The organism is Colwellia marinimaniae (genome assembly GCF_002207865.1).
Taxonomy (GTDB): Bacteria; Pseudomonadota; Gammaproteobacteria; order Enterobacterales; family Alteromonadaceae; genus Colwellia; species Colwellia marinimaniae.
Map to the genome: position 1 here is coordinate 1 of NZ_BDQM01000031.1, position 41,949 is coordinate 41,949.

General features: G+C 40.1%; 35 protein-coding genes. 24 read left to right on the forward strand and 11 right to left on the reverse strand.

From position 1 onward, the window contains the following. Nucleotides 1-310 precede the first annotated feature (310 nt). The 8 genes from MTCD1_RS14645 (at nucleotide 311) to MTCD1_RS14685 (ending at nucleotide 5,309) form a co-directional block, all read left to right on the forward strand. The gene (locus tag MTCD1_RS14645) at nucleotides 311-508 is read left to right on the forward strand and encodes a hypothetical protein (protein ID WP_057180649.1); all 198 of its coding nucleotides are present in this window, start codon (nucleotides 311-313) and stop codon (nucleotides 506-508) included. A gap of 123 nt (nucleotides 509-631) precedes the next feature. Next, nucleotides 632-856 (forward strand): hypothetical protein, encoded by a 225-nt coding sequence (locus MTCD1_RS14650; protein ID WP_057180648.1) that lies wholly within the window; start codon nucleotides 632-634, stop codon nucleotides 854-856. 596 nt (nucleotides 857-1,452) lie between these two features. Beyond that, entirely contained in the window at nucleotides 1,453-1,788 is a 336-nt protein-coding gene (locus tag MTCD1_RS14660) for a helix-turn-helix domain-containing protein (RefSeq protein WP_231732992.1), read from the forward strand. A 301-nt stretch (nucleotides 1,789-2,089) separates the two neighbouring features. Beyond that, nucleotides 2,090-2,494, forward strand: a complete 405-nt coding sequence (locus MTCD1_RS14665; RefSeq protein WP_057180646.1) for a DoxX family protein — start codon at nucleotides 2,090-2,092, stop codon at nucleotides 2,492-2,494. 68 nt (nucleotides 2,495-2,562) lie between these two features. Beyond that, nucleotides 2,563-2,955: a hypothetical protein gene (locus MTCD1_RS14670; protein WP_057180645.1), complete on the forward strand. Its 393-nt coding sequence runs from the start codon at nucleotides 2,563-2,565 to the stop codon at nucleotides 2,953-2,955. Nucleotides 2,956-3,025: 70 nt separating this feature from the next. Beyond that, nucleotides 3,026-3,865, forward strand: a complete 840-nt coding sequence (locus MTCD1_RS14675) for a class I SAM-dependent methyltransferase (protein WP_057180644.1) — start codon at nucleotides 3,026-3,028, stop codon at nucleotides 3,863-3,865. 136 nt (nucleotides 3,866-4,001) lie between these two features. Further along, the gene (locus MTCD1_RS14680) at nucleotides 4,002-4,208 is read left to right on the forward strand and encodes a hypothetical protein (protein ID WP_057180643.1); all 207 of its coding nucleotides are present in this window, start codon (nucleotides 4,002-4,004) and stop codon (nucleotides 4,206-4,208) included. 555 nt (nucleotides 4,209-4,763) lie between these two features. Then, complete coding sequence (locus MTCD1_RS14685) at nucleotides 4,764-5,309, forward strand: manganese efflux pump MntP (protein WP_057180642.1); 546 nt, start codon at nucleotides 4,764-4,766, stop codon at nucleotides 5,307-5,309. A gap of 106 nt (nucleotides 5,310-5,415) precedes the next feature. Here the strand turns inward: MTCD1_RS14685 and MTCD1_RS14690 are convergent, their stop codons facing one another. The 3 genes from MTCD1_RS14690 to prmB all read right to left on the reverse strand — a co-directional run bounded on the left by MTCD1_RS14690 (nucleotide 5,416) and on the right by prmB (nucleotide 8,968). Further along, the gene (locus MTCD1_RS14690) at nucleotides 5,416-6,573 is read right to left on the reverse strand and encodes an MFS transporter (RefSeq protein WP_231732993.1); all 1,158 of its coding nucleotides are present in this window, start codon (nucleotides 6,571-6,573) and stop codon (nucleotides 5,416-5,418) included. Nucleotides 6,574-6,800: 227 nt separating this feature from the next. Continuing rightward, a complete protein-coding gene (gene aroC / locus MTCD1_RS14695) occupies nucleotides 6,801-7,922 on the reverse strand; it encodes a chorismate synthase (RefSeq protein ID WP_057180638.1) in 1,122 nt (373 codons plus the stop codon). Nucleotides 7,923-8,023: 101 nt separating this feature from the next. After that, on the reverse strand, nucleotides 8,024-8,968 hold the full coding sequence (gene prmB, locus MTCD1_RS14700) for a 50S ribosomal protein L3 N(5)-glutamine methyltransferase (protein ID WP_057180635.1): 945 nt from the start codon (nucleotides 8,966-8,968) through the stop codon (nucleotides 8,024-8,026). Between the two features lie 198 nt (nucleotides 8,969-9,166). On the opposite strand from prmB, the gene smrB reads away from it, so the two are divergent. After that, on the forward strand, nucleotides 9,167-9,841 hold the full coding sequence (gene smrB, locus MTCD1_RS14705; RefSeq protein ID WP_057180633.1) for an endonuclease SmrB: 675 nt from the start codon (nucleotides 9,167-9,169) through the stop codon (nucleotides 9,839-9,841). A gap of 324 nt (nucleotides 9,842-10,165) precedes the next feature. On the opposite strand, the gene sixA is transcribed toward smrB, so the two are convergent. Next, nucleotides 10,166-10,666, reverse strand: a complete 501-nt coding sequence (gene sixA, locus MTCD1_RS14710; protein WP_057180631.1) for a phosphohistidine phosphatase SixA — start codon at nucleotides 10,664-10,666, stop codon at nucleotides 10,166-10,168. A gap of 285 nt (nucleotides 10,667-10,951) precedes the next feature. Between sixA and MTCD1_RS14715 the strand changes: the two genes are divergently transcribed. After that, the gene (locus tag MTCD1_RS14715; RefSeq protein WP_057180629.1) at nucleotides 10,952-13,762 is read left to right on the forward strand and encodes an insulinase family protein; all 2,811 of its coding nucleotides are present in this window, start codon (nucleotides 10,952-10,954) and stop codon (nucleotides 13,760-13,762) included. A gap of 185 nt (nucleotides 13,763-13,947) precedes the next feature. Here MTCD1_RS14715 and fadJ read toward each other — a convergent pair whose 3' ends face one another. Further along, nucleotides 13,948-16,260 carry a fatty acid oxidation complex subunit alpha FadJ gene (fadJ, locus tag MTCD1_RS14720; RefSeq protein WP_082606465.1) on the reverse strand — a complete coding sequence of 771 codons (2,313 nt, stop codon included), beginning with the start codon at nucleotides 16,258-16,260 and terminating at the stop codon, nucleotides 13,948-13,950. Beyond that, nucleotides 16,260-17,567, reverse strand: coding sequence for an acetyl-CoA C-acyltransferase FadI (gene fadI, locus MTCD1_RS14725; protein ID WP_057180627.1), 1,308 nt, complete (start codon nucleotides 17,565-17,567; stop codon nucleotides 16,260-16,262). Before fadI ends, fadJ begins: the two co-directional genes overlap by 1 nt. Nucleotides 17,568-18,037: 470 nt before the next feature. On the opposite strand from fadI, the gene MTCD1_RS14730 reads away from it, so the two are divergent. From MTCD1_RS14730 to MTCD1_RS14765, 8 genes are all read left to right on the forward strand, one after another. Beyond that, complete coding sequence (locus MTCD1_RS14730; RefSeq protein ID WP_057180625.1) at nucleotides 18,038-19,024, forward strand: AAA family ATPase; 987 nt, start codon at nucleotides 18,038-18,040, stop codon at nucleotides 19,022-19,024. An 88-nt stretch (nucleotides 19,025-19,112) separates the two neighbouring features. Then, nucleotides 19,113-20,207 (forward strand): DUF58 domain-containing protein, encoded by a 1,095-nt coding sequence (locus MTCD1_RS14735; RefSeq protein WP_057180623.1) that lies wholly within the window; start codon nucleotides 19,113-19,115, stop codon nucleotides 20,205-20,207. Beyond that, nucleotides 20,207-20,899, forward strand: coding sequence for a DUF4381 domain-containing protein (locus MTCD1_RS14740; RefSeq protein WP_082606464.1), 693 nt, complete (start codon nucleotides 20,207-20,209; stop codon nucleotides 20,897-20,899). The genes MTCD1_RS14735 and MTCD1_RS14740 overlap by 1 nt, the downstream gene beginning before the upstream one ends. Beyond that, a complete protein-coding gene (locus MTCD1_RS14745; RefSeq protein WP_057180621.1) occupies nucleotides 20,896-21,954 on the forward strand; it encodes a vWA domain-containing protein in 1,059 nt (352 codons plus the stop codon). Before MTCD1_RS14740 ends, MTCD1_RS14745 begins: the two co-directional genes overlap by 4 nt. Nucleotide 21,955: 1 nt before the next feature. Continuing rightward, nucleotides 21,956-24,031 carry a vWA domain-containing protein gene (locus tag MTCD1_RS14750; protein ID WP_057180619.1) on the forward strand — a complete coding sequence of 692 codons (2,076 nt, stop codon included), beginning with the start codon at nucleotides 21,956-21,958 and terminating at the stop codon, nucleotides 24,029-24,031. Between the two features lie 56 nt (nucleotides 24,032-24,087). Continuing rightward, nucleotides 24,088-25,857 carry a BatD family protein gene (locus tag MTCD1_RS14755; RefSeq protein WP_057180651.1) on the forward strand — a complete coding sequence of 590 codons (1,770 nt, stop codon included), beginning with the start codon at nucleotides 24,088-24,090 and terminating at the stop codon, nucleotides 25,855-25,857. A 293-nt stretch (nucleotides 25,858-26,150) separates the two neighbouring features. Next, on the forward strand, nucleotides 26,151-26,666 hold the full coding sequence (locus tag MTCD1_RS14760) for a sigma-70 family RNA polymerase sigma factor (protein ID WP_057180617.1): 516 nt from the start codon (nucleotides 26,151-26,153) through the stop codon (nucleotides 26,664-26,666). Continuing rightward, a complete protein-coding gene (locus MTCD1_RS14765; protein WP_057180616.1) occupies nucleotides 26,659-27,372 on the forward strand; it encodes a DUF3379 family protein in 714 nt (237 codons plus the stop codon). Before MTCD1_RS14760 ends, MTCD1_RS14765 begins: the two co-directional genes overlap by 8 nt. Before the next feature lie 163 nt (nucleotides 27,373-27,535). Here MTCD1_RS14765 and MTCD1_RS14770 read toward each other — a convergent pair whose 3' ends face one another. After that, nucleotides 27,536-29,995 (reverse strand): S9 family peptidase, encoded by a 2,460-nt coding sequence (locus MTCD1_RS14770; RefSeq protein ID WP_057180614.1) that lies wholly within the window; start codon nucleotides 29,993-29,995, stop codon nucleotides 27,536-27,538. A 254-nt stretch (nucleotides 29,996-30,249) separates the two neighbouring features. Between MTCD1_RS14770 and MTCD1_RS14775 the strand changes: the two genes are divergently transcribed. Next, a complete protein-coding gene (locus MTCD1_RS14775) occupies nucleotides 30,250-30,747 on the forward strand; it encodes a YchJ family protein (protein WP_057180612.1) in 498 nt (165 codons plus the stop codon). Nucleotides 30,748-30,753: 6 nt separating this feature from the next. Here MTCD1_RS14775 and MTCD1_RS14780 read toward each other — a convergent pair whose 3' ends face one another. The 3 genes from MTCD1_RS14780 to MTCD1_RS14790 form a co-directional block, all read right to left on the reverse strand. Continuing rightward, a complete protein-coding gene (locus tag MTCD1_RS14780) occupies nucleotides 30,754-31,404 on the reverse strand; it encodes a VC2046/SO_2500 family protein (protein ID WP_231732990.1) in 651 nt (216 codons plus the stop codon). Nucleotides 31,405-31,598: 194 nt separating this feature from the next. Continuing rightward, nucleotides 31,599-32,888 (reverse strand): ATP-binding protein, encoded by a 1,290-nt coding sequence (locus MTCD1_RS14785; protein ID WP_057180611.1) that lies wholly within the window; start codon nucleotides 32,886-32,888, stop codon nucleotides 31,599-31,601. Nucleotides 32,889-33,058: 170 nt separating this feature from the next. After that, nucleotides 33,059-33,775 (reverse strand): winged helix-turn-helix domain-containing protein, encoded by a 717-nt coding sequence (locus MTCD1_RS14790; protein WP_057180609.1) that lies wholly within the window; start codon nucleotides 33,773-33,775, stop codon nucleotides 33,059-33,061. A 477-nt stretch (nucleotides 33,776-34,252) separates the two neighbouring features. Here MTCD1_RS14790 and xthA point away from each other — a divergent pair, with 477 nt between their 5' ends. Together xthA and rlmA are read left to right on the forward strand one after the other, a co-directional pair. Continuing rightward, nucleotides 34,253-35,059, forward strand: a complete 807-nt coding sequence (gene xthA, locus MTCD1_RS14795) for an exodeoxyribonuclease III (RefSeq protein WP_057180608.1) — start codon at nucleotides 34,253-34,255, stop codon at nucleotides 35,057-35,059. A 12-nt stretch (nucleotides 35,060-35,071) separates the two neighbouring features. After that, a complete protein-coding gene (gene rlmA, locus MTCD1_RS14800; protein WP_057180606.1) occupies nucleotides 35,072-35,887 on the forward strand; it encodes a 23S rRNA (guanine(745)-N(1))-methyltransferase in 816 nt (271 codons plus the stop codon). Nucleotides 35,888-35,970: 83 nt separating this feature from the next. Here the strand turns inward: rlmA and MTCD1_RS14805 are convergent, their stop codons facing one another. Continuing rightward, nucleotides 35,971-36,519, reverse strand: coding sequence for a DUF412 family protein (locus tag MTCD1_RS14805; RefSeq protein WP_057180604.1), 549 nt, complete (start codon nucleotides 36,517-36,519; stop codon nucleotides 35,971-35,973). A gap of 209 nt (nucleotides 36,520-36,728) precedes the next feature. Between MTCD1_RS14805 and MTCD1_RS14810 the strand changes: the two genes are divergently transcribed. From MTCD1_RS14810 to MTCD1_RS14820, 3 genes are all read left to right on the forward strand, one after another. Further along, the gene (locus MTCD1_RS14810; RefSeq protein WP_057180602.1) at nucleotides 36,729-37,967 is read left to right on the forward strand and encodes an acetate/propionate family kinase; all 1,239 of its coding nucleotides are present in this window, start codon (nucleotides 36,729-36,731) and stop codon (nucleotides 37,965-37,967) included. Nucleotides 37,968-38,000: 33 nt separating this feature from the next. After that, nucleotides 38,001-40,121 (forward strand): phosphate acetyltransferase, encoded by a 2,121-nt coding sequence (gene pta, locus MTCD1_RS14815; RefSeq protein WP_057180601.1) that lies wholly within the window; start codon nucleotides 38,001-38,003, stop codon nucleotides 40,119-40,121. Between the two features lie 471 nt (nucleotides 40,122-40,592). Next, nucleotides 40,593-40,973, forward strand: a complete 381-nt coding sequence (locus MTCD1_RS14820; RefSeq protein ID WP_057180600.1) for an ACT domain-containing protein — start codon at nucleotides 40,593-40,595, stop codon at nucleotides 40,971-40,973. The last annotated feature ends 976 nt before the right edge of the window (nucleotides 40,974-41,949 follow it).

Consider the following 41,949-nt stretch of genomic DNA (forward strand, 5'->3'; position numbering starts at 1 on the left):
CGTGAACTTGCAAATTACACAAAAAATTATTATAAAGCGTGTTGCTATACACGAGGAGTCCATATACGTTCCTCAAATATTTTAGCCAACTATTACTTAGCCGCTTATTGTGGCGTTGAGGCTGTAGAATAACTAATTCAGCCAAAACTACTAAAATTTTGTGCTCCTGTATCGAACTGTAGAGGATTAACTCGATATAGGTAATGCATTTACCACCTCGATTTTAGGGGGTAATTCATAATAAACGAGTTATTCTACAAGCTCGTTAGTAGTACATCAAATATTCATGACCAATTTAAGGAAAGCGTTAATGCAAAAGGATTCAACCTCTAAATCTAAATCTAAATCTTATTTTAGTGGTTCTTTTATCATGTTTTTAGGTTTAATCTACAATATTATTGAACAAGATTTTTTTGGTTCAGCAATATTTTTAATTTCATCGGTAGTATTTTTATCTCAAGGTATAATTAAAAAACGCGCAATAATAAAAGAAAGTTCGGTGAGCTAAATACTATAAGAATTTTCAAGTCGGACAATTAACAGTGGGCTACGTTTCGCCTCGCTACACAATTTTAGCTAACCATTACTTAGCCTGTTATTTGGGCGTTATATGCAAAAGGAACTTCTGCACATGGATATCAATGTAACACTGTTCGGTAAGATAGTTTTTTACTCTATGTTTATCGTTGGTGGCTTAAGCTATTACTTAGGTAAACGCAAAACTGAAAAACCTAAAGTGGCAATGCTAATTGGTGTTTTATTATGTATTACGCCGCCACTAAATATTGTCTACCTAATTGTTTTAATGTTAAAAAATGACGTTGTACCAAAATCAAATATTGAAACTTCGGTGTGATTTTCATATAAGAAAATGAATCAGGACATAATACAGTTGGCTTTTTGTTCTTGCCTCACTTATTTTAGCTAACTGCAATTTGCCGCTTAAAATGGCGTTGGCTCCAATGATTTTGGTTGTTACTTTAAATTTATATTTTAAAAATAACGGTGTTTTTCAAGGCAATTATGAAATTGAAATATTTAATCTGTATTATATTTGTCATCCCATTATTGGGCCTATTTATCGTAAATATATTTGCAACTAATTTATCTGTTTTTCAAGTTTCTTCGACCAATTTTGTTTGTTTGGCTGTGTTACTTATTGGTATTGTAGATATTTTATTTATTACCTTTAAACGCTATAAATTGAATTTTAATAAAAAATAATTTTGTTGTTTGGTCGAACTATAAGAAGATCAACAATGACACGTAACCGTTGGCTCGGTTCCGCTTCGCTTCACATTTTAGCCAACCATTACTTAGTCAGTTATTTAGGCGTGAGCTGGCCAATAAGTAACGTATATTGCACTGTCGGGGGAATGTCGGGGGAAATTCGTAACCGACATTAACAAAATCAATGAATACTTGTGATTCTTAAGTACAGAGGTAAGTTTAATGATTCTTAAAGAACTACGTATTAGCCATCACCTTTCACAAGATCAATTAGCTCAAATGTCTGGATTAAATGTTAGGACAATTCAACGGATTGAAAGTGGTTCAAATGCTAGTTTAGAGTCCCTTAAATGTCTTGCTGCTGCACTTGAGGTTGATGTATCAACTTTGAATCAGGAGAAACTTATCATTGATAAAAAATCAGATAATTGGAAAGCTTTACCTTTACTATTGAAGTGTTGGTTTGTCTTTAACTTTTTACAAACTCGACCGAGCAGAAAATCAGTATCTAGAGTTGAAACTATCGGTCACATAAGTGGTTTTATTTTTGTTGCTTAGGGCTCATAAGTGAAGCTGCACTTGTTGGTGGGCTACTCATGCTTGCTACTGCTTATTTATACCATTGGTTAAAATGGCAAGGTGATAAGTATGGTATTTGGTATGATAATGACTCAGTAAAAGGCAGCTAAGTAAATCAATGCAAGGCAATTATTGCTGTTTTTTTCGGTTTCCCCGCGGCTAACAATCGTTGATATATTTCCTTAAAAAAGGGTTACACTGTATTTAGCTATATTTAGCATAATGAATATTAGTAAAAATCTGTATCTATAATAAATTCAACAAATAACGAGATAATAACATGAACTTACTTTCAAAAAACTCAGAGACCATTTATGTCTTATTGAGAATCGTTTCAGGTGCTTTATTTGCCTCTCACGGTGCACAGAAAATATTCGGTTGGCTTGCTAGCCACGAAACTGTTTTAGGCTCTCAAATGTGGTTTGGTGGACTGATAGAATTAGTCTGTGGTTTATGTTTAATACTAGGATTTCAAACTCGCATTGCAGCTTTTTTATCTAGCGGTACAATGGCTGTAGCTTACCTACAATTCCATTGGGCTTTCCGGTTTGATGAAAACTTTTTTCCTCTGATTAATCATGGTGATGCTGCAATACTTTATTCTTTTCTGTTTTTGTTTATAGCGAGTAAAGGTGCGGGTAAATGGTGTTTGGATAAAATTGAGAGTACCAATACGACTGACTAACCGCGCATTAAGTAACGATCTCACTTTAGCCGCTTAATATAAGCGTTATATTTTCAATAGGTCTTAGTATGAATCAAGTCAAAGGTTTTGCTTTTTCGTTTGTGATAGTCATTATTTCATTTTTAGTTTCCGCCATAGCGGCGGGAATACTTGCTGATTTAGCTGGTATTTGGAAAAAACCCGTTATTGGTGCTACTGCTGCTTTTTGTGTGGTTATTGCTGGTTATGTCACCGCACCTAGCCATAAACAATTAGCATCCGTCGTTTGGTTAATTGTAGGACTTATTGCTGCTTGGGATTTAGCCGGTAATTCATACTTCCCTGAAGGTTATGAACATGCCTCTCAGCCGACATTTATTCCTTTGTTCGCCACCTATATCAGCGGCCTAGTTGCTTTATTAATATGTATGGCGTGGCACAAAAAGCATAATAAAAAATACACCAGCACACCTAAGGGCTGATTTAAGTAAGCTCCAGCAACGCTGAAGGTGTATAGTAGCGTCAGTATTTTTAACTAGATAGACCAACAATATGCCCGAGTACTACCTTCATAGCATAAATGCCCAACAGGCGTTGGAGGCCATAGCCCAAGGACTATCCTGCGTCAGGCTATCCACTGATCTGAACCTTTCAGAACGGGACTTTTCCTTAAGTGATCAGGGCCTAGTGCTCGACCAAGACAATCAACTGTCCATTGAGCAACTTAAAAAAATCGTCAAGAAGACACAGAGGATCTACCTCTGTCGCGATGGCGATATGACCCCACTTGAAGACCGCAGTTCTGGCTACTACAAGCTTGTTCCCACAGCTGGTGCACCTCTGCTAGAAATTAGTGGTGTTAAGATGCACATATCTAAGGGAACCGACCCCTTTGTCAGTGCCTCTGCGATGGCTCAACAGGCGGTACGTAAGGGTGATAAGGTATTGGACTGCTGCAGCGGACTGGGTTATGCGGCCATTGCTGCCCTTCGACTAGGTGCAAGCGAGGTACTTAGCATCGAACTGAGCCGTGAAGTAATGGGGCTGCGCGCGCAGAACCCTTGGTCAAAAGATTTGGCCCTAGAGGGAATTGTGCAACGTCAGGGCAATAGCTTTGAGCTTATAACTACAATGCCGGCAACTTCCTTCGATTCAGTCATTCACGATCCACCGCGTTTTTCCCTCGCTGGAGAACTTTATAGTGAAGAGTTCTACCGGCAGATTTTCCGAGTACTGCATCGGAACGGACGGCTTTTTCATTACACTGGCAATCCACACGTAGTAAAGAAAGGCAGCAGTTTTGTCGATGGTGTCATCCGACGGCTCAAAGCGGCAGGCTTCAAGCGTGTGGTAAAGGTAGAACATTTGATGGGCGTCACTGCACAGAAATAATAGTATAAAAGGGCGCGGTGACATTATTACTGATACTTAGTTCTACTGGTATCTGCCCCTTTGCAACGAACAATACCGGGTGAATAAAGCCACTGATACTACCGAGTACTCAACACACTTTTTATAAGGGAATATTATGGAAGTTAAAATATTTACTAAAATTTTACGAGCTAAAATAGGTTTTCTGCCTAAATCTGATGTCGCAACCGATCATGGTTTAGAGGGTGAAATTAATCTTTGGTTAGCCACACAGCAAAATATCAAAGTTCATAATATCACTCAATCACAAAGTGGTGGTTCCTTTCAGCCGGCAACCATTGTGGTCAGTATTTGGTATAACTAATGAAAATAATGGGCCGATAGCCTTAACCTCAGGTTGTTCCCCTGCCCTACTCTGTGCAAGGTAATGTTTCGATGAGCAAATTCACCAGCAAGCGCATAAGCAATGTTTTATCGCTAATTCAGTAAAAACACAAATTGTTACAGAGATCATCCGCTAATCTGGCAATATGAACCGTATAACTTTATTGGCTAGTATTCTTAACTGACTAACCAAGCTAAGACCTTTTAATCATGCCGATGTCCCCTTGTTACTTGCTTATTTAAATGTTCAACAAGTAACACATATATTACCGCCGCCACCCCTTAACCCTACACTGCTGATGATGCTCTTTGCTGGGTAAACATTGGCAGCCAAGCTGACCCCATATCAAAGCTATTGCACTTGATGGTAATTTGGCCGGGATGGCATATTAATAATGGCCAGCTTCTTGATGAATATTTATTTTCAAAACTTAACTAGTCCCTGATTAAGTGGTCAAGAGTTAGCTAATCAAATAAAAGTCCGTCACTTAATTAGTTCACGGCTTTGTTGTTGTTCGAATTAGAGTATTTTCCAATGATAGAAGTATTTATTTTAGCCTTAGCATTAAGTATGGATTCTTTTGCGGTATCCATTGGCTTAGGCGCAAGCAAACAGCACGGTAAAATCGCTCCTTTAGGGATAATAGTTGCCCTGTATTTTGGCCTATTTCAAGGAGTCATGCCAATAATAGGTTTTCTAGGCGGTAAAGGGCTGTTAAGTTGGACCGATTCCTATACCCAGTGGATTGCATTTTTATTGCTTTTTCTTATTGGCACAAAAATGATTTATGAGTCTTTCTCAGCAGGGATAGAAGGAAATTTAAGCAAAATTACCCATCGCGTTTTATTAATTCTTGCCATTGCCACCAGTATTGATGCGATGGCAGCGGGCTTTAGCTTAAACCTTTTGCCGGTAAACCCTTTCCTTGCTTGTTTTATTATTGGGATAATTACCTTTTTCTTTAGCTGGCTTGGTGTATTGGTGGGCATTAAGGGGGGCACATGGCTAGAGAGTAAAGCTGAGTTTGTTGGCGGTATCACCTTGATTATGATGTCAATAAAAATACTGTTAACGTCTTAACTCGGTACTAACGTCAAAAGAAAGCAAATAACAGTTAACAATATCGCCACTATTCATTATTGAGAAAATAGTTTTAGCGTAGTGGCAACACTCTAGGGGCAATTGCCTACTTGAGTTTAATGACTCGATTGTTGTTACTAAACATCATAATGATAGCCCCCAGCAACGCACTTGCGCCCGCCATCATAAAAGCGGTTCCTGCGCCTAAGCCATCTAACCATATTATACCGGTAATATAAGCTCCAATAGCACCACCAACGCCATAAACACCACCTAAATAGATGCCCTGCCCGCGGCTTTGTTCTGTTTTACTAAAGTGCGAAGAGATAAATTGCATGCTGGCACAATGATAAATAGCAAAGCTCGCCGCATGGCTTAATTGAATCAGTCCAAGCCATAACACTGAGCCAGCCACTTCTGGCATTAAAAACCATCGTAAGGCGGTAATAGCTAAACTAAAGACCAGTAAGCTAGTTAAAGCGAAACGTTTAAACAGCTTGCCCATATAAATAAAGGCAATGACTTCGGCGACAACGCCCATAGATATAAATAAGCCAATCGCTAAACCAGAGTAATGAAAGTCACGTAAAAATAGTGCAAAAAAACCATAATAGGGCGCAAAACTAATTTGTAATAATAAACCGGCAATGAAAAAGCACATAAAATGCCTGTCCATAAGTTTAGGCAAAATGGCGCCCTGTTTGTTCACCTTATCTTTAACAGCGGTTACTGTCTTTAACGGTGTTAACATTAAGGTACTAACAAATAAACCAGCCAATATTACCATGCCAATACCGGTAAAGCTTTGATAGCCAAATACACTCATTACCTCACCAGCGATGATTGCTAACGCAATAAAACCCAAACTGCCCCATAAACGTACTCGGGCATATATTTTATTGCTGTGCCGCAAAGACGTTAAGGTATGTACTTCCAGTTGCGGTAAAATAGCGGTCCAAAATAGGGTAAAAAGAGCCAAACAAAAGGTAATTGGCCAATAATGATTAAGCCAAAACAGTAAGCTAAAACTCAGTAGCGCTAAAAAGGCACCCAATCGAATAATAAACAACGGCTTGGCGGTTTTATCTGCCAGCATGGCCCACAAACTAGGGGCGACGATTTTTGTCGCGGTGATAATGGCAAGAATTTCACCTACTTGCCGGGAGTTAAAGCCCTTACCATCGAGGTATATTGATAAAAAAGGTGAGATTAGGCCAAGTAAGGCAAAATAAAAAAAGTAATTTGATGATAATCGCACAAACATCATCTTAAAAAGTGCCAAGCTAGTGAGCCTTATAATGAGTGATAACTAATAGATAGCTGATTGATAGCTGATTGATAGCTGATTGATAGCTGATTATTAGCCGATTAACATCTTGGTGATAATCGGTTAATAAATATAGTGAATTAGCTAAAAACAGCTTGAGGGTGTTTTATCATTAGATTACCCTCAATCGCTGCTCTTACTTGCTCAACTATAGTATTGCCATATTAGGCTTCAATGTCTGGAGTGCTACATTGCACATCAGCATTTTGTCCACGGTTACGTAAAAAATGATCCATCAACGTCAGTGCTAACATTGCCTCAGCAATAGGCACAGCGCGAATACCGACACAGGGATCATGACGACCTTTAGTAATGATCTCAGTCGCTTTGCCTGTTAAATCAACTGTTTTACCACTTATACCAATACTTGAGGTCGGTTTAAGTGCTAAATGAGCGATGATCTGCTGCCCTGATGAAATGCCGCCAAGAATACCACCGGCGTGATTGCTTGAAAAACCTGCTGGTGTCAGCTCATCTCTATGCTCTGAGCCTCTTTGATTTACCACGGAAAAACCATCTCCTACTTCAACACCTTTTACCGCATTGATACTCATTAAGCCATGGGCAATATCCGCATCTAAACGGTCGAAGATGGGTTCACCTAAGCCGACAGGGACATTAGTCGCCACCACAGTCACTTTAGCGCCAATAGAGTCTTTCGCTTTAATAATGGCCCTAAGGTACTCACCAAGTTGTTCAAGCTTAGTATTATCGGCAAAGAAAAATGGGTTTTCTTCGACGCTTTGCCAATCAACCAAATTAACATCAAACGGTGTGCCATTAGGACCACTGGCGACAATATCACCAATTTGCGTGACACACGCTTTAATGGTCATGCCAAATTTTTCCGCTAAATATTTTTTTGCTATGGCGCCAGCCGCAACACGCATAGCGGTTTCTCGGGCAGAAGAGCGACCACCACCACGATAATCTCGTAAGCCGTATTTTTGCCAGTAGGTATAATCTGCATGGCCTGGGCGGAAGCTTTGGGCAATGTTGCCATAGTCTTTTGAGCGTTGGTCGGTATTTTCAATCATTAAACCAATGGGTGTGCCGGTGGTTTTTCCTTCAAATACACCAGAGAGAATTTTGACTTCATCAGCTTCTCTACGTGCGGTAGTGTAACGTGAGGTGCCTGGACGGCGTCGGTCTAAATCGATTTGTAAATCAGCCTCAGATAACTCAAGCCCTGGCGGACAACCATCGATAATTGCGCCTAGACCTAAACCATGACTTTCGCCAAATGATGTCACTGTGAATAATTTTCCGAAGGTATTACCTGACATTAAACATTACCGCCTATTAATTTATTGTTAGAATTTTTACTATTACTCTAGCGTTTATTGTGACTATTATTTTATTTATTCGGTGCTTTACTGCTGACTTATTACTCAGCTATGACAGCGCCAGTAAATAATTTTGCATGTTTTTCTAACTGTGCTTTTTTTAACATAAACACCCCGTGCCCCCCACGCTCAAAGCTTAACCACGTGAAATCCACCTCAGGGTAGAGTGCTTCAACATGATATTGTGAGTTACCTACTTCACAAATGAGTATGCCATCATCATTGAGGTGCTGAGCACTCTCCGCCAATATTACTCGCACAATATCTAAGCCATCGTCACCACAGCCTAAGCCCATTTCTGGTTCATGGGTAAACTCCGTCGGCAGGCTATCAATATCTTCTTGATCAACATAAGGCGGATTAGTGACAATTAAATCATACCTTTGGCCAACAACCCCAGAGAAAACATCAGATTGAATTGGCATAACTTGTGCACTAAAACCATGGTTTTCAATATTCATTTGGGCAACATCTAAGGCATCAAGCGATAAATCAACGGCATCAACTTCCGCCTCAGGAAAATAACTGGCGCAAGCAATGGCAATACAACCACTGCCAGTACACAAGTCTAATATCTTTTGTGGCGGATTTTTCTCACTAAAATAGGGTTCAAAGTGTTTTTCAATCAGTTCAGCAATAGGTGACCGTGGCACTAAAACACGTTCATCAACGTAAAAAGGTAATTTCGCAAAGTAAGCAAGATTGGTGATGTAGGCCACAGGTTTCTGAGTATCAATGCGTTGTTGGAAAAAGGCCAAGATGTCCTGTTTCTCTTGCTTGAGTAGACGACAGTTCATCACATCTTCACTCATTTCCTTAGGCAAGGAGATGGCAAACATCACTAAGGTAAAGGCTTCACTTAAGGCATTGTCATTGCCATGGCCATAAAAAAGTTCAGCTTGATTAAACAAACTGGCGCCATAACGACAATAATCTGCAATGGTATGTAGTTGCTCGGTGATGTCTTCGAAATCGGTACTGCTCACATTATTTTCCTTATCTGGTATTTCTCCCGAAATGTCTTCATGGAGATTTCTATATATTGCCTACTAGGCACTCTGGCTGTTGGTAAAAACCGCTTTAAATGCCTAGGTTTGAGCTGTTTTGTATCACAGTTATCTTACTTTGCTATTACGGTCTCGATGACGCCATATCAAGATTAATTGATATGTATTGATACTAAAATGTTTTACACTGCGCGGATGAATAACAAAGCCTTAAAAACCAAACTCTCGACCCTAAAAGCTAAGCTGCGTGCGCAAAGTATCAAGCAGCAAAAAAAAACGGCTGAGTCGTTAAATAAAGTGGCTGAGTCAGCTAAAGAAGTGCCAAGTGACCAGCAAATTTTTGCTGATGTTGTCAGGCAAGTTAAGCCGTTAATCAACGACAAAGTTCGGTTAGTAAAAAGTGCTCACAAGTCTAACACTTCCCTAAAAAATGACCAAGGGCATAACCAGGCAAATCAAGCCATTGCACAATTTCATTTTTCCGATGAATTTGAGCCTAACTTAAATAAGCAAGGCCCAATGAAATATGTTCGTGAGGGTGTCGATAGCTTTGAAGTGAAAAACCTACGCCGCGGCCATTACCAACCCGACTTAATCCTTGATTTACACGGCTTAGATCAACACCAAGCGAAAAAAGAACTAGCGGCTCTGCTCTTTGCCTGTCAAAAAGAACACGCTCAATGTGTCTGCATAGTTCATGGCATAGGCTCACATATTTTAAAAAATAAGGTACCACATTGGTTAGTACAACACCCCGATGTCATGGCTTTTCACCAAGCACCTTTAGAATGGGGTGGTAATGGTGCCCTACTCGCCTTAATTGAATTAAAAGATAAATTTAATCGCGACTAATACTCTGTTGAACATATTACTTGAAAGCTTACACCGTCAAACTTAGGTTCTGTTGTGGTTTAGTGTGGGTGAGTAAACAAGCGAGACGCATAAACCCATCCATGGGGCTCTGCACAAGCATCAGGACAATATGCTCCATGCATTGTCTTATAAGGTACATCCTGTACCGTCATGCTTGTGAAGCTCGCTTTTATCACATCAACAACACTCACTGTAAAATCAATAGGTTACGATGTTGGCAACACCAAACTACAACACAGCCCAAACTTAAGCCTGCAATAGGCAAACTATACTAGGCCATTTTATCCTATAACATGCGCTTAGTTAACATAGGTCTAATGGCGACACCATGGCGAGCAACTGGCCCTGCATGGCGTCAATATCATAATCTATATGAGCAATACCGGCAGTGGCGAAAATGGGGGTATTATTCGAGTGCGTTAGCTGGGCCACTAAGTAGCTAACTAAAGGCATATGAGCAATAATTAATAGGCTCTCGTCCTGCAGCTTTACTACCTGCCCTTGCTCACTACACCAGCCATCAATAAAATCATGTACTTGTTTAGCATCACCTTCAGGGGTAATAAAATCTAGGGTAGTAATAGCCGTTTGCATCATAGCCGTTGTTATAGCACAGGTTTGCTGAGCCCTAACATAGGGGCTAACAAAAACTTGCCTTGGCTTGATTTTCATTTTTTGCAACCAAGTCGCCATCATTTTTACTTCTAGCTTACCTTCTGTGGTTAACGCTCTTTGACTGTCATCACGACTGCCCTGCTCAACAAAATTTTTAGCTTCACCATGGCGCATTATAAAAAGTTGCATTAATTCTCCCGCCCGTTACTTAATAGATAACTTGGCAGATTATGTTCGCGGATAAATTCAAATTTTAACTTTTTTTATAAATTTTATTAGCTAAAGTATTGAGTCTGAGTTATTTTTCCGGCTATAGTAATAGAAATGAACTCGCTTTAGTAACAACAGTTAAGAATAAATAGTTTTATTTATTCCTTTAAGTAATTAAGAAATTACTTTATCTCCCTGTTAATTTCATAAGCTATCCAATTCTCGTTATACGCTTTGCAGTTTAAAGTGTTCTTAGGAGCCTTAGTGTTGAAGCAAAGTCCCAATGATTTTAAACAATATCAAGCCATTACTCTAAACAATGGTTTACGAGTACTACTTATCCACAATGATGATACCGCTAAATCGGCAGCAGCATTGGCGGTAAACGTCGGTCATTTTAATGATCCCAAAGATAGGCAAGGGTTAGCACATTTTTTAGAACACATGCTTTTTTTAGGGACAAAAAACTTCCCTGATGGTAGTGAGTATCAAAAATTCATTAGTCAACATGGTGGCAATCATAATGCTTGGACTGGCACTGAGCATACCTGTTTTTTCTTCGATATCACCGCGACACACTTCACCGCAGCCCTAGAGCGTTTTAGTGAGTTTTTTATCGCGCCTTTATTATCCGATGACTTTGTTATTAAAGAACGTGAAAATATTGATGCCGAATTCACCTTAAAGTTAAAAGATGACATCAGACGTTTATATGATGTTCACAAAGATACGGTTAACCCTAAGCACCCTTTTTCGCAGTTTTCTGTTGGTAACCTTGATACCTTAGCCGATCGAGACGGTGACAATATTAGCCAAGAAGTACGAGCCTTTTTCCACCACTATTATCGTGCTCAGTACATGACCTTGGCCTTGGAAGGTCCACAAAGCTTGACCGAGCTGAAAGACCTTGCTGAGCAACTTTTTGGTGGGATAAAAGCAGCCGACACTGCGCTGCCGAAAATTGAACAACCTTTGTATTTACCGTCACAGCAAAAAATTAAAATTGATGTCTGCCCAGTGAAAAATGATCATCAGCTAATTATTAGTTTTGCCATGGAAAGCATTGACCAATATTATCAAGACAAACCTGAGTCGATACTTGCCTATTTATTAGGTCATGAAGGTGAAGGCAGTGTTTTGTCCTTGCTCAAAAAGCATCAATGGGCCTTATCATTGACTGCTGGCTCAGGTATTAATGGCTCTAATTTTAAAGACTTTAATATCAGCATTGCCTTAACTGAATTAGGTGAAGCCCACCTTAATGCAGTGGTCGATATAGTATTTGCTTATATTGCCTTGCTAAAACATAGCGAAATAGCAGCACACTACTATCAAGAAAAACAGAAAATCAGTAAATTAGCCTTTATTTATCATGAAAAAATGCGTCCACTAGACAGCGTTAGTCAACTCGTCATCAACATGCAGTATTACCCAGAAGAAGATTATATTTTTGGTGATTATGTTATGTCGGGTATGTCGCGAGCGAACATAAAAAAATTACTCGGCTATTTAAGCGTCGATAATATGCGACTGATGCATGTTAGCCAGAAAAATACATTTTCCAAACATAGCTTTTGGTACCAAGTGCCTTACCATGTTACACCAATCTCTGAGCACCAATTAGCCTCTTGGCGAGCTATTGCCGCAACAAATAGTGCCCATATTCAGGGTTTATATTTACCTAAGGCCAATGCTTACATTGTTGAAAAACCCACTGTTTACCCCAGTGAGCCCCTTATTGAAACGGCTGCAGTCAAAGCAAATATTCCTGAAAAAATCATCAATAAAAATGGTTTAGTGGCTTGGTATAAACAAGACAGGACCTTCAAAGTACCCAAGGGTTACTTATATATAGGTATCGACTCACCTTTTGTGGTTGCCAGCATAGCCAATATTGCCATGACGCGTTTATTTGTCGATTTATATACAGATACTGTCATTGAAGAGAACTATGATGCCGAGTTGGCGGGTATTCATTATCATTTGTACGCTCATCAAGGTGGCGTTACCGTACAATTATCAGGTTATAGTGAAAATCAGCATTTACTGTTAAGTAAATTATTACAGCGATTGAAAAATCATCAAGTGTGCGAGGAACATTTTAATTTACTACAGCAACAGCTGATAAAACATTGGCAAAACAGTGATAAAAGTAAATCAATATCACAGCTATTTGCTACCTTAAGCTCAGTCATGCAACCCAATAACCCGGCAAGTAAAGCCTTAGCACAAGCGCTTAGTCAGGTAAGCTTTAGTCAATACCAGCGCTTTAGTTTACAACTGTTTGAACAAGTAACTATAGAGGTGCTCATTCATGGCAACTGGTTGCTTGAACATGCACAACAATTATGCCAGAGCATTGAGCAGGCTTTCCACGGCAAGGTTAATAAAAGTCATGCCATAAAATGCCCAGTAACCGATATATCAGCTAAAGAAACGCTACTCTTGCCTATTAGCTTACCTGATCACGATCATGCTAGTGTGATTTATACAGCCTTTGCACATAAAGACGATAACACTGTCGCCCTTGCTATGATCACTAGCCATATATTATCACCGTTATTTTTTCAGCAAATGCGCACAGACAAACAATATGGCTATTTAGTGGGTGTTGGTTATGTGCCTATCAATTGCTATCCTGGTATTGCTTTTTATATCCAGTCGCCCCATTGTGATGCCTTTACCTTAGCACAAGCCATGGATGAATTTATCAGTGACAGTATTAGCGTACTCAATGATATTGGCACGGAGCAGTGGCAACATTTGCTACAGGGTTTAGCCAGTCAATTACAAGAAAAAGATCATAATTTACGTATTAAAAGCCAACGCTTTTGGGCCGCAATTTGTAATAAAGATGAAGCATTTCAGCAAAAAGAAAAATTACTGCAGGCAGTGCTAGATTTAACCTTAGCCCAGGTAAAAAACTTTGTAGAAACAAACTTAGTCAGTGCTTGTCAGCCCGATAGGTTTATTCTATATTCCGAAAGTGATTTGCTGGCACAGGCGAAAAAACCCAAAGGCGAAACAATCACGGATATTGATGCCTTTATTCAAACGAGTCCGACAAAATTCTAACCGGCTATAGCAGCATAATCACCTGATTACTCGCGCATACCTAGAGCTTAACTAGAGAATAACAAGCAAATAAAAAAGGCTGTTGGGTAAAATTGAACCATGACGTTCAAAGTACTCAACAGCCTTTTAGTTACTTAAAACAGCTTAAGCTATTTTATAAGTCACAGCCTTTATTTAGGGTAACTTTATCCGTAGTAACTTTGATCATTTTCAGCCATAGTGACTAACGCCTGACAAGGACTATAGCGTTCACCATGTTGCTCTGCCCATTGGCTTAATTGTGCAACCACAGACTTAGCACCAATTTTATCAATATAGCGTAGTGGACCACCTAAGAATGGTGGAAAACCAATGCCGAAGATTGCGCCAATATCACCATCTCTGGCATTACGCACTATGCCTTCATCAACACAGCGTGCTGCTTCATTTAGCATCATATAAGTACAACGTTTACTAATTTCCGCCGCAGTTAAACTTCCCGCTGGTTTAATATTTAATAAGTCATAGATAGTTTCATCCACTTGTTTGTGTCCCGACTTAATACCTTTAAGGGTATTAAGTAAGGTTTTTGCCAAGCTTTTCTTTTGATAGAGGTAAAAGCCTTTCTTCACTTTTTTACCTAAACGACCATCGGCGAGTAATTTATCAAAAGCCGCAGGTGCGGCAAAACGCTCACCAAGTTCTGCCTGTAAAATTGGCCCAATTTTAGCGCCGACATCAATACCAACTTCATCAAGCAATTGCATAGGACCCACAGGGAAACCAAACTTCACTAGCGCCTTGTCGATTTTATCAATGGGTTCGCCCGCAAGCAGTAAAATAGCCGCTTCGTTCATGTAGGGCGCCAAAATACGATTGACATAAAAACCGGCTTTATCTTTAACAACAATAGGTGTTTTACCCTGCTTTTTAGCAAAGGCTACCGTATTGGAGATAGTTTGATCAGAGGTTTTATCATGGGGGATTATTTCCACTAACGGCATTTTATCAACCGGCGAAAAATAATGTAGGCCAATAACATTTTCCGGACGCTTTGCCTTAGCAGCAATTTGCCCTATAGGTATGCTAGAAGTATTACTGGCAAAAATCGTTTTATCATGGCCATGTTTTTCAACTTCTGCCACCATATTTTGCTTTAAGGTTAAATCTTCAAATACCGCTTCTACAACAATATCAAGCGCTTTAAAACCAGTGTAGTCAATACTACCCGTGATCATGGCTAACTGCTTTTGCATCTCACTGTTAAGTAAAAAACGACGTTTCACTTTTTTATTGAGTAGTTGATAGCTGTACTTTAATGCTTGGCCAATACCTTTGTGGTTAATGTCTTTAACTCGCACCGGTATGTGCGCTTTAGTTGCGGTGACAAACGCAATACCACCGCCCATTAAACCGCCACCAAGCACACCGGCTTTGGCTATTTTTTCGGGCATAACATCGGCAACGCCCTGCTCTTTTTTCATTGCTGTGGTGGCAAAAAATAACTGACGCAGTTGCGCTGATTCATCACTCATGACCAGATCGGCAAAATGCTCTGCTTCTAATTTATAACCACTTTCAGATGAAACCTCGATACCTGTGCGGATACAATCAATGATTTTAGCGGGGGCAGGATAATTACCTTGGGTTTTAGCCAGCACAGATTTTTGTGCTTGTTGATAGACAATATTTCGCCCAACAGCATTATTCTCTAACAATTTATCCACTAGGCCTTGTTTACGCTTAACGATTTTTTTACCCTGTTGCTGCAAAGATATCGCCAGTTGCTCGGCAACGTGCAGTAAAACAGTGCTGGGCACAACATCGTCAACTAAGCCATATTTTAGCGCTTGCTTGGCGCGTAATTGCTTACCGGTAAGCATCATGTCTAACGCTTTTTGTAAGCCGACTAATTTAGGTAAACGCTGAGTACCGCCGCTACCTGGTAATAACCCTAGCTGAACTTCAGGTAAACCCAAGGCTGTTTTGCTATTATCACTACAAACTCTAGCATGACATGCCATAGCTAGCTCTAAACCACCACCTAAACAGGTACCATCGATAGCGGCAACAATAGGAATAGGAAATTGCTCTAGCAGAGCAAAAATACGTTGCCCCTGTCGAGATAAAGCGACAACTTCTTCACGGCTTTGACATGCTGCCAGCATATTAATATCGGCGCCAGCCACAAAAGAGTCTTGCTTACCACTACATAACACTATGCCAGTGATGGTTTTATCGGCTTTAACTTCAGCTAATACCGCATTAATTTGCTCAGCAAACTCAGGTTTAAGGGTATTAACCTTTTCACCAATAACATCAATCACTAAATGGGCAATACCATTGTCGTGACGTACTAAAGTAAAAGCACTGACCACTGATTCTTCTGGCGTAGCATTACCATTAGTGGCGACTTCAGTCACGACACTAGTTGCAACATCGTCAGCAGAAACCTTCGCTTCAACGTTTAAGGCCTCGTTATTGTGTTCACTATCATTTGAATGAGTTTTTTCAGTCATTAATCTGTCTCCAAAATCATTGCTGCGCCTAAACCACCTGCGGCACAAGCCGTTGTTAAACCAACTCCACCACCACGGCGATTTAATTCATTAAGTGTTTGGGTGATAAGTCTAGCGCCTGTTGCGGCAAACGGATGACCGTAAGCGAGTGAGCCGCCCATAACATTAAACTTATCCATATCAATCTCACCAATAGCTTTATCACGGCCAAGGTGTTCTTTAGCAAATTTGGTACTAGCGAACATTTTCATATTCGCTAACGCCTGAGCGGCAAAGGCTTCATGCATTTCAATAAGATCTAAGTCGGCTAAATTCATGCCCGCACGCTGCAAAGCAAGGGGGGTAGCATAACTTGGACCCATCAACATGTCTTGCCAAACATCGATAGCAGTAAAGGCAAAGCTACGAATATAACCTAATGGCTTATAACCTAGCTCTTTGGCTCTGCCTTCACGCATTAATAAAATAGCAGCACCACCATCGGTTAACGGCGTACTTGTTGCTGCGGTCACTGTGCCATGTTTACGATCAAATATTGGCTTTAATTTAGCATAACTTGCTAAATCAGAGTTTTCTCGAATACAGTTATCTTTATCAATAAAGTTTTTATAAGGTGCGGCATGAGCCGTCATCACTTCACCATCTAATTTGCCATCTTGCCAGCTTTTTGTCGCTAAGGTGTGCGACCTATGCGCTAAAGCATCTTGGTCTTGACGAGATATATTATAAGTTTTCGCCATTTGCTCCGCGGTTTCGCCCATTGAAATACCAGTAGAGTATTCTGCCACGGCAGGAGATACTGGGAATAAATCTTTAAAGCCAAGGCGACTAAGTAACGAAAGCTTTTGTCCTAAGCTTTTTGCTTTGGTCAAGTCGACTAAAGTACGAGCAAGCCTTTTAGAAACACCTATTGGCGCTACGGATGAAGAGTCGGCGCCGCCCGCAATACCCACATCTACGTGGCCAGCCATAATAGATTCAACAACATTGACCGTTGATTGAAAACTGGTGGCACAAGCGCGAGAAACACTATAGGCATCGGTAGTGACCTTCATACCCGTACCCAAGACGATTTCGCGAGCAATGTTTGGCGCTTCCGGCATTTGCACTACTTGACCAAAAACAAGTTGGTCAATTATAGCAGGGTCAATATCGTGTTTTTGCAATAATTCGTTAACAACGATTTTACCCAAGTCAACGGCTGGTACACCATGAAAAGCCGTTGCCTGTTTAGTAAACGGTGTACGCAAGCCAGCAACGATTGCTATGCGCTCACCGCTCGAGGTTGTTAGTTTTCTTATTGTCATTTATTACTCCACACGCTTAGTTATAATGTAATTTTTAATTAAAAACCCAAGAGGTCTGACCTCATGAAACTCCCTTGATTTTAACTAACTAGCGGGAAAATTCAATCATTACCTGAAATCAACCACGACAAATAACATTTTTTCCCTTAGTTGATAACAATTAGTATTAAAATTTTGTTACCTATCACTTGTTTTCTTTCACAAAAACCTAATATAAAATACCAGGTGTTGTTAAAGCTGTCGTTTATAAAGCTATTGTGCTTGAAAAAGATGGCAGCCGAGGCGGTTAAGTACGTTTGCTGATAACAAATACATCATTAAGCAACAACGCTTTACGCTAGGCCAACAGCACCGAGAACAACGTTTACTTAGTATAACCGCTTGACAAAAATGTACTGTAACGCGAGTCTAAGCCAGATTATCACTAAGTTTCACTTTATAACCAACAATATTAAAAAGAATTTATCAGTATGGCAATTGAACATTTTTCTACGTTAAAACAACATTTATCTTCACAAATCATTGGTCAAGAAGCGTTAGTTGAGAGTTTGCTTATTGCCTTACTGGCTAATGGTCATTTAATTGTTGAAGGACCTCCGGGTTTAGCCAAGACTCGCGCCATTAACGCCTTGGCGCAAGGATTAGAGGCTGATTTTCACCGCATCCAGTTTACCCCTGATTTATTACCTGCCGATTTAACCGGTAGCGATATTTATCGTCCAGACGATGGTACCTTTGTCTTTCAACCAGGCCCTTTGTTTCAAAACTTAGTGCTTGCCGATGAAATTAACCGAGCACCCGCCAAAGTACAATCGGCTTTATTAGAAGCGATGGGAGAAGGTCAAATCACCGTTGGTCGTAAAACCTATGACTTACCTAAGTTGTTTTTAGTGATGGCAACACAAAACCCCATTGAGCAAGAAGGTACTTATCCACTGCCTGAAGCACAATTAGATCGTTTCTTGATGCATGTTGAAATTGGTTACCCAGACGCAAAAGCCGAGTTAGAAATCCTGAAACTAAATCGTAGCGAAGCGTTAAAAGCCAATGCCAATGACGGCCAGGATACAGCGACTGAAAAATCGACTTTACGGGTATTAAGTCAAAGCGAAATATTTTCAGCGCGTGAGCAAGTGCTAAATATACATATGGCTCCTACTTTAGAGGACTATATAGTCGATTTAATTATCGCCACTCGCCAGCCAGAAAAGTATGATGACAAGTTAAGTTCTTGGTTAGCGTATGGTGCTAGCCCACGTGCCACTATTGCGCTTGATCGTTGTTCCCGCGCTCGTGCTTGGTTACATAATCGAGATTTTGTCAGCCCTGAAGATATTCAAGCGGTGTTCCATAATGTCCTTAGACACAGAATTATACTCAGTTATCAAGCTGAAGCTGAAGGAATTACCACGAATCAGGTACTAGATCATATTTTAACTCAGGTTGCTGTTGCCTAGTTACTAATGCCTAGCCGTAATAGCTGAGTGGCTAATAATTAGCGCAATCACTGTTAATCCAAATCGAATTATCAAGTAGAGTTACTTTATGTGGTTTAATCGTCAAAAACAATCACCTGCAATTAACGCCAGTACCGATTCTTATCAATCCATACTGGCAAGTTTGTATAGCAATGGTATTGATTTATCTATGCAGGAGTTATTACAGTATCAAAGTAAAAGCCGCTTAATTGACTTGGTGGGTAAAAAAAATATTCAAGGTAAACAATCTGGTAATTATCTGTCGCGTAGCAAGGGTCGCGGCATGGAGTTTGACGAAGTACGTCATTACCAAAGCGGTGATGATGTTCGCGCCATTGACTGGCGGGTAACTGCACGCACGGGCACAACTCACACTAAACTTTTTCGTGAAGAAATTGAAAGACCAGTACTGATAGCCACGGATTTAAGCCGGAATATGTGTTTTGGTAGTAAATTGCTCTTTAAAGCGGTACAAGCTGGCCACTTAGCAGCTCTCGTTGCTTGGCATGCAAAAAGTCGTGGTGATCGTATCGGTGGGCTAGTATTTTGTGATGAACAGCATATAGAATTAAAACCCCGTAGTCGTAAAGCGGGTGTGCTGCATTATTTACATGCCTTAACCACCTTAAATAATCAAAAAAAACCAACGGCCAATGCCGCTCAAACGGTCTCATTAGACCCTGAAGTCCCCTGCAGCCAAGAAGGCAATAAAGCTGAAAATCAAAGCGTGACAGGACGACCGAAAAGTCATTACTTCGATGAACACTGTGCCCGTTTAAGATATCTTGCTAAACCCGGTTCACTGGTTTATTTGATCACCGATGGTCAAGCCCTTAGCGATGAACAAAACTGTCCACATGCCTTACGACATCTAAGCCAAATTAGTCAACATTGTGAATTAGTCGTATGTTTAATTAGTGATCCGCTCGAGCAAGAGCTTCCTCAAAGCACTAGGAAGTTAGCGGTAACCATTACCGATGGCTTTAATCGTCAGCAGTTAACCTTGGGCGATAAAAAAACCGCCGAGCAATACCAGCAACAAGCCCGTAAACAGGCGGAGAAATTGCAGTTGCTGTTGCAAGCAACCGGGGCCCGCATAGTACATTTTAGCGCTGGAAAATCCCTTGAGCAACAATTAAAATACAGTGGGGTCTCTTTATAATGACTATAAACAATGCCTCGGTGCCAACGGGTCAACCTTTACCTGAGCAATCATCACCATTACAATTGCACGATATCCATGTACCAGAGCAAGTGAGTAACTTGCCTATCGCACCAGGTTGGTGGCTACTGCTGGCACTTATCGTTATTGCGGTTTTGTGGTCTTATAAAAAGCGTAAACAAAATAGACAGTTAAATGCCAGTAAACAGCAAGCACTAGCCGTGCTTGCTAACAATCAAACAATGAGCGCTAAAGCGTGTCTTAACTTATTAAAATGGGCGGCTATGCAATATTTTAGTCGTCAACAATTAGCACAATTATATGGTGATAATTTTCAAACTTTTTTAATGCAACAATTACCGGAAAAATACCAAGTGAAGTTTACTCAACTCAGTACAGCCGCTTTTCAACAGCAATATCAAGCGGAACAAGGCACAAATACTGATATCGATAGCGATTGCCAGCAAGCAACCAAATTATGGCTAACTCATGCACTCCCCGTTAATAAAGCGCTAAGCAGTGCTAAGGTTTTACCGGTAGAAAAATCCTCTGCCCTCAATAAACTTGTGCCAGTAGATAAACCATTTACTGTTAATAAACCTGTGCCTACAGAAAAAACCTCTACATATAATAAACCTGTACTTGCAGAAAAATCTTCTGCCCTCAATAAAGAAGAGGAGATTAGCCAATGATAAGTTTTGCTTGGCCCTGGCTATTTGCCTTATTACCTCTGCCCCTGGTTATCTATTTTTTACCCGCTAAAAAGAATGGCAAGCAAGAAAGTGCCCTGATCATGCCGACGCTAATTAATGTCTCAAGCAATACAGTGAGGGTTCAGCAAAAAAGTAATACGCCATTAATTGTTTTATCACTTTGTTGGCTGTTGCTGGTTATGGCTATTAGCCGACCACAATGGCTGGGTGAAGCTATTGATATACCCAGTGAAGGCCGTGAAATGATGATTGCCGTTGATCTTTCTGGCAGTATGGAAATAGAAGACATGAGACTTAATGGTCGCAATGTCAATCGTTTGCAAATGCTTAAAGTTGTCCTTGGCGATTTTATCGAGCGCCGTGTTAGTGACCGTCTCGGTTTAATCTTATTTGCCGATGATGCCTACATGCAAACGCCGATGACCTTTGATAGAAAAACCGTCAAGCAAATGCTCGATGAAAGTGAACTCAATCTTGTCGGTAGAAAAACAGCCATTGGCGATGCCATCGCGCTCGCGGTTAAGCGTTTTGATACCAAGCAAGACTCTAATAAAGTCTTGTTATTATTAACTGACGGTCAAAATACCGCGGGTAAAATAACACCTGAACAAGCATTAGAATTAGCCGTTGCGAAAGGAATCACTATTTACACCGTCGGTATTGGCGCAGATAGTATGCTGCAACAATCACTTTGGGGTACACAACACATTAATCCTTCAAGTGATTTAGACGAGCAAAGCTTAGCTAACATCGCCGAAAAAACCGGTGGTCAATATTTTCGTGCCCGTGATAGTCAAGCCATGAGTGAAATATATAGTTTGTTAGATCAGCTAGAGCCTGTTAAGCAAGAGCAGCAAAAAATGCGTCCGCTGAGCGCGTTATACTATTGGCCACTAGCATTAGCCGCGCTCATTTGTTTTGTTTATTTACTCAGTTTACATGTCAGCTTTTTATTGCCCAATTTTTTATTACACCACAAAACCATGAATAAAAATGATGTTCACGCTAAGTCCTATGCTGAGGGTGGTAAATAATATGTCAGCACAACAAACTAATTTATCAACTGATTTAAGCCAAGTAGCTAGCAATTTTACTTTAGATAGTCTCAGCTTCGAAGGCATAGTCAATAACTTTCACTTTATTCGACCTTGGTGGTTACTCGCCTTTTTCGCTTTATTAGTGGTGTTATTTCTGCTGAAAAAGATCCGCTATTACCAATCACCTTGGCAGCATTTCCTCCCTGCGCATTTAGCCAACGCCTTATTGGAAAATACGCACAGCCAAACAACATCAGTTACCTCATCCCAAAGCTCTTATTGGTTAAAACCTTTTGTTATTGGCAGTGCTATTATTTTTGCCCTAGCAGGACCTGCTTGGCAAAAATTGCCACAACCGGTTTATCAACTAGATCGTGGCTCGGTACTTATCATGGATATGTCTTACTCCATGCTTGCTACCGATGTAAAACCCAATAGATTGACCCGTGCTCGCTATAAAGCCTTCGATTTACTGAAAGTAATCAACGAAGGTGATATTGGTTTAATTGCCTATGCAGGTGATGCCTTTATTATTAGTCCATTAACGCAAGATATTAGAAATATCGAGCTACTGTTACCGGCATTGTCACCTGACATTATGCCTGTTTATGGGGCAAATGCTTTGGCAGCCTTAATCTTAGCTGATCAAACTCTTAAGAATGCCGGTCATATTAGCGGTGATATTTATTGGTTGACTGATGATATTGATAATGAAGAAATGTCTGATATTTACGCTTGGGCAAATGGCAACAGCCATAAAGTGAATATTTTAGGTGTCGGTAGTAAAAATGGTGCCCCGATAAAACTAAGTAGCGGCAAGTTACTCAAAGATCATAAAGGCGCTATCGTGGTGCCCAAATTACCCGCGGCTAGACTGGCGGCGATTAGTAAGCGTAGCCGAGGGGTTTATCATACCATGACCAACGATGACACGGATATCAAAGCACTGACGGCTCATTTAAGTAATAGCCTTGAGGACAAGGTTGGCTCAGACAATAAACAACTAGGTAAAGCTCAAAGTAAACAAGCATTGTTAGGCGACCAATACCAAGAGCAAGGCCCTTGGTTACTCATCATTATTGTGCCCTTGCTATTAAGCTACTTTCGCCGCGGCACCAGTATATTAGCAATAACATGGCTAATGCCACTGACGTTAGTATTGAGTTTAACCAGCCTAAGTCCACGCAGTTATGCTGCTGAGCTGAACACCAAGCAAGAGCCGACAACATCTAGTTTGCACACCACCACTGGCACTAATAGCAAGAGTGATGTCTACGCCAATGCGACCATCAGTGGTGCAAATCAATTTTGGCGAGATTTATGGCAAACCTCAGACCAACAAGCGCAACAATACTATCAACAAAAAGATTATCAACAAGCGGCTGAGCAATTTGAAGATAGTCAATGGCAAGGCAGTGCTCACTACAAAGCCGGTGATTATGAACAAGCATTACAAGCATTTAAAGCAAGCGACAGCGCACAAGCATTGTATAATCAGGGCAATGCCCTAGCACAGTTACAAAAAGTTGATGAGGCTATCGAAACTTATAAAAAGGCGCTAGCAAAAGAGGCTAACTTGACCGATGCCAAAGAGAATTTAGCCATACTTGAAGCGCTGAAAAAACAGCAAGAACAACAGTCTGAAGGTGATAAGAAAGATCAGGACTCACAAGAACAATCACCTGGCGATAAAGAACAAGAACAGCAAGGGGGCCAAGAAAATAAGGACTCACAAGGGCAGCAACCGCAAAGCGAGCAACAAGAAAGCCAACAAGCTGCTGAGGAGAATAAGCAAGAGCAACAAAATGAACAAAGTAAACAACAAGAAGAACAGCAAAAAAAACAACAAGCAGAGCAAAGTAAAGCTGCCGACGATGAACAACAGCCAAGCGATGAAAAATCGCTAGCTCAACAAGCCAGCGATAACAAAGCACAAGAACTTGAGCAAAAACATCAACAACTTTTAAATAAGGTCACTGACGATCCTTATTTACTATTACGAAATAAAATGCGCCTCGAATATCAAAAGCGCCGACATGAGGGTTCGCCTCAAGGAGTAACTAAAAAGTGGTAAGTAATTCTTCAATGCCTTTAACAGCTAAGGTGCCCTTATTTCTTTTACAGAGCCTCATGCTGTCCCTGTTACTTATGGCGACACTCTTGTTAAGCAATAATGCCTACGCTTTATCAAAAGTGACTGCCACTATTGATAAAAATCCAGCGATGATTAATGAGTCGATAATATTAACGGTAATTGCCGATGACGATGTCGGCCCGAAAGCTTTAGATACCCGTCCCTTACTTGGTGATTTTATTATCGGTCAAACATCGGTTAGCTCACAAACCAGTATGATCAACTTTAAAACCACCCGTATCACTAAATGGCAAATAATTTTAATTGCCCGTAACCCTGGGCAATTTATCATCCCTGCCCTTAAGGTTGCAGACCGACAAAGTGACCCCATTGAGCTGACCGTGGTGGCAACAAATGATACCAGTAGCAAGGCACAAGCTGATATTTTTGTCACCAGTGAGTTATCCAGTACTGAGGTATATGTACAACAGTTATTGACCCTATCAATAAAGCTACATTTTGCCGTAGATCTTAAAAGTGGCAACTTAACTGAGCCCAGTTTACGCGGTGCTACCATTGAAAAAATAGGCAAAGACAAGCAGTCTGATAGCATTATCAATGGTAAACGTTACCGGGTAATTGAACAAACTTATGCTATTACCCCGGAACAAAGTGGTGAACTTAGGTTAAAAGCACCGCTATTTTCCGGTGAGATATTGCAATCATCTACCCGGCGTTCAAGTTTTTTAAGCTTTGCGCAAACGAAACCAGTGAGAATTTTAGGCGATGAACTTCTCTTAACTGTCTTACCCATACCGGCCAACTACCCAAGCAACACCCCATGGTTACCGACTGATATATTAACCTTACATCAAGAATGGCAAGCAGGTAATGCTCAATTTACCGTCGGCGAGCCTATTACTCGTACTATCACTTTAACTGCTGCTGGCCTTTCAAAAGCACAACTGCCCAAGCTTGAAATGAAAAGTAGCCCTGGTTTGAAAATATACCCAGATCAAGCTGAGTTACATGCCAACCTAAGCAACAATCGCTTGGTCAGCCAAAAGGTACAAAATTTTGCCCTAGTACCAAGTATGGTGGGGGACTTTGTCTTACCCGCTATGAGTATTACTTGGTTCAATACCATCACCAATAAAATTGAACATGCCACCCTGCCAACACAAACTATCTCGGTACAAGCAGCAGAAGGCAGTTTTGCTACCGACCCGTTCAATGATCCTACAAAAGCAATAAACGACACCGCTAACGCGGCCAATAATATGGCGAAGAACACAGCTAATAATGCTGAAAACTTTTCTGAGCAGACTGCCCTCGCCACCTCAGTAGCAGCTGTGCAAGATAAGCGCTGGCAATGGCTATTTCTTAGCTTATGGCTATTAACGAGCTTAGCATGGCTTATTCAAAGTATTTATTTACGGCAAAGCCGTCATAAAAATAAGCCGGCTCAATTTAATAAGGTAACAAAAACCTTTACTTCGGGTAGCCACTATCTTGCTCTGTTAGCCGCCTGTAAGAAAAATAATGCCGAGCAAGCGCTACATTTGATCTTGCCTTGGCTAAGACAATTACTCACCAGTGATAGACCTGGACTAAAAATCCATAATATTGCCCAAGCGCAAGAGTGTATTCAAGAGCAAAGCTTTGCCACCGCATTGAATGATTTACAGCAGCACCTTTATGGCAAGAGTGCTATTGATGGCGCACCGTCATGGCAAGGTTTGACTTTACTCACCGCCATTCAAACGGTGCAGAAACAACAAGGTGAAAAAAATAATACCAAGCACTTATTAGCACTTAACCCTTAAAAGCGCATATTTGTAAGCTAATTTTAAGGCTCTGTTGTTGTTTAGTGTGGGCGAGTAAACAAGCGAGACGCATAAACCCATCCATGGGGCTCTGCACAAGCATCCATGCTTGTGACGCTCGCTTTTATCACACCACCAACACTCACTGTAAAATCAATAGCTTACTATATTACCAACACCTAACTACAACATAGCTAATTTTAAAGGTTAAGCATTAGCTATAATAAATTGCATAAATTAAAAAATTTACCGCCGCTTGAAATAAACTTGCCTATGCTAGGGTCTATAACCATATGATGACAAAACAAGTTAGATATGAGGCGCTAGTAAAGGCGCTACACGGTGATTTATACCGTTATGCCTATTGGCTCTGCCACGAAAAACAAGTGGCGGAAGACTTGGTGCAAGAAACCTTTTTACGTGCTTGGCGAGCCCTTGATTCGTTAAAAGATGAAAAAGCCGCCAAGTCCTGGTTAATCACTATATTACGACGAGAGAATGCCCGGCGCTTCGAAAGAAAGCGTTTTGAGATGAGTGAGTATGAAGAGGCAAACATAACAGATACTCAATCAGTGACCACAGAGCAGGAGCTTGAAAACCACTGGTTAAGAGAAAAAATAGCGCAACTGCCGCCAGAATATTCAGAGCCGTTAGTTTTACAAGTATTAGGTGGTTTTAGTGGCGCCGATATTGCCACCATGTTAAATCTAAATAAAAATACTGTGATGACACGTTTATTTAGAGCCAGAAACAAATTAAAAGAAGTGTTAGCGGCACAACCGGTAAAACGAGGTATGTACAATGGATGATTTGCAATTTCGACGTGCTATATATGCCGATCCCAATAACCAAGATGCTGACACTATCGCGGCGCAGCAACAAGATCCAAGCAAAAAACAATTTGCCCAAGAAATTTGTCAATTAGATGAAAAAATCATGCGCGCATTACAGGTGCCAGTACCTGAAGGTTTAGCCGAAAAACTGATCTTACGTCAAACCTTGGCAAGTCACCAAGTGCAAAAGCGTAAAACGCGTGTGCATTTAGCGATAGCAGCCTCTGTCGCCATTGTTGGTGGCTTAATGCTTAACTTTATGCAGTTCTCCAGTGCTTATAACAATTTAGGGGATTATGCCCTAGCCCATGTTTATCATGAGCAAGGCAGTTTTGCTAACAATGCTACTAGCCAAGTGACCTTAGCGTCATTAAACCAGAAGATGGCGACGTTTGATGGCAACTTCAGTCAATCCCTAGGCAAGTTGTTATTTGCCGATTATTGCCGTTTTGATGGTATGAAAAGTTTGCACTTAGTTTATCAAGGTAAAACCAGCCCTGTTACTGTCTTTATTGTCCCTAAAAATGAGCAATTAAGCTTTAGCCCTCATTTTAATGACAAAAAATTGTTTGGTAGCTCGCTTGAGTTTACTCACAGTAATATTATTGTCGTTGCTGATAAAAATGAGTCTTTAGGACAATGGCAACAAAAAATCAGTGAAACTGTGTCTTGGCTTATTTAATCTTGCAATAAAAAAGCCCTGCTGTCGCTGTCTTATTAACAGTGATAGCAGGGCTTTTTTGTCTTCATCATACGACGATTAGAATGGTCGTGTTTATAAGTGCGATACAAAAAGCGCGGTACAAAAGTCAAACATATGACTTATGCACCGCACAAAGACTAGTCTATAACGTGTTTTCAAATAACTTATAGATACGACGGTACTCATCTAACCACGAGCTTGGTTGCACAAAACCATGTGGCTCTACCGGATAAATAGCTGTTTCAAAATTTTCTTTCTCAAGTTCAATCAAGCGTTGTACTAAACGTACGGTATCTTCAAAAAAGACATTGTCATCAACCATAGGCGCATTGATGAGTAAGGGTTTATTCAGTCCTTCAGCAAAATAAATCGGTGAACTGCGTTCATAGGCTATGGCATCATCTTCAGGAGTATTTAAAATATTGGCAGTATAACCATGGTTATAATAAGCCCAGTCAGACACTAAGCGAATTGCCGCCCCTGAAGCAAATAAATCAGGGTCGGTAAATAGAGACATCAGCGTTAAGAAGCCACCATAAGAGCCACCATAAGTACCAACACGCTTGGCATCAACATTGGCATTTTCAATGAGCCAATTAACACCATCACGCATATCTTCTACTTCCACTTTGCCCATATGACGGTATATCGCGGTACGCCAATCTCGTCCATAACCGGCTGAGGCGCGGTAATCCATGTCAATAACCACATAACCTTGTTGAACTAACATGGAATGGAACATATATTCACGGAAATAACCTGACCAACCCAAGTGAGAATTTTGTAGGTAGCCGGCACCATGAGTAAACATAACAGCACGATTTTTATCGGCAGTTTTATCAAAGTTTTTAGGTAAATATACTTTTGAATAAATTGGCTGTTTTTGTTTACTTGAAGGTATAGCAACAACCGTTGGTGCCGCCCAAGGCATAGCCAAAAATTGCTTAGATACCGTATAAGTAATGCGCTTAGCAGTGCCTACCGCATTTATATTTTGCACATATAGCTCAGGCGGCATAGTAACGGTAGAATGCTCAATTAACAGTTTTGATTCATCTGGGCTAAGCACATAATCGTTTTTACCCCCTAAGTCTGTTAATGCAATTAGATTCTTAGCCATATCCACTTGGTATATTTCATAAATACCTGGGTGTTTTTTATTGGCTTTAAAAATAAAGTGCTGATTATCTTGCGTTAGCGTAACACTGCTCACTTCAAAGGCACCAGACGTTAGCTTAACCGCCTTAGCGTTTAAATTTTTGTGATATAAATGAGAATAGCCAGACTCTTCCGATAAGTAATAAAGGCTGGCGTTATTATCAGCATTTAACCAACCAAATTCATTAAAGTTCCAGTTAATCCAAGCATCATCATGGAGTTTATGTTGGCTAACTAAGGTATTATCAGAGAAATTAACCGTGGTTAACCAACGTGTTTTGTTGTCCCAAGCCTCTAACATTATCGCCAGGTGTTGACCGTCTTCGCTCCACTTAATGGGGTTATACATACCAAGCACATGAATGTTACGCGCTTTTTTCTCCGACTTATATTTCTTGCCAGCACGAGCATAGTTTTCCGCTTTAACACTCGCTAAAACATCTTCATCAAAACCCGGTAGGCTGTCATAACTTAAAGCTTGTTGTGTACCTGTTACTAAATCAAGTATAAAAAGTTGTTCTTTATACTGTCGGTTGTTGGCTACACGAGCACGTACTTTTTTAGCGACAATAACACCCTCTTTAGTAATGTAATTAGGCATAATATCGCTTTTATCACGGCTAGATTTTGCCAAGGCTATGCTGACCAATAATTTATCACCTGCTGGTGACAGGCTAGCATAGGCTACTTTATTATCTTTACCAAAATAAAATTTACTGTCGGTTACCGCAGAGTTTTCAGCGGCTAAACGCTGTTTTTGCGCGTGCTTTAACTGCGCATTTCTCTGCTGTAAGGCAATATATGCAATGAGCTTATGCTGCTCTTTAGCTAGGTAGCTTTTTGGCTCGGTGACGCCCGCGGGTTTGTCTGACATGTGCAAACTTGCCAATTCTTTAATTTGACCTGTTTGGCTATTGTGGCGATAAAAAACATTAGCCACTTGATAGGCAATATCGCCATTGGTCAAAAAGAATGCCTTACGCTCAGTGTTTGAGGTGAATGTTAGCTGTTTTACCGTATTACTCGCTAAGGTTTTAACAAAAACATCACCATTAAAAGTATAAACTTTATGGGTACGCGCTTGATTGAACTTGGCATTTTTATCGGCAACTTTATGCTTAATCGATAAATCTACTGGCGAGGTCTTACTACTATTAGCCAGATCCAGGGCATACAAATCACGTAAAGGGTTGCCTAATTGTTTTTGCTGATAATAGACAGTGTTACTATCATCGCCCCAATACCATGATTCTGGTGCACGACCAAACCAATCAGGGTCTGCCATCACTTGCTCTAAGGTAATAATAGTGCTTGCTTGTGCGTTAACTGCCACAGTACTGGGCACTTTGTCTGGCGCAGAGGTATTAAGCTGTTCACTAAGCTGAGTATTACTACAAGCGGCTAATGAAAAGCTAAGCGCTACGGCAATGAGTTGTATTTTCATAAAATAAATTCTTTTGTTGAGTTTTTTTGTTAAAGAATAAATGCAGAGTGCCAAGTTAACGCACACACTGACTGCTCTGCTGTTATATTAAATTAGTGTAATTAAGTTAGCTTTACTCTGAGGCGTTATCCTAATCGAAAATAAAATAAAATAAAATAAAGGGTAAGATAAAACGACCAATACCGTTTTATATGCGTTAAAAAAACGCTAAAATAACAGGCTTTACTGATACTACCATCATTGGACACTTTGTTATGCTTTGCCCGTGCGGTTCAACCTTATTATTTAATGCTTGTTGCCAACTTTATATTACACAACAGCAGCAACCCAGCACGGCTGAGCAATTGATGCGCTCACGCTTTAGTGCCTACGCAACAAAAAATGGTCAATATATTTTTGCTACCTATGGCGCTGCTCAGCAACTAAAGCAGTCGCTAGGAGAAATTCAAGCGTGGGCGGATGAATGTTTGTGGTTGGCGTTAAAAATACATGCCAGTAGTAAAAACACGGTAGAATTTTCAGCCTATTATGTCGTCGATAATACCTTATGGGAATTACGAGAAAAGTCTAATTTTACTGTTGAAGAAAACCAGTGGCGCTACCTTGATGGTGACATTACTGAGCATAACCAGATAAAGAAAATTAAACGCAATGAACTATGCCCATGTAACCAATATGCAACAGCTTGGTCCGCTAAAAAAGGCAAAAAGTTTAAACAGTGCTGTGCTAAATCGCAGGTTCGATCATTCTAACTAGGCTTAGTTAAGTAGTGGTGCTTTAATGAGTGCTTGCTGAATGCCATCTAACCAGGCCTGAGCATTGAAGTTCAGTGGCTGACTAAGCGGTTTATCCGCCTCGTTATTCGTTCCAGGCTTAGCTGGTGTTGCCGCTGCGGTGATTTGCCTGTGCTTAAGCTGAGTAAATAAACTGGTATTTTGCAGCACTTGCGTGTCGATATGGCTTTTATCATCACGAAAAGCTAACGGTTTAGCTTTCATCGCGTTAGTTAAATGTATATTGGCTAAATCGTTATCGACAATCGTTTGTACTTGGTTGAATTGCTTAACATCCTCTGGTGCAGACAGTGCTAAAGGTGCTGATGCAGCTAGGTTGAATTTTTTTCTCAAGGCAATATTACTTAAGTCTGCCGTTATAGGCTCGGCTGCTTGAGGTAATAAAAATTGGCTTTGTTCACGGACATCATCCGTTAACATTGCCAGCATCAAGGTAAAGTCTGCACGACGTGTTTGTCCAACACTTTCATTCAACTGCTCACCAAGTTGCAATTCATGTAGCAATACATTAGTGACTGAAAAATCAGTGACCAAATGCTCAGCACTGCTCTTACTCACTTCATTATCTGGAGCGAAATTATTGCTTGAAAACTGTGGTGATAGCTCTACGGCCACTGCGCTATGCTCTTATTTATGCCTTGATAAATAAGTTATCGGCTAAAAGTAAAAAACATTTAGCCGATAAGAGCATAAATTTACAATTAATTATTACACTGCTTTATTAAGCGATTTTATGGCCAATAATTATTACCTTTGAGCACTACGTTTAAGTACTACTTTTACTTACCGCTGATAATAGTTAAGTTAAGTTAAGTCACTTGCTTTATTGGCCACGTAAGTGTGAAGGACGCACCACCAAGCTCACTATCACCGATAGCTGCATGCCCTTGATGCCACTCCATAATGCGAGCAACAATAGCTAAACCTAAACCAAAACCACCGGTTTCACGGTTTCTTGATTGATCGCCACGTGAAAATGCATCAAAAATAACTTTCTTAAATTCATCAGAAACACCATCACCATTATCTTCAACACAAATTTGGCATTGTTCATTTTCTAATGACAGTGTCACTCTCACTTGGCCATTACCATACTTAATGGCGTTGCTAATAAAGTTATTAACCGCCCTATCGATAAAGTGGTCATCACAACAAACAAGGTTATTCGGCAGTTTATTAATAAACTCTATCGAGCTGACAAACTGATCATGACTGGCTATTTGTAAGCTCACTAACTCGTTCAAGTCAGTACGGCTAAAGTTCAGTTCAGGTTTGTCATTATCAAAAGCAGCATATATAAGCATTTCATTGATCAGCTCTTCTAATTCACGCACATCATTACTAATTTGTTGCTGGTACTTTTTTCTTTTTTCATCATCTTTAATTGTGTCAAGCATCTGTAAAGCAAATTTGGTTCGCGCTAAAGGCGTTCGTAACTCATGGGACACGGCATTGGTTAACTCTTTATGGGCTTCAATTAAACGTCGAATACGCGCTGCCATCATATTAAAGGAGGAAATCATCGGCGCTATCATGGTTGATTTTGCCGCAGGGGCCTTACTATCAAAATTTCCTTGACCAAACTCCTTGGTCGCTTTTTTTAATAATTCTAAATCCCGTGACATCGGCCATAACCAAATAAAAATGATAACGCCAAAACAGGCTAATATTAACACGCGGTAAATGGCCTTTAATCTGGGCCTAGTTGGCATTTTTACCGGACCTAAGGTAAGAACAGAGTCGGAGCCTTTAAGTAAATAATGCAGTACGACATTACCATCAAAATAATAAATATGGGTATTAGTATGTGTTAACGAATTATGTTCGGTGTGATCTATGGCATCAACTTCTGCTAAAGACATGAGTTTTAAAGGTAGTTCCCATTTTTCTCCGGCACCCGAAACTATATCCTGCCATTCGTTTTCTGGATGCTTTTGAACATAATCCCCTAAGGCCATCATCATGGTTTTATAACCGGTATAGGATTCAATATCTTGCTCTAGATAAGATGCCCACACTTCATCGAGTGCCCAAGAAAAAATGATAAAAGTGGATATGATAAAGAAATAGAGATTAAAAAACGAACGACCTAATTTCATTAATGTGCCTTAATTAACAGAATGGAGTAAAAGTAAGCTTAAGAAAAAGGCTTTGTCACTGGCAAGAAGTAAACAAAGCCTTGATATTTTAGTGGTTATATAGCAATTACCAGTAAAACCTGCACTTTGAGTGCAAATGGCTAATGGCTACAGTGACCTATCCCCTAGAGCTAGCCCCATGCGTCTGGCACAAATAAGTAACCCTGGCCCCAAATAGTCTTGATCCTAAATGGCGTTTCAGTGCTGTCATGTAATTTTTTACGTAAGCGAGAAATTCGCACATCAACACTTCTGTCTAAGCCATCATATTCACGGCCAATTACCGCTTTATAGATATAATCTCGATTTTGTACTTCACCTGATTTACTGGCCAGTAACCATAATAAATCAAATTCTTGGCTGGTTAGGTCAATATTTTCACCTTGCAAAGTCACTTTACGTGAGGCTTTACTGATAAATAAACCACCACAGTTAATTTCAGCTTTCTCTTCATTTTGGTTAGGTAAATCGCCGCGACGTAATAAGGCGTTAACTCGCGCTAATAATACTCGCGGTTCAACTGGCTTGATAACATAATCATCAGCGCCAATTTCTAAGCCTAACACTTGGTCAAAATCAGTACTTTTTGCTGTTAACATTAATATCGGGCCGGTAAATTCTGGGCGTAAATCACGGCAAACACCAAAGCCATCTTTACCGGGTAACATTACATCTAAAATAATGATATCTGGCGAGAAAAGCTTTACCCGTTTAGCAACGGTATCACCACGATACTCTTGCTTAACATGAAAGCCTTCATTGGTTAAAAAGTCGGTGACTAAATCGGATAATTGACGATCATCTTCAACCAATAATATTTTTTTTACGTTTGGGTTACTATCTGGCATATACATTTCCTTATTTAATACGTGTTATTTATGCTATTGATAAATAACGGTACGAATAACGGTACTGATAACTGTATTAACAGTTATGTTGTGTTGCTCATTTAGGCTTAGCTTAAACAAGTTATTACGGTTAAACAATAGCCTCTACCAGTTGTTACGTTTAAATTACACTTTATAACATCAAGGGCTGTGGCTAACGTTCACACTAACGGAGTTAAAAAACGTCAAAATCGCGCTACATCAGGCAGTTTGTCAGACCATGCTTAAGCATATATACCCGTTGCATATTCAGGAGCACAGCACACTCTTTGCGCCTTGTTATCTCAAAATTGTTCAATAGCAGAGACTAAAATGAAAATCCCACCGCACCTTGGTAAAATAAACCTTGCGAGACGATAGATAAACACGCAAGATCAACCGCTTAATTTACCCAGCAATACATATCGATATTGTTCGCTAAAATTCATTAGGAATTCTATGAAAATTATCAGTTTTAATATTAACGGCCTTCGTGCCCGTCTTCACCAACTGCAAGCGATTATCGATAAACATCAACCCGATATTATTGGCTTACAAGAAATTAAGGTACATGATGAAGTTTTCCCTTTAGCAGCGGTTGAAGCCATGGGTTACCATGTATATTTCCATGGTCAAAAAGCACATTATGGCGTCGCTATGTTATGTAAAAAAGCAGCAGATACCGTGCAGCGCGGTTTCCCTAGCGATGATGATGAAGCACAACGCAGAATGATTATGGTAACAACTACCAACGATAAAGGTGAGAAAGTTACGGTATTAAATGGCTATTTTCCACAAGGCGAAAATATTAGCCACGAAACTAAATATCCCTACAAGCGCAAGTTCTACCAAGATTTAATGAACTACCTTAATGACAACCACACTAATGATGAAAATGTCATCGTCATGGGCGATATCAATATTTCACCACTTGACCTTGATATAGGTATTGGCGAAGTTAACCGTAAACGTTGGTTGAAAAGTGGTAAATGTTCTTTCCAAGACGAAGAACGTCAATGGCTAAAAACCTTAATGGATTGGGGTTTTATTGATACTTTTAGAAAATTACACCCTGATACTAGTGAACGATATTCTTGGTTTGATTATCGCTCACGTGGCTTTGATGATAACCGCGGCCTTCGTATTGATGTTGTTCTAGCAACTAAAGATATGGCAGCACAATGTATTGAAGCTGATATTGATTATGAATTACGCGGCATTGAGAAACCTTCAGATCATGCACCTATTTGGTCAACATTTTCTTAAGGTTCACTCTACATGCATACTGAAAACCTAGCGCAATACCGATGCCCGCTTTGCCAACAAGCCTTGTTACTTACTGAAAAGAGCTACCGTTGTATAAATAAGCACAGCTTTGATCAAGCAAAACAAGGCTATGTAAACTTATTGCCGGTTCAATTTAAGCACTCAAAAGAGCCTGGCGATAACAAGGCAATGGTACAAGCTAGACGGGCATTTTTAGATAAAGGCTATTACCAGCCCTTGCTTGACAGTATGTTAGCGCTCTATCAAAAGTATGGTGATAAAACCGCCGCCGTTTTTGATGCTGGCTGTGGTGAAGGTTTTTATACTCATCAGCATAAAACTGAGCATAATAGTGTCTACGGCGTTGATATTGCCAAAGAAACGATAAAAATAGCCGCAAAACGCTATCAAGATTGTTTTTATAGCGTGGCAACACTTGCTGACTTGCCTTTTAATGATGGCCATTTTGGCTGGCTATATAGTGTTTACGCCCCCATTTTAGAAAATGAGTTTACTCGTATTTTACAAGACAAGGGTTATTTGTTGACGGTTACACCGGCCGATAACCATTTATTTGAGCTTAAAGCACTGATATATCGCCAGGCGAATAAACATGACACTGCAAAACAAGTAATTAAGCAATTAACCTTGATTGAAGAACAACGCTTAAATTACCCGATGAACTTCTCTAATAGTGACGATGTGTTGAATTTATTAGCAATGACACCCTTTGCCTTTAAAGCCAGTAAAGAGTTAATTAACCAATTAAAGCAACAAAAAGAATTCAGTTGCCAAGCTGATTTTGTTCTGCGCTTATATCAAAAGTAATAATAATCAACAGTATGGATAATCGGGGAAGTCACTTTTATCACAACAAACGTTTACGCTAACAATAAACAAAGTAGCGAGAGTTACTTTGTCGTTGCAAAGGTTAATTGTAAAAGTTGCGCAAGATCGATATAGCGTGGTTTATAGGTTGCTAAGCTAGCAATCGCATTTTTATTACTGTGACTATAGCTACGACCATTACTTTGCTCATTGTTACGATCATTGCTATAACCGACTTGCTCAGCAGTTTTCTCTTTACCCTGCTGCTTTACCTTTTCTAAACCACTGTGATACCAAGAAGCCAGTGATGGTGGTAACAACTTATCAGCTTTTACCCCAGATAAAACTAAGGCCTGTACTGGCATACTGATTAAAAACAAACCATAGACCAGCGCTTGCGGTAGTGCATTTATGGCATTATTTATCGAGCCTTGGCCCAATGGATACCCTGAGGCTAAATAAAGCTGCATAATGACAGTAAACATGGCTAAGGCAGGGAAATATCGACAAATAAAGCGGGCGCTTTGTACTGCTCGATAATCCTCAAAATACTGCATTAGTTCTGGCTTGTCAGGCCAAAGTGCTAAATATTTTTGCCCCAATTTAATGAGTTCTACAACGGAGATATTCATATCACTACTATAGCAGTTAGAGCTTATAAGCAACAGTCAGAAATGTAACTAACTAATGAGTACGAATAGTAATCATTAAAACGCCAATAAAACAGTCTTTTATTACTTTGCATCAAGATTTTTAAGCAAGTCCAGCGCTATAATGAAGACACTAATATTATTGCATCTATTATCTCTAAACCTTTTCACTTTTTTAAAAGACAACATACATGACCCAACAAAAATCGCCCAGCCAAGTATCAGTTAATACAACTGCCATTTTAGTGATTAATTGTGGCAGCTCTTCCGTTAAGTTTTCCTTAATCAGGCCATTGACTGGCGAAACGCTATTATCAGGTTTAGCCGAATGTCTACTCAGCTCAACGGCTAGAATCACCATCAAGCAGGGTGAGGAAAAACAGTCTTATAAACTAACCGCTCCCTTTAATCACCAAGCAGCACTGACTGTCTTAGTAGAGCATTTACGACAGCTTAATTTAGTTCAATATATCAGTGCTATTGGTCATAGGGTTGTTCATGGTGGCGAACATTATTCAGAGCCTAGGTTAATTACTGAGGTGGTAGAGCAAGCGATTGCTCAATTGGCAAAACTAGCTCCATTACATAATCCAGCGAACCTTATTGGTATTAAATCATGCCAGCAAGCTTTTGCCGACTTACCGCAAGTAGCAGTATTTGATACGGCGTTTCATCAAAGTATGCCAGAAAAAGCCTACCTCTATGGGCTACCCTATTCACTGTACAAGGAACACGGCATAAGACGTTATGGTTTTCACGGTACCAGCCATTATTTTGTCGCTAAACAAGCAGCAAAATACTTAAATAAGCCGCTAGAGCAATGTAACTTGATCAGTGCCCATTTAGGCAATGGTTGTAGTGTTACCGTTATTAAAAATGGTAAGAGTGTTGATACTAGTATGGGTATGACACCTGGCGAAGGCGTGATGATGGGCACTCGTTGTGGCGATATCGATGCCGGCATTCTCTTTCATCTAGTAGATAATTTAGGTTACGCCATTAATGATGTCGATAAATTAGTCAATAAGGAAAGTGGCTTATTAGGTGTTTCCGGTTTAAGTAATGATTGCCGTACCTTAGAAAAGGCCATGTTAGAAGATAATCATGTGCAAGCCACGTTAGCACTGACGGTATTTTGTTACCGTATTGCTAAAAGCATCGCCTCATATAGCGCCAGCTTAACTCAACTAGACGGCCTTATTTTTACCGGTGGTATAGGTGAAAACTCAAGTTGGGTGCGTACTGAAATAGTGAAACAACTTGGCTTATTAAACTTTTCTTTAGATGAAGATAAGAACCAAGCAACTCGCTTTGGCGCCTCAGCTAATATTGCCACAAAAAACGCCAGAGCTATTTGGGTTATTGCCACCAATGAAGAATGGGTAATAGCCGAACAATCAGCGCTGTTATTAAAAAATTTAGCCAAGTAAATGCTCCATATCACGTTAAGTAGGATTTAATTTATGCCCCATAGAATTATGTTAATCCCTGTTGGCTCAGGTGTCGGTTTAACCAGTGTCTCACTCGGTTTATTACATGCTTGTCAACAAAAAGGTATTAAAGTTGGACACTTCAAACCCATTAGCCAACCTTCGCGTAATAGCTTAGCTAAAAAGAATAAAACCATTGATGCTATTAGCTTATCGCAAAATAGCACTAGCATATCACTTAGTTATGTCGAAGAAAAAATGGGCGATGGCCTGCACGATGCCGTGTTAGAAGAAATTGTTGCCAATTTTAATGCCTTTAAAAAAGATCACGACGTAGTCATTATTGAAGGCTTAGTACCCACAGCAAGACAACCCTATGCTGGGCGTATTAACCGTGATGTCGCCCAAGCGCTCGGTGCCAACATAGTATTGGTTGCTAGCCCTGGCAATGACAGTGCCGAAGAGTTTGAAGACCGACTGCTAGTCACTGCTGAAACCTATGGCGGTATCAAAAACAAGCAGCTCATTGGCTGTGTAATCAATAAACTCAATTGCCCAGATCAAGACGAATACGGTTTATTGCCAAAAGAAGAAGATATAGAAAGTGATTTCAAACTAAAAGACTGGTTAGATTTAGCCATTTTTAAAGACCGGAACTTTGATTTACTTGGCACCATAATGTGGGACATAGACCTCATTGCTCCGCGCATCTGTGACATAAGTAACTACCTTGATGCCAAAGTCCTTAATCACGGTGATATGGCACATCGCCGCTTTCGCAGCGTTGCCTTTTGTGCACGAACCGTGTCTAATTTAGTCAGTTATTTAGTCCCTGGCCGCCTTATTGTTACCCCTGGCGACCGCACCGATATTATTATTGCCACCTGTTTATCAGCATTAAATGGTACTAAATTAGGCGGCATGATATTAACCAATGGCTTTGAACCATCAAAGCAAGTTTGGGACTTATGTAAACAAGCGCTTGAAGCAGGTTTACCGGTATTATCTGTACCCTGGGACACTTGGCAAACATCACGTCACATCATGAGTTTTAACCCAGAAATACCGCAAGATGATATCCAACGTCAAGATAAAGTAAAGCAGCATGTTGCCGATAATTTAAGTAGTCATTGGCTCGAAAGCCTTACCTCAAAAAACAATAGTTATAATTTATTATCACCCCCAGCCTTTAGGCATAAATTAACCGAACTTGCTCGCAAGGCAAACAAACTAATAGTCCTACCTGAAGGAAACGACATACGCACAATCAAAGCGGCAGCAATTTGCTGTGAACGTAATATTGCGCGCTGTCAACTTATGGGTAATAAAGAAGAAATTCTGCAAATAGCCGAGCATCAAGGTATTACCCTTCCTGATAACTTATTAATAACGGATCCCGATACCATTAGAGAAAATTATGTTGGCCCTTTGGTCGAGTTGCGTAAACATAAAGGTTTAACGGATGTTATTGCACTGGAAAACCTCAAAGATAATGTTGTTTTAGCTACTATGATGTTACAACTTGGTCAAGTTGACGGCCTAGTTTCAGGGGCGGTTAATACCACCGCAAACACCATAAGACCCGCATTACAATTAATTAAAACCGCTGCCAATAGCGCTTTAGTTTCATCGATATTTTTCATGTTACTTCCTGAGCAAGTGCTTGTTTATGGCGACTGTGCCATTAACCCAGATCCTAATGCCGAACAGTTAGCCGATATTGCTATTCAATCTGCGGACTCAGCCAAAGCGTTTGGTATTGAACCCATAGTTGCCATGATCAGTTACAGTACTGGCCGTTCCGGACATGGGGCTGATGTAGAAAAAGTCGCTAAGGCAACTGAAATAGCCAAGGCTAAGCGCCCTGATCTTATTATTGATGGACCTCTACAATATGATGCCGCCATTATGGAGAATGTCGCCCGGAAAAAAGCGCCAAACAGTCCGGTAGCAGGGAAAGCGACGGTGTTTATATTCCCAGATTTAAATACTGGCAATACCACCTATAAGGCGGTACAGCGCTCAGCTGGTCTATTAAGCATAGGCCCTATGCTACAAGGCATGAATAAACCCGTTAACGATCTATCACGGGGAGCATTAGTGGATGATATTGTTTATACCATAGCCTTAACGGCAATACAGGCGACACAATAACCTTAGCCCGCTTTATCAATGCTTGTTAATAAATACTCATCTAAAGGTTTAATGTGCAGTTAAAGTGACTTTAAACCAGTTTAACCGCAATAAAACCTTAATTCCACCGTGAAAAGGATCCAACAGGCTATTTTGATAACTTATCTTATTTATTTGTATTTACCACCTAACTAGTCAAAAAATGAGCTACTGGTTTTTTCCTTATTTTTCAATGGCAAAGCTAGTTACCACAAGATTACTAACAATTCTATCCACAGGTTTTGTGGATAGAAAATATCAAGATAACTGTTAACATTACCCAAAGGAAACCTAGTAAAAGCTTCGTAAATGGCCACTATAAATAACTTTCAGTGAGAGCTTGCCATTTTCAAATGCTACTATCAATGGCATGTAAAACAATCAGGATAAATTAAGCCTGACGATAACTAACAAGTGCTATAGTTAAGGTCATATAACAATTTAAGGGCCTTAATGACACAGTTAACGCTTAGACTGATTAACGAGCACTTTGCCATTCATAGTTTATCCAAAAGTGCGATTATCCCAAGTGAAGTATTTAGCGCCAGTATCTTTTTTATCGCCAAAACTTTCGATGAAATATCCATCGTTTTACCGCAAAATATTACTATTGACAGTGATGAAGTGGAATTAAATTGGCAGGCTCTAGAGGTTGTTGGCCCTTTAGCTTTAACAATGACCGGCATTTTATCGAAAATTTCCACGGTATTAGCCAATGAGAAAATTAGTATTTTTGCCATTTCCACTTTCGATACCGATTATATCCTGGTTAAAGAAGAATTTATCAACCAAGCCATTGCAGCGCTACGGGCTAATCAATATATAATAATATAATGCCAAAGCAATAAATAACCTGCATATTGGAAAACTATGATCACCTTATTACTAGTGCCGTAAACTGTCATCACCCCAGAACAGACCTCCCCCCTAAGAAAGACGATCATTCACTTATAAATTAGGTGAAGTTTTAGTTCTGCTATTACCACAAACAGGTCTAAATTTGTTGTTAAAAATCATCCAGTATAATGACCACTTTGATACGATAGCTGACCTTATTAAAACTCTATTTTAATACTGAATTTGTTCTTTTGGCTTATAAAATCAGAGGCAACGAGGGGCAGCTTTCCATTCATAAAGCTGACATTTCCACTTCATACTTCTGTGGCGTTCAGGGGCTCATAGCGCCTTAGGAATATAGTGCCAATGTTGGCTTAGGGGTTAGGTTTTATATGGGTGGTGGCGAATATTAGCGCCGATATCAAACAGTAATTAAGGTATTAAATGCTAAAAAAACTAGCCCTAAAGTAATGATAGGGCTTTAGTTTTTGCTGACTATCATCACTTTTTTAACTCCGATAAAGTGGCTCTGTTCCATCATACTGTTGTCCACATGGCAACTATATGACTTAATAGGAAGTGTTGCTGAAGTGATAAAAGCGAGCTTCACAAGCATGACGGTACAGGATGTACCTTATAAGACAATGCATGGAGCATATTGTCCTGATGTTTGTGCCGAGCCCCATGGATGCTGACGAATCCCCATAACTTTTTAATCTTAGTTGGGTTTAATTCCCCAGCGCTTACGGTGAAAAAAGATGAGATAAACTAACTAAAGATACCCTCTCTTTTCGCAGAAAATTTCGCCTAAGTGAAACCCTTGGGCCGGGAGACTCATTAAAAAAAGCATAAAAATAGTTAAATAAGGTTAGGTGTACCCATGAATATCGGCGATTATTAAATTCTCTAAAACCCAATTGACGTCAATATTCATGAATACATCCACTATGTTACACACCTTTTTCAAAATGTC

Coding starts and splice junctions, on each gene's coding strand:
- MTCD1_RS14765 (WP_057180616.1), top strand. CDS start 26,659: ATGGATGATTTGCAATTTCGACGTGCTATATATGCCGATCCCAATAAC.
- MTCD1_RS14750 (WP_057180619.1), top strand. CDS start 21,956: ATGTCAGCACAACAAACTAATTTATCAACTGATTTAAGCCAAGTAGCT.
- sixA (WP_057180631.1), bottom strand. CDS start 10,666: ATGCAACTTTTTATAATGCGCCATGGTGAAGCTAAAAATTTTGTTGAG.
- MTCD1_RS14645 (WP_057180649.1), top strand. CDS start 311: ATGCAAAAGGATTCAACCTCTAAATCTAAATCTAAATCTTATTTTAGT.
- MTCD1_RS14680 (WP_057180643.1), top strand. CDS start 4,002: ATGGAAGTTAAAATATTTACTAAAATTTTACGAGCTAAAATAGGTTTT.
- MTCD1_RS14665 (WP_057180646.1), top strand. CDS start 2,090: ATGAACTTACTTTCAAAAAACTCAGAGACCATTTATGTCTTATTGAGA.
- MTCD1_RS14790 (WP_057180609.1), bottom strand. CDS start 33,775: ATGCCAGATAGTAACCCAAACGTAAAAAAAATATTATTGGTTGAAGAT.
- pta (WP_057180601.1), top strand. CDS start 38,001: ATGCCCCATAGAATTATGTTAATCCCTGTTGGCTCAGGTGTCGGTTTA.
- smrB (WP_057180633.1), top strand. CDS start 9,167: ATGTTTTACACTGCGCGGATGAATAACAAAGCCTTAAAAACCAAACTC.
- MTCD1_RS14755 (WP_057180651.1), top strand. CDS start 24,088: ATGCTGTCCCTGTTACTTATGGCGACACTCTTGTTAAGCAATAATGCC.
- fadJ (WP_082606465.1), bottom strand. CDS start 16,260: ATGACTGAAAAAACTCATTCAAATGATAGTGAACACAATAACGAGGCC.
- MTCD1_RS14690 (WP_231732993.1), bottom strand. CDS start 6,573: ATGTTTGTGCGATTATCATCAAATTACTTTTTTTATTTTGCCTTACTT.
- MTCD1_RS14745 (WP_057180621.1), top strand. CDS start 20,896: ATGATAAGTTTTGCTTGGCCCTGGCTATTTGCCTTATTACCTCTGCCC.
- MTCD1_RS14760 (WP_057180617.1), top strand. CDS start 26,151: ATGATGACAAAACAAGTTAGATATGAGGCGCTAGTAAAGGCGCTACAC.
- MTCD1_RS14650 (WP_057180648.1), top strand. CDS start 632: ATGGATATCAATGTAACACTGTTCGGTAAGATAGTTTTTTACTCTATG.
- MTCD1_RS14820 (WP_057180600.1), top strand. CDS start 40,593: ATGACACAGTTAACGCTTAGACTGATTAACGAGCACTTTGCCATTCAT.
- xthA (WP_057180608.1), top strand. CDS start 34,253: ATGAAAATTATCAGTTTTAATATTAACGGCCTTCGTGCCCGTCTTCAC.
- MTCD1_RS14805 (WP_057180604.1), bottom strand. CDS start 36,519: ATGAATATCTCCGTTGTAGAACTCATTAAATTGGGGCAAAAATATTTA.
- MTCD1_RS14660 (WP_231732992.1), top strand. CDS start 1,453: ATGATTCTTAAAGAACTACGTATTAGCCATCACCTTTCACAAGATCAA.
- MTCD1_RS14730 (WP_057180625.1), top strand. CDS start 18,038: ATGGCAATTGAACATTTTTCTACGTTAAAACAACATTTATCTTCACAA.
- MTCD1_RS14770 (WP_057180614.1), bottom strand. CDS start 29,995: ATGAAAATACAACTCATTGCCGTAGCGCTTAGCTTTTCATTAGCCGCT.
- MTCD1_RS14775 (WP_057180612.1), top strand. CDS start 30,250: ATGCTTTGCCCGTGCGGTTCAACCTTATTATTTAATGCTTGTTGCCAA.
- MTCD1_RS14810 (WP_057180602.1), top strand. CDS start 36,729: ATGACCCAACAAAAATCGCCCAGCCAAGTATCAGTTAATACAACTGCC.
- MTCD1_RS14675 (WP_057180644.1), top strand. CDS start 3,026: ATGCCCGAGTACTACCTTCATAGCATAAATGCCCAACAGGCGTTGGAG.
- MTCD1_RS14670 (WP_057180645.1), top strand. CDS start 2,563: ATGAATCAAGTCAAAGGTTTTGCTTTTTCGTTTGTGATAGTCATTATT.
- fadI (WP_057180627.1), bottom strand. CDS start 17,567: ATGACAATAAGAAAACTAACAACCTCGAGCGGTGAGCGCATAGCAATC.
- MTCD1_RS14740 (WP_082606464.1), top strand. CDS start 20,207: ATGACTATAAACAATGCCTCGGTGCCAACGGGTCAACCTTTACCTGAG.
- MTCD1_RS14685 (WP_057180642.1), top strand. CDS start 4,764: ATGATAGAAGTATTTATTTTAGCCTTAGCATTAAGTATGGATTCTTTT.
- rlmA (WP_057180606.1), top strand. CDS start 35,072: ATGCATACTGAAAACCTAGCGCAATACCGATGCCCGCTTTGCCAACAA.
- aroC (WP_057180638.1), bottom strand. CDS start 7,922: ATGTCAGGTAATACCTTCGGAAAATTATTCACAGTGACATCATTTGGC.
- MTCD1_RS14785 (WP_057180611.1), bottom strand. CDS start 32,888: ATGAAATTAGGTCGTTCGTTTTTTAATCTCTATTTCTTTATCATATCC.
- MTCD1_RS14735 (WP_057180623.1), top strand. CDS start 19,113: ATGTGGTTTAATCGTCAAAAACAATCACCTGCAATTAACGCCAGTACC.